This window comes from Psychrobacter sp. APC 3426, assembly GCF_030408035.1.
Lineage (GTDB): Bacteria > Pseudomonadota > Gammaproteobacteria > Pseudomonadales > Moraxellaceae > Psychrobacter.
On the sequence record NZ_JASDCF010000002.1, the window covers coordinates 230687 to 273691 of the forward strand.

The window sequence follows — 43005 nt, forward strand, 5'->3', positions numbered from 1 at the left end:
ATAATTCAGATTCTACGCAAACGTCCGACAGCATGCCGTCATACTTTTTAACGATAAAGCCGGCACTACGACTGGCGATATTAACCACTTTGCCCACCAAGTCAGAGTTGACCTTTTGCATAAAGTCTTCTAAATCAAGGTTGATGTCCTCGACTTTATCAGACAGTTTGCTAGCAAAATAATAACGCAAGTATTCAGGGTGTAAATGCTCCGCGTAAGTTTCGGCCTTGATAAAGGTGCCGCGTGACTTACTCATTTTTTCGCCATTGACCATTAAGAAACCATGGGCAAAGACACCTGTCGGCGTACGGAATTCACTACCGGCTAGCATGGCTGGCCAAAACAACGCATGAAAGTAAACGATGTCTTTACCGATGAAGTGATACACCTCGGTTTTATGCTCGTTTTCTTGCATCCAATAACGGTCAAAGTCCAATTCGTTTTCAGTTCCCGCTCGCTTATCACAAAGGTTTTTAAAGCTCGCCATATAACCGACTGGTGCATCTAGCCAGACATAAAAGTACTTGTCTGGCTCATCGCTTGGGGTATCTGGAATTTGGAAACCAAAATAAGGCGCATCGCGTGAGATATCCCAGCTGGTTAGGCCAGCATCAAACCATTCTTGTAGCTTATTGGCGACCGATGTTTGCAAACGATTGTCACTGCGCGTCCAATCCTTTAGGAATTGCTCAAACTCAGGTAGGTCAAAGAAGTAATGCTTAGAGGTTTTCAGGACAGGCGTGGCATCAGATAAGGTTGAGTACGGGTCTTTAAGATCTGTCGCATCATAGGTCGTGCCGCACACTTCACAGTTATCGCCATATTGATCAAGCGCACCGCATTCAGGGCAAGTGCCTTTGACAAAACGATCCGCTAAAAACAATTGCTTTTCAGGGTCGAATAATTGCTCAACATCTTTGGTGCTGATATGTCCAGCGCCATTAAGACGACGATAAATCAGCTCAGAGAAATGCTTATTTTCTTCTGAATGGGTGCTGTGATAGTTATCAAAGTTAATCAAAAATTTGGCAAAATCGGCTTCATGCGAGGCTTTAACTGAGGCAATTTGCTCTTCTGGCGTGATGCCATTGGCTTCTGCTTTGAGCATGATTGCCGTACCGTGTGCATCATCCGCGCAGACATAAGTGACCTGATGGCCTTGCGCTTTCATCGCACGTGCCCAAATGTCGGTCTGAATATATTCTACAAGATGCCCCAAATGGATATAGCCATTGGCGTAGGGCAGCGCACTGGTTACTAGAATCTCACGCACTATCATCACCTATATTTTTATATAAACGGGTTGGTTATCAAACGTCGCAAGCGATTTATGGCGAGCAGACGCGATACTATTAATGTCAAACTATCAATGTTAAAACTTTGAAAAAATTATTAAGCAAATAAAAATTCAAAAAGTGTGCCTATGATACCGTAAATCAGTCAAATTTGTGTCATTACCTGAGTAATTAATACACTAACTAACACAGCAGTTGTCATGGCAGTGAACAGAATCGCTTAGCTATATAGCTGTCATTAAAAAACCCACCAAGCAGTTCGCCAAGTGGGTTTTATAAAAGTAAATGACGATGGTATTTGAGCAGTTTCTTTAAAGCCAATATTTAAGATCTGCTTTTAGTGTCTTAATCTCTCTAAAACGAGCCAAACATCGTACCTAGGATAATCACTGCAACCACCGCAATTAACGGGATAATCATGGTCACCATAGCGACGTTTAGATAAGACTGCTTATGGGTCAAACCACAAATCGCCAGTAAGGTAATGACCGCACCACTATGCGGTAGCGTATCCAAACCACCTGCTGCCATGACAGCAACACGGTGCATGAGTTCTGGATCAATACCTGCGGCAACTGCCATTCTTAAATAATCTTCACCCAACGTCGATAGAGCGATACTCAAGCCACCAGATGATGAACCTGTGATACCAGCCAACGTGGTCATTGCCACCGCTTCTGATATCAAAGGATTGTCAGGGTTTAGGTTTAAGATGCTATCACGAATGATAAGAAAGCCTGCCAATGAGGCAATCACTGCACCGTAACCCACTTCCGACGCCGTGTTAAAAATCGGCAACATCGAGTCATAAGTACCGCGGTTGATGGTTTTTTGTAGGTTGTTCCAATGACCAATACGTAACAGAATCAAAACCGTACAAGCAACGACCAATGAGATGATAATTGACCATAGTCCAAGCGAGCCTGCGATATTTAAATCAGGGAACTGCGCTTGTAAGGCGCTAAAGTCCATTGACGGAAAAATGTAATAGGTCAGAACGGCGTTTAGAGCAATAACCAATACCAATGGAATCATAGCGACGGTAAATGAGGTGTGGTGCGTACTGAGGGTTTCGGTTTCTTTTTTAACCGCACCAACACCGCCCACATCTTCTTCGTCATGCTGACCATAGCCTTCACCTGCAGCATTGGCCTTTCTGGCCCGTGACTGCAGCCATAACCAACCACAGATGAACATGATGGTACCACCGATGATACCTAAGATAGGCGCGGCAAAGACGTTGGTATTATAGTAAGGGATTGGAATGGCATTCTGAATGGCTGGCGTGCCCGGCAATCGCTGCCGGAATCAAACGCTTAGGAATGTCTGCAGCTTTGAATAGGTCTTTGGCGATTGGATAGATAGCAAACGCCACGACAAATAACGACACGCCACCATATGTCAAAATGGCACAAACCAAGATAACCGCTAGAATGGCTTTGCTGGCACCGAGTTTTTCGACCACGGTATTGGCAATCGCTGTCGCCGCGCCAGAGTCAGCCATTAAACGACCGAACAATGCGCCCAATAAGAAGATAGGGAAGAACTTAAGTAAAAACCCACTTAACGCGCCCATGAAAACATCGGTGTATGCTGGGATACTGCTTAAAAAATCTCCTGATAAGAATACTGCTAAAGTCGCCATAATCGGTGCTAATATCAGCACTGAGTAACCGCGATAAGCAAAGAACATCAATAAAATTAATCAAAATATGTGATTTTTGATTTTTTATCAAACATTAATCTAGAAAAATATGATATTGACTTGCCTCATACCCCGCTACTGTGCTGTCTCGTTCGTTCTTACGGTTATTCTCTTCTCGCTATGAGAATTATATGTTAAGTTAGCACAAGTGTTTTAATGATGATATATCGATATAAAGTGTATTAATATAAATTTAAAACAGCCAATACTCTATTGATTGGCACAGTAAATAAATCATGATAGATAATGGACGTTAATAACAAAAAACAGACTTGCAAGGAGATAAGCATGAGTCGCTCAAAAGTATACAGTAGTGCCGAAGAGGCGCTAAAAGGTGTGGTAAGTGATGGACAAACACTTGCTATCGGCGGTTTTGGTCTGTGCGGTATTCCTGAAGCGTTAATCGAAGCATTGCGTGATAGCGGAGTTAAGGATTTGACCTGTATCAGTAACAACGCAGGTGTCGATGATTTTGGCTTAGGATTACTATTACAAACCCGTCAAATTAAGAAAATGATTTCATCTTATGTGGGTGAAAATAAGGAGTTTGAGCGTCAATACTTAGCCGGCGAGTTAGAGGTTGAGCTGACCCCGCAAGGGACGTTGGCAGAAAAATTGCGTTCGGGCGGCGCAGGTATTCCCGCGTTTTATACGGCGACTGGCGTTGGCACTATGGTCGCTGAAGGCAAAGAAATCCGTGATTTTGATGGTCGCACTTATGTGCTTGAGCATTCATTGCGTGCAGATGTGTCCTTGATTAAAGCGCAAAAAGCAGATAAAGCGGGGAACTTAATGTTCAATAAGACGGCCCGTAACTTCAATCCAGATTGCGCGATGGCAGGCAAAATCACCATCGTCGAAGTTGAAGAAATCGTAGAGACGGGTACCTTTGACCCTGATGAAGTACACCTGCCTGGTATTTTTGTGCAGCGTATTGTCTTAAATAGTAACCCTGAAAAACGTATCGAAAAAACCACCACTAAAGCCGTTGAGAGTGCTTAGTGAGTGTTTTTATCCAAACCTTTCAAAAATGACGTTAATAATAGAATATTGTAATACCACTTCTAAAAATTGAGCAGCAAGTAAGATAACCCTAAGTGCTACATTTTGTAGACTAAGCGAGTTTGATGCCGCTAATCATATTTCTTGGAGTGGTTATAAAAATAAGGAAATCACCATGGCATGGACAAGAGAGCAGATGGCACAGCGTGCCGCAAAAGAGCTAGAAGACGGCTATTATGTAAACTTGGGCATTGGACTACCGACGCTAGTGGCTAACTATATTCCTGATGATGTGGATGTTTGGCTACAGTCTGAAAACGGACTATTAGGTATTGGCGAGTTTCCAACGGCGGAGAATGTCGATGCAGATTTGATTAACGCGGGCAAGCAAACGGTGACCGCAGAACCGGGTGCCAGTTACTTTGGCAGCTCAGAGTCGTTTGCAATGATTCGTGGCGGTCATGTAAATCTGGCAATATTAGGCGCGATGGAAGTGTCAGAAAAAGGGGATTTGGCCAACTGGATGATTCCCAAAAAAATGGTCAAAGGCATGGGCGGTGCGATGGATTTGGTGGCCGGTGTGCAGCGGGTGATTGTGCTGATGGAGCAAGTCAATAAGCATGGCGAGCCAAAAATACTTGCCAATTGTGAGCTGCCACTGACAGGTAAAGGCGTGGTCGACCGTATTATCACCGAGCTTGCCGTATTAGACGTGACTGAAAATGGTTTGAAGTTGGTTGAGCTGGCAGAAGGTGTCAGCTTTGATGAGCTACAAGAGAAAACGCCAGTGCGTATTGCTCAATAAGCTTGTTGTATTAATATGTCTAGCACAGACATCCAAACAACCTGTTTATTAATGGACTATAAAATATGGCGACCCAATTACAACAAGATTTGACCGGTAAAGTGGCCTTAGTCACAGGCGCTGCAAGTGGTATCGGACGTGACATCGCTGAAACCTACGCGAAGGCTGGCGCTGCAGTTGGTATTGCTGATATCAATCTTGAACCAGCACAACACACAGTCGATGCTATCGAAGCAGCTGGCGGTCGGGCACTTGCTATTGAAATGGATGTCACATCAGAAGCTGCAGTAAATGATGGTGTACAGCGATTGGTCGAGCGCTTCGGTGGTATTGATATTCTTGTCTCCAACGCCGGCATTCAGATTATTGACCCGATTAATAAGATGGCATTTGATGATTGGAAAAAAATGCTCGCTATCCATTTAGATGGGGCGTTTTTAACCACCAAAGCGGCCATACAGCACATGTATAAAGACGACAAAGGTGGCACAGTCATTTATATGGGTTCAGTGCACTCGCACGATGCGTCACTTTATAAAGCGCCTTATGTGACGGCTAAACACGGATTGCTTGGACTATGCCGCGTGTTGGCGAAAGAAGGCGCTGCACACAATGTACGCTCTCATATAATTTGTCCAGGGTTTGTGAAAACGCCGTTGGTCGAAAACAAATCCCGCAACAAGCCGAAGAAAAAGGTATCAGTGAAGAGTCAGTGGTGAATGACATTATGTTGGTCAATACCGTTGATAAAGAGTTCACCACCGTTGATGACATTGCTCAATTGGCATTGTTTTTAGCAGCGTTCCCAAGTAATGTGTTTACGGGGCAGTCGATCGTTGCCAGTCACGGTTGGTTTATGAACTAGCTGTTTCGTTGGTTGAGTACGCATTGGCTTGCTAATAAAAGCCCATTGCATTAGCATCTTGTTTATATTAATTGGAGCCAATTATATTGGCTCTTTTTTATGAGCGATTGCTGACCATTTTGGGTGGCACGGAGTAAAAATAATGAATGATAAAGATTTTGCAGAGAGCTTTGCCGCGAAACTGAGCCGTGCTATCGAACAGCAGGAGTTTGAGCAATCCGTCAATCAATTACAGGACCTGCGACCTATTGATACTGCTGATGTGCTGGCTTTGATTGAGCCAAAACTCGCCTGGCAGCTACTCGAGCATCTGCCCAATCGCTCAACGATATTTGCTTATTTGGACGCTGATATTCAGGTCGCCATGGCACATGAGTTTCCGCGCGCCAGCCTAGCAAAAATAGTCGGCGAAATGCCATCTGATGAGCGTACTGACTTATATAAGCACTTAAATCAAGCACAGCGTGATGCTTTACTGCCAGCGCTAGCACAGGCAAAACGTGAAGATATTCGCAGGTTGTCTGCCTATGAGGAGCGCACTGCTGGCGCATTGATGACGTCAGACTATGCCACGTTGGCTGCCGACATGACAGTGGCTGAGGCCTTGGCAGCCCTTAGATTAGAAGCACCGGATGCTGAGACCATTTATCATGCTTATGTCATTGATGATGCGCGTAAGCTGCTAGGTGTGGTGTCTTTAAGGGTGCTTATTTTAGCAGCGCCAGAGCAGATGATAGATGACATCATGGTCAACTCAGTCATCTCTTGTGATGTCAATGATGATCAAGAGGACGTGGCCAAGACCGTCGCGCGCTATGACTTAATTGCGTTGCCAATCACTGATGCCAGTGGCGCTTTGGTAGGTATTGTCACTCACGATGATGCCATGGATGTTGCCAGTGATGAGGCCACCGATGACTTCCATAAGTCCGGTGGTGTCTCGACCATGGTGGGTAAGTTAAAAGACGTCAGTATACGAGTGCTATACCGTAAGCGGGTATTTTGGTTGGTATTTTTAGTCTTTGGTAATCTGCTTTCAGGATTGAGTATTTCCAATTTTGAAGATGTGATTGCCGCCAATTTAGTGCTGGTGTTTTTCTTACCGCTATTGGTTGATAGTGGTGGTAACGCCGGCTCTCAGTCAGCGACTTTGATGGTACGGGCGCTAGCCACTGGTGATGTGGTGATGCGTGACTGGTTTTCATTGCTTGGTCGTGAGGCTTTGGTAGCGCTCATGCTAGGTGCGACGATGGCAGTAGCTATCTCAATTATCGGTTATGTGCGCGGTGATGCGGTTGTATCGCTAGTGCTGGCGCTGAGTATGATGTCGGTGGTCATGATTGGTTGTGTGATTGGCATGAGTTTGCCTTTTGTCCTTAACAAACTAGGCTTTGACCCTGCCACTGCCAGTGCACCATTGATTACCTCAGTATGTGATGCGTCAGGAGTGCTGATTTATCTGTTTATTGCCTCACGATTCTTAGCCATTTGATTGCTTGTTTATCTAAGGCTTGTCCAAAATTCAATATAATAGCGATACAGAGATAGTTATTGTTGATAGCCCTTAACACCAGCAGTTAATAGCATCGCTCACTAGCATGAACTGTTAATAACAATCATTAGGATAAGCAGTAGAGTAGACGAGTTTTACAACACCTTATCCTATTGGCATTGTGGTTTTTTTATCCTTGCAATTGAGCTACACTGTCACGATAAAAGGTTTGGCTAGAAAGCTCGCAGGCTTATGGTTTACGCTATTGCGACAGTATTAACTGAGTTTTTAGCATGCCCACCCACTTGTATAGGCAGTAACGGTAGCTATGTTTAACTTTATGAAGAAAAATAAATCGACACCCAAAACGGAAACCCCGCAGCAGCAGGCAGAACGTGATAGTGCCGTGGATAAGGTGCTACTCGGCTATGAAGTAGGTACGATTAGCATAGCCACCATGGTGTTAGGACTGGAACGGAGCGGTGAAGAGCTCACCTTAGACTTACGTCTGCCAGAAGATAGTAACCCTGAAACCATTCAACAAGAACTGGGACAGTTGCTGCAGCCGCACGGTATCAAAACCATTCACATGAATGTCCGTTTAGCCGCTGCTACTAAGGGTGCGAGCAGTAGTTTACCTAAGCAAATGCCAAAGACGATAGATGCCATGGCAAACCAAGCTAAGCCTAGCGCAGCACAGTCCAATACCGATGGCGAACCACCGATTACCAAAGCGGCACCAACGCAAGCATCACTGGCAGCACATCCGCGTATTCGTCATATTATTGTGGTGGCATCAGGTAAGGGTGGTGTGGGGAAATCAACCACCACGGTTAATATTGCCTTGGCATTACAAAAACTGGGCAACCGCGTTGGTGTCCTCGATGCCGATATCTATGGTCCTAGTATGCCAACGATGCTGGGCGTCGCCGATGTAAAACCGCAACTCGAAAACGAGCAGTTCGTGCCGGTTGATGCGCATGGCATGGCGATGCTATCGATTGGTAGCTTGCTCGATGGTGATAATACCCCTGTCGCATGGCGTGGACCAAAAGCCACTGGTGCGCTGATGCAGCTCTATAACCAAACGAACTGGCCACAGCTAGATTATTTAGTGATTGATATGCCACCAGGTACAGGCGATATTCAACTCACGCTCGCACAGCGTATTCCTGTCACAGGAGCCGTGATTGTCACGACGCCGCAGCACATTGCATTACTCGATGCGCAAAAGGGTGTCGAGATGTTTAACAAAACCAATATTCCAGTACTTGGGGTGGTTGAAAACATGGCGCTGCATACCTGTAGCAACTGTAATCATACCGAAGCTATCTTTGGTACGGGTGGTGGCGAGTTTATCGCTGAGCAATATCAAGTGCCACTATTGGGTCAGTTGCCACTTGCCAGTGGTATCCGTGCACAAGTGGATAAAGGCGTACCAAGTGTACTCGCTGATGATGAGTTTGCGCCGTATTATCTGAGTATTGCTAAGAATATCGAAGCCAATATTAATAAATTTGCCAAACCTGTCGATGATAAGCGGATTTTTTAAAAAGGGAATATTGTGAGATTATCGATTTATCAACGTCATTTAGATAATATTCCCAAGCAGTATAAGTTCCCAATACTATTCCGCCCGCCGATATATGTGATTGAGCTCTCCAACAATCAAATGCTTGCTGTTTGTTACTATAAGGATGGCAGTAGCAAACGTCAGCAGATTAATGCGGATTTTAGCAATCGCCGAATGGTGATTGCTGATTTTTTGCCAGCAGTACATGCCATGACTGATTTATTGCGTAAGTTTCCCAAGCACTCATTTGGTGTGAGTGGTTTTGTAGTAGCGAATGTAACCGAAACGCTAGCAGATGGGTTGACCACGATAGAGATTAAAGCTATTAGAGAGGCAGTTTGGGCAGCATCAGGACAGGCAAAAAGAAGAATCATAAATACCGCAGTCAGCTACCAAGGACAGGTAGTCTCGCAATGAATTTTGGTTAGGATGCCGTAAAAATGAAGCAAAATGATAATAACCAACCTATCGCTAATCACTTTAGACCAGTTGAACTTGACCAGCTTATTCAAAACGGTCAACCTACCTTTGGCGTTTTTGCGCAAGTAAAAAACATCAACTATTTGGACTACCACAGTCATCTTATCTCGCAAAAAGCGCTACCAAATTGGCGTAAAGCTTTAAAAGCCAATCAATTCTGCTTTATTCAAATTATTCAGCCACCGTATCGAGTCTGTTTAGCAGTAGCGACGATTAAGCTGGCGACCAGTGCCTTTGTCTACCTTTATAACGATGAAACGGGTGAGCTGGAGGTATGTGAAGCCTTGCAGCCTTTGACTCGGCAGACGCAACTACAAGGTGATTGCTATCAAGGGCAAATGGTATTTACCCATGCCAAACTGAGCGTCAATTTAGATTTTACGCCCGCGCAAGTTAAAGTGGCGCTAGACAGTCAAAACCTTGCACTCCATGCAACCTTAGCAAGGCAGTCGCAGCCGCTCGCTATCTGTACACCAACGGGCAGACGAGGTTGGACGTACACACAAAAAGAGCCATTAACCGCTGTATCTGGACATATAGTCATTAAGGGTAATTCAAAACTTAACGTTGATACTACTTCCGATACCCAAGCTCAGCAGATAGACTTTACTGACACTACTATTGCCAATCTAGATTGGACGCTTGGCTATATGCGCCACGAGACCAACTGGTTTTGGACGTGTATCAATAGCTATTTGCCAGATGGTCGACATTTTACTTTGAACTTATCAATGGGCGTCAATGAAACGGGCGCCAGTGAAAATGCCTGTTGGCTTGGTGAACAGATAGTTTATCTACCGCCTGTGATGTTTGTACGTCAAGATTTGGACGCAGCAGCACAGAATACTTGGCATATCTATCATGAAAACCTCGGCTGGAGCAATGTCGACATTGATTTAACCTTTACGCCTATTACTGTCTATAAAAAGACCGATAATTTTGGTGTGCTTGCCAGTATCTTTGAGCAATGGCTTGGATGGTATAGTGGTGAGATACGTGTGGGCGGTGAAGTGATTAAAATTGATAAGGTAATGGGGCTAGCAGAAGATCATTTTGCCAAATGGTAGTTGGACAGGGCACGTGTTAATCATCGTATTTTTAAAAGTAGTAGATAGTTGATACTGGCTTAATTTTAAAGTCATTGTGGCTCTATAAATTCAGCCGCCAATTCCGTATAATCGTCGCTATCAAAATACTGTACCATAACCGCTATTAAATATTTGTAAGGAAGAAAAATGTCTATCAAATCTGACCGCTGGATTCGTAAAATGGCTGAAGAGCATGGCATGATTGAGCCGTATGAGGCAGGTCAAGTGCGCTTTAATGATGCAGGCGAGCGTTTGGTCAGTTATGGCACCTCAAGCTATGGTTATGATGTACGCTGCGCCCCTGAGTTCAAAGTCTTTACCAACGTGCATTCAGTGGTGGTTGACCCTAAAAACTTCGATGAAAAAAGCTTTATTGATATCGTCGGTGACGAGTGCATTATTCCACCGAACTCATTTGCATTAGCGCGTACCATGGAGTACTTCCGTATTCCACGTGATGTATTGACCATCTGCCTTGGTAAATCAACCTATGCGCGCTGCGGCATCATCGTCAACGTGACGCCGCTTGAGCCTGAGTGGGAAGGGCATGTCACTCTAGAGTTTAGTAACACCACCAACTTGCCTGCGCGTATTTATGCCGGCGAAGGCGTGGCGCAAATGCTATTTTTCCAAAGTGATGCTGATGACGTCTGCGAGACCAGCTATAAAGACCGTGGCGGTAAATACCAAGGCCAGCGCGGCGTCACACTACCAAGAACTTAATGACATAAGATTGTAAGCGTCTAGGATTTAAGCTTCAATAGATTAAGTGTTTTTAAAGTTGCCACCCTTTTAGACAATCGTCCCGTGCTAAAATAAGAAAAGCCAGCATATTTAATATGACTGGCTTTTTTATGGTTCTGTCTCTCGGCTATTTCAAAGTCAATTACTTTAAAACTTTTAAGCCGGCTTTATTATCACGTTTCGGCTTAGGCGTAGCGCTAGAGCTTTTCTTAGCAGTAGTAGTCTCTTCTTCTGGCTCATAGTTGTCATATTCTTTTGGATCAAAGAACATGCCTTGAGAGTTTTCTTTGGCATAAATGCCCATCACTGCCGTCAGTGGTACCCAAATCTCTTGTGATACCCCGCCAAAGCGCGCGCTAAAGTTAATATAGTCATTTTCCATGCTCATATTACCCGTTGCACGACTAGCGATATTCAATACAATACGACCATCTTGCACATGTTCGGTCGGGACTTGCACGTTTTCAGCGGTCGCATCAACCATGAGATAGGGCGTGAACTCATTGTCTTCTATCCATTGATATAGAGCGCGTACCATATAAGGGCGAGTTGGGGTGATAGATGTGGTTTCGCTCATCTGATGATTTCCTATGCTGAACATTTTTGGTGATGGTTAATGACAGAGTTGTTATTGGTTTTAAGGTGATGAGCTAATATCAATGAAGTTGGCTCAATTGCGGCTTATTAACTTTTATTCTGTTAGGGTTCATTTTAAGCCAGTTGCTTACTCTTGTCTAATTAGCGAACGCTTTTTTTGAAACTCTCACGCTCAAAGACACGCTTTTGATAGTCGAATAGTGGGCGACTGATGGCGCGTGGTAGCTCAATGCCCATCTCTTCCAATCGCCATAGTAGGGGCGCTAAGAGCACATCACACCAGCCAAACTCATCTGCCATAAAATAAGGTTTATGCGCAAACAGCGGCGATAGAGTAATCAATGAATCGCTTAACTGCTTTTTAGCCATAGCAGCTTGGGCTTTATTGAAGCTATCTGGATGCATAAGCAGCCGCTTACCGAGTACCAGCCAATCACGCTGAATACGCCATGCTAGCTGTCGAAACTGCGCACGCTCTTGCGGCGTCTCAGGCAGTAGCTTATTGGTATGATAACGCTCTTCTAAATACTCAAAGATAACGTTAATCTCGTATAGCGCAATCTCACGCTGCTGTAAAACAGGTAGCGTGTGGTACGGGTTTAGCTCAGTCAAATCTTCAGGACGCTCAGAATGCAGACGTGATAAATAATAGGCAAGCTTTTTTTCTTCAAGTAATAGACGCACCACATGACTATCGTAGCTGTCATCAGCGTATAAGATTAGCTGACTACTTGGAATGTCATTTGCATCAATCATGAAAGCCTAATGTTAATAATGAAGGTTGTCATCGTAAACAAAGTCAACCCGATTATCAAGACGACATACGTAAACATTATCGTGGAGAGCTTTATTTATCTACTTTCTCGATGTGGAGTGGATGAGTAAGTATTGAATATTAAAAAGCAAATATGAAAAAAGCACTACCGAAGTAATGCCTTTTTATGATGAAATCTTAGTGCTTAAGACTTAAATTATTTTACATCTTTCCAGAATTCTTTGTTCAACAAGTAAACTGGAATCAGTAATACTAATAAGAATAAAATCACAAAGAAACCAATGACTTGACGGTCATGACGAACAGGTTCAGCCATCCACGCCATAAAGTTAACCAAGTCACCAACCTCAGATTCAAACTCTTCAGCACTTAGCTCTTCTTGCATGTTATGCAATACATGAGGCATCGCAGCGTTTGCAAGTACTAAGTTGTTGGCACCCCAAGGGCGGCTTGGGTCTTCATAGAATGACAGTAGGTACGTATAAACCCAGTCATCACCACGCAGACGTGTTTCAAGCGATAAATCTGGCGGTGGCGCACCGAACCATGATGCTTGCACATCAAGGTCAATCTCAGCGTTGATATGATCACCGATTTGATCAGTGGTCACCATCAAATACTTTTCAACCAATTCAGGTGGTATCTCTAAGTCTTTAGCGATGCGCGAGTGACGAACGTACTGTGCGGAGTGACACCCAGCACAGTAGTTCATAAAGATTTTCGCACCATTTTGTAGCGAGCCTTTATTGGTAAAATCAATAGGGGCTGTGCTACAAGCTAAGTGTTCTTCTACGCCATCAGCATTGGTGAAAGTACCGCATCCACCGCCGCCTGCTGCCAGTGCAGTACCAGCAGTCAAGGTTAATGCCGCGCCTAAGCCTAGACCAGCTAGGGATTTAATTAGCGTGCTCATCAGTGACCTCCGGTAACGCGTTCTGGTGGCTGTTTACACTTCTCAATAGAAGTATAAAACGGCATCAATAGGAAGAACAAGAAATATAGAATGGTAAATATACGTGACATGATAGTCGCTGTAGGCGTCGCAGGTGTCGCACCCAAGTAGCCTAGTACCACAAAGCTTATCGCAAAGATGGTCAGTGCAATCTTAGACAAGATGCCTTTATAACGTATCGAGCGTACTGGAGATCTATCAAGCCATGGGATTAAGAACAGCGCAGCAATCGCACCACCCATCGCAATCACGCCACCGAGCTTATCAGGAACAGCACGTAAGATGGCATAGAAAGGTGTGTAATACCATACAGGTGCAATATGCTCAGGTGTCTTCAGTGAGTTCGCTGTCTCAAAGTTTGGTGGCTCAAGGAAGAAACCGCCGCCTTCTGGGAAGAAGAACACCACTGCAAAGAAGCAGATAAAGAATACTACGATACCAACCATGTCATGCACAGTGTAGTACGGATGGAATTCGATACCGTCTAATGGCACACCATTCTTATCTTTTAGTTTTTTGATGTCGATACCATCAGGGTTGTTTGAACCCACATGATGCAGCGCAACAATATGCATAAAGACCAAGCCCACAAGGACCAATGGAATAGCGACAACGTGTAGCGCAAAGAAACGGTTTAACGTGATACCAGAGATAATATAGTCACCACGTACCCATTCAGCAAGACCATCACCAATCACAGGCAGAGCAGCAGGAAGGTTCAAAATAACCTGTGCACCCCAGAATGACATGTTACCCCAAGGAAGGAGGTAACCGAAGAAACCTTCTGCCATCAATGCTAGGTAAATACCCATACCGATGAGCCAGATAAGCTCACGAGGTTTTTGATATGAACCATAAAGTAGTGCTCTGAACATATGCAGATAGACAACGACGAAGAACGCTGAGGCGCCAGTCGAGTGCATATAACGAATGAGCCAACCGCCTTTTACATCACGCATGATGTATTCAACAGACGCAAATGCCCCTTCGGCACTTGGGTTGTACATCATCGTTAGCCAAATACCGGTCACCAATTGGTTGACCAATACAATCATCGACAATACGCCAAAGAAGTACCAAAAGTTAAAGTTCTTTGGTGCATAGTACTTTGACATATGGTATTCATAGGTTTCGGTCGCTGGAAAACGCGCGTCCACCCAATGCATTAACTTTTTACCCATACTCATATTAAGCCTCCCCAACCGTCAGGATGGTACCATCCACACTATATTCTGGAACGGGTAAGTTAGTTGGTGCAGGAACGCCACTGTAAACGCGACCCGCTAAATCATACTTAGACCCGTGACATGGACAGAAAAATCCACCATACCAGTCGTTACCACCTAAGTCAGCTGCGCCAACATCAGGGCGGTAGTTTGGTGCACAGCCTAAATGCGTACACACGCCTTCGACGACCAACACTTCTGGTGTAATAGAGCGTTCTGGGTTTTTGCAATATTCTGGTTGTAGCGATGCATCTGAGTTAGGGTCAGACAGCAGTGACTCAACTGATTTAAGCGTACCCAACATGTCTTCGGTACGTCTTACCACAAAGATAGGTTTACCACGGTATTTGACGACAATCATTTGTCCATTTTCGATAGAACCAATATCTTGGGTCACTGCAGCCCCTGCAGCCTCAGCTTTAGCGCTTGGGTACCAAGAACGGACAAAAGGTGTTGCCACAGCAGCTACCCCAGCTGCACCAATCGCGGCAGTTGAGGCAATAAGAACTCTACGGCGTTGTACGTTAACGCCTTCGGCTTGGCTCATTAAAACTTCCTCCAGGTGAATGAAATGGGATTATCCCACACTGGGTTTGTGGCTTAGAAAATATACAATATCAAGCCACTTTAGCTGTGCCTAATTTTGCTAATTGTTGCTATTCTAAGCTATTTCGGTGATAAAATAAATTATTGCGTTAAAAATAAAGCAACCTTGAGAGAACATACTCTAAGGTTGAACATCGTAACTCAGACAAAAAAGCTGAATTATCAATGTCTAACATCGTTTTTGTTTTCGCAAGCATTGTAAACTTGATGACCTTATAATTAATAAGGATATTCAGCAATAGCGAATGATACTTGAAATTCAGGTAATGTTCACTAACTTTCAGTATCTAACCGCTGTGTAAGTACTCGTAAACCAATAATCACCACTTTATCGCATAAAGTAGTGATTAATTTGGTCACGGATAGCACATCAACTAGCTCTCAAGCGTGCTCCAACGTTCAAGCTTGCTCATCATCTCATCTTCGATGGTCAACAAGCGCTCACTAGCGGCAGTCGCTGCATCAATATCAGTGTTAAACCAGGAGCCATCAGCCAGCTTCTCTTGTAACTCATTTTGCTCAGCTTCTAGTGCCGCAATCTCTTTTGGCAAGTTATCTAGCTCACGCTGTTCATTAAAGTTAAGTTTTTTAGTGGCTTTAGTCGGTTTTGCTGAGTCTGCTTTATTCGCTGACTTGGCACTTTTTGTATTGTTAGCGGGTGCTTTTGCAGCCTGGGCAGCTTCTTCACGATTCTTCTGTATCAAATACTCTTGATAACCACCGACATATTCTTTGACGATACCGTTGCCATCTGCATCTTGGTCAAACACCCAAGTAGAGGTGACGACGTTGTCCATAAATGAGCGGTCATGGCTGATAAGTAGTATCGTACCGTTAAAGCTACTGACAGATTCTTCTAATAGCTCAAGGGTGGCCATATCCAGATCGTTGGTTGGCTCATCGAGTACCAGAATGTTGGCAGGCTTTAATAGCTGTTTGGCAAGTAAAACACGGTTACGTTCACCGCCTGATAGTGCTTTTACTGGTGTACGTGCGCGCTCCGGTGCAAATAAGAAGTCTTGTAGATAGCTCATGATATGCGTCTTGCGACCGCCCACTTCGACGAAGTCTGAGCCTTCTGAGACGTTTTGTGCCACGCTGGCTTCTAGATCTAGCTGATCACGCAGCTGATCAAAAAAGGCAATTTTCAGATTGGTACCTAGCTCTACGCTACCTGATTTGGTGACTTCATCATCAGACATATCGAGTAGGGCTTTAATTAAGGTGGTTTTGCCTGCACCGTTTGGACCAACGATACCAATCTTGTCACCACGCATAATCATGGTGCTAAAATCATTGACCAATACGTTGCCGTCATATTCGAGATGCAAGTTTTTAACCTTGCAGACCAACTTGCCACTTTTTTCGCCTTCACCCATGGTGATGTTGACGTTACCGACTTGCTCACGGCGAGCGCTACGCTCTTCGCGCAAGGCTTTTAGCTCACGAACGCGCCCTTCGTTACGGGTACGGCGCGCTTTGATGCCTTGACGAATCCACACTTCTTCTTGTGCCAGTTTTTTATCAAAGTTAGCATTGTTCTTTTCTTCAGCCAATAATTGCTGCTCTTTTAACTCTTGATAACGCGCGTAGCCTTTGGCACCTTGGGTAACGTCATAGCTGGTCAGGTGACCACGGTCAAGCTCGACGATACGTGTGGCAAGCTTATTGACAAATGCTCTATCGTGAGTAACGAATAGCAAAGTCAGACCCTGCCAATCTAATAAGAAGCGCTCTAACCACTCGATGCTTTCCACATCCAAATGGTTGGTCGGTTCATCAAGTAGTAGTACATCAGGTTTGGTAACGAGCGCACGAGCAAGAAGAACACGGCGCTTACGACCACCAGATAATGAAGATAAATCATCTTCTGGATCGAGTCCCATGGTGGTAATCAGACGGGTAGCGTCACGCTCTAAATCCCAGCCATGTACCGCATCGATATCATGCTGTAGTGTTGCCATATGCTCGCAAGCATCCATGTCGCCATTGGCACATAGGTCGACTTGCTTATTATAATTGATGAGCAAGTCTGCGGTACGGCGGCTACCACCCATGACGATGTCTAAGATACGTCCGCTGGTTTCAGGGACGTCCTGCTCTAGCATCGCAACACGCATACTGCTGTTGGTGATGATCTCGCCACTGTCAGGCTGTAATGAGCCGTTAATCAGTTTAAACAGTGTGGATTTTCCTTCGCCATTGCGGCCAATTAAGCACACGCGCTCGCCAGCATTGATAGCAAAATCAATGCCATCTAGAACGGGAGCGACGCCAAAGGCTAGGTGAATGTCTTTTAAATGTATCAGTGCCATAGAATATCTTAAGCTTATATAATAGTGAGGTAGGGGTTGTTGCAAAATTGCCTGCAGTATAACATGCCACCACCAGACTGTAGTGTGCGTAAATGCTTTTATAAACACTATTTATTGCTTTTCTTATCAGCCGCTATTTTTTAATCGTCTCTATTGATTGTTACCTTTATATATCAATGACTGGCTAATAACGCCTTTTATCCCTATCGCCCAATATTTATGATAATTCCGAGAAAAATATGAACCAATCTAATGATAAAAATGATGACACAGCCACAAAGGATGAGTTGCAAACACAAGTCATCGATTTGCAAATGAACATGGCGCATTTAGAAATGACTGTTGAGCGACTTGACACGGTTATTGCCCGGCAAGACAAAGATATTCAAACATTACAGCGTCAGCTGCAGCTTATCTATAAGCAAATGGAGAGCCAAGATACAGAAGGCGGTATAGCACCATTCGACGTCATGGCAGACAGACCACCACATTATTGATTTCTAAACCAATATCTAATAAAGGACTCGATATTTTGCGTTTGGTCTTTTATATGCATATTATTAGATAAAGATACTGTTTAGTCATAAACAAGAAATAATGTGTTTTTGCAGTTGTTTTCGTGTGCCAAAATCTTTACTATCTTGCACCTCGGATACTGCTTACCTATGAATAATAGGCAAAGCGGTGAAACAATGCGGATGTTTGGAGATATACAATGCGCGCAACTTTTCATTTAAAAACTCTCACAGTAGCTGTTGCTGCTCTATCTGTCGCTAGCGTTGCTAGTGCTGCTGGTCTTGATCGTTCAGGTCAAGATATCACCGCATTCTTACAAGATGGCACCTATGCCGAAACCGTTTATACTTATATCGATGCCGATGTGAGTGGTAAAGATTCGTCAGGCAACAAAATTGACGACATAGCAGAAGACTATGACTTTTTCCGTTATGGTGTAAAAGCAGATATCAATGACACCTTTAGTATCGGTATCTTATATGACGAGCCATTTGGTGCTGCCGCTGATTACACTGGTAAAAACGACTTCATTACCAATACTGATGCTGATGCTATCATCCAAGACTTTACAAACATTCCTAATGTTACCGAAGCTTATGTAGATAACGTATTAATACCGCAATTGCAAGGAGCGCTGGCGCCAGGTAATCCAGGTGGTTTGACAGCTGAACAACTACAAGAAGCGCAGGGTAAGCTAATTGGCTTAGAAGCTGCCAAGGGTCTTGCAGCAGTTGCAGGCGAAGCAACACAAGTTGAAGTACGTACAGAAAGCATTACTGGCATTCTTGGTGCTAAGTTTGGTGTAAACAAAGAATTTCAAGCGTATGGTGGTCCAGTTGCCCAACGTGTGAGAGCAGACGTGAAGTTGCGTGGCGATGCATACAGTTCAGCCAAAGGCTACACCACCCATATTAGCAACGACCAAGACTATGGTTGGATTGCTGGTATGGCATATAGCAAACCTGAAATTGCCCTAAAAGCAGCGTTGACATATCGTTCTGAAATCAAACACAACGCAAAAGCTTTTGAAAGCTTCCCACTAGCGACTGCTGCTGGTGCCTCTGTCGGTATACCGTTATCAACGACTAGGCATACCGATATCGAGATCAATACGCCAGAGTCAGTCAACTTTGATTTTCAGACGGGTATCAATCCAACGACACTAGCTACGGCAAAAGTACGCTGGGTACCTTGGAGTGACTTTGCTATCGTACCGTCGTTATACAACGATGTGAGTAAGGTTGCTACAAAAGATGATAAAGGCTTGGCATTAGTAAGTTATGATGAAGACCAATGGCAGGTTGAGTTAGGTCTTGCTAAGCGTCTAGCGCCACAGTTTGCGGTTAGCGGTACCGTTGGTTGGGATAGTGGTGCTGGCAACCCTGTCACTTCACTGGGCCCAATCGAAGGCTACTACAGTGTCGGTCTAGGTGGTAAATATGACATCACTGAGAATTGGGCAGTATCTGCTGGTGGTAAATATTTATGGTTCGGTGATGCTGATGGTCAAATTCCAACCAAGCAAGTCGTCAGCAAGTTTGAAGACAATGACGGTTTTGCACTTGGTATGAAACTGTCTTATCAAGCAAAATAAGCAATAAATCAGTTCAGTTTTAAACTGAGATAAATGCTAAAAAAGCGATCCATAATGGGTCGCTTTTTTTTGCCTAATTTTTTGATTGAAAGAAATCTAGTGAAATGGAATGGTCGAAAAGCAATCAAGTATATCCCCATTAATTTATTTTAAACAAACTTTAGTTTATTAAAGTAATAATAATGATAAGTACAAATATTCATAAGTAAAACAATTGTTTATATAAGTATAGGGAAATTAAGTCTATCAATAACCGCACGTAAAATTAAATTTATTAAATATTGTTTTACTATAAAAAAGTAACTATTATCGAAAGTAGGACACTGTTTGATTAATCTAAAACCGCAAGAATTACTGTTGCTTTTATTTTAAAAAAACAGCTAAACAACCAGGACGTTTGGAGAGATAATATGCGCGCTACCTTTCACTTAAAAACCCTCGCGGTAGCTGTGGCTACCATTTCTGTGGCCACCATGAGTCATGCTGCAGGTCTCGATCGTTCAGGTCAGGACGTAACAGCTTTCTTTCAGGATGGTACCTATGCAGAAGCCGTTTATACTTACATCGATGCCGATGTCAGTGGCTATGATAGTGCCAATGGCAATCCACTGAATAATGACTATATACGCGGTGACAAAACAGGGGATATCGCTGAATCTTATGACTTTTTTCGCTACGGCGTAAAAGCTGATATTAATGACACTTTTAGTATTGGTGTGTTATACGATGAGCCTTTTGGCGCCTCTGCTGAATACATAGAAAGTAACTTCGTAGCGCAAAATGATATAAATGCGAGCGTTGAGTCAATTACCGCTGGTCAGTTCACGGATTTTAATACAGCAAAAGCCACCTTAGATAATTTGGTCGCTGCTGGTGACGCATTGCCCCCCGAGCTCGCAGCCGATAGAGATCGCTTAGCATTGGGGCTGGGAATTGTCGCTGCTGAAGCCGCCACCGCTGGCGATACTACTAAAGTAGAAGTCAGAAGTAACAATTTAACCGCCATACTTGGCATGAAACTCGGTGAGAATAAAAACTTCCAGATTTATGGTGGTCCAGTTGCTCAACGTATTGAAGCGGAAACCAGATTGCGCGGTACGGCCTATGGCCCAGCTAGCGGCTATACCTCTCGTACCAGCCCTGATACAGACTATGGGTATTTGGCCGGTATTGCTTATAGTAAGCCCGAAATTGCTCTGAAAGCAGCATTGACTTACCGCTCTGAGATTGAGCACAGCTCACAAACGTTTGAGCAATATCCATTAGCGCCAGCATTAAGTGCGGGAGCTCTGCCGAGCAGTCGCAACAGTACTATTGAGACTACCACTCCTAAATCAGTCAATTTCGATTTTCAGACAGGGATTAATCCAACGACTTTGGCCACTGCCAAGGTACGTTGGGTGCCATGGAGTGACTTTTCCATTGTCCCATCATTGTATACAGATGCCACGAAGAGTAGATTTCCTGGTGGTTTAGCCTTGGTAGATTATGATGATGACCAGTGGCAAGTAGAGGTTGGTATGGCGAAACGTGTCGCACCAGCTCTAGCTGTGAGTGGTACGGTGGGATGGGACAGTGGCGCTGGTAATCCTACGACATCATTAGGGCCAATTGAGGGCTACTACAGTGTCGGTTTAGGGGCCAAGTACAATGTGACCCCTGAATGGGCGGTATCAGCTGGTGGCAAATATTTATGGTTCGGTGATGCTAAAGGTCGATTGCCAACGGGAAAAATTGTTGGGGATTTCGATGATAATAATGGCTATATCGTGGGCGTGAAGCTTTCTTACCAAAATACCAAATAACAAGAGAGTACTCGCTAGTCAGTGAACAGTTGTTTTAACTATTAGTGTTTTATTTTTAATAACAAAAAGCAGCCCATTGTGGCTGCTTTTTTTGGGGGGATTAGTAAAATAGAAAATAGTGTTAATAATCAATGCTATATATGCAATTTTTTGGACGAATACTTAAAGTGATTGCTGTTTTCGCTGAAGAGTATGTACAGCCACATACTAGATGATTGTAATCATTATTATAATTTGATTGACATAAATCTATCTTTATAAAAAGCTTAAAAGGGTGTTGCTATAGTGCTGAACTTTAATTATGATACTGAAATCAGTTACGTTGTCTTACATAGTGGTAATGTCTGATAACAATGAAAGTAAGGTCGTGTAAGCGATGATTACCTTCGATAGTAAATAATTAAGTCGTTTGGCAAAGGATTGCACAGCATCAGCTGAAGTTACTGATATGACTCATATCATAACAAAGCTATTTGCCAGTTATTTTATTCATGGAGGATATCCAGTGTCTCAAAAGTTCCCTATCTCTAAGCTCACCCTCGCTCTTATCACCTTATCAGCTGCATCATTGACGCAGGCTGCTGGTCTTGATCGTTCAGGTCAAGAAATCAAAGGCTTCTTTAACCCTGGTACTTATGCAGAAGTTGATTTTGCTTATATCGATACCAAAGTATCTGCCCATGATAATGCCGGTGCTATTCGCACATCTCCAACGACAGAAATTCGTAATGGTATTACTTCTGACGAAGCTTCATACGAAAAAGGCGTGTCAACTGGCAACGCTACGCCAGACTCATATACCTTTATGCGTTATGGTGTAAAAACGGATGTCAATGAAAATATCAGTATTGGTGTTTTCTATGATGAGCCTTTCGGTGCAGAAGTTGAATACTCTGGTGATAACACTTTTGTCTCCAAAGCAGGTAAAGATACGATAGCTGATTCATCGACTGGAACGTCTGTACCTAATGAGACCATTAACTCTTCAGTATTAGATCCAAACTACGATAAAAACACCAATGTCAGTGTGCATACTGAGACATGGACAGGTTTGGTTGGCTTTAAGTCTAATGGCTTCCAAGTCTATGGCGGTCCAGTCATGCAAAAAGTGAAAGCCGACGTACATCTACGAGGTCAAGCATATGGTCCATTAACTGGCTATGATGCCAATGTCAACAGTGACACTGATTATGGTTGGGTAGCAGGTCTTGCCTACAGTAAGCCTGAAATTGCCTTGAATGCTGCGCTAACCTATCGCTCTGAGATTGATCACAAAACTCCAGTTGGTGAAAGAGTACCACTATTAGGGTCACCTCTAAGAGATACAGCATTAGGCAAGCTTGGAATTGATCCAAACTCTGCGCTTGGTCAATCAATCGGTGAATATGCCACCACTGATGCGACGGTAACCACCCCTGAATCTGTTAACCTAAATATTCAAACAGGTTTAAGTGAAAAGTATCAGCTACTAGGTACAGTAGATGTGCGTTGGGTACCATGGAGCGATTTTACCATCGTACCACCTTTATATAATGCTTACTCTAAGGCTGCTGTTCCAGAAGGCCTTCCATTACTTTCTTATGAAAAAGACCAGTGGAAAGTTGATGTTGGCTTAGCGAAGCGTTTTAATGAAAAGCTGGCCGGTTCAGTGGTTGTCGGCTATGACTCTGGCGCAGGTGATCCTGTGAGTTCATTGGGTACTATCGAAGGTTACTATAGTTTAGGTGGTGGTGTGAAATATAACGTTACTCCTGAATGGGCAGTATCAGTCGGTGGCAAATACCTTAAGTTCGGTGATGCCACTGGACAATTACCTAATGGCAGTATCGTTAGTAAAGCCGAAGACAACGATGGCTATATCGCTGGTGTGAAGCTGTCTTACCAAAGCCAGTAATCTATTGATTTAACAGTCTATGTTCAAATGATTTTTTAAAGGACTTATCTGACTAGAGGGTTAGATAAGTCACATAAACTAATATCACCCTATTGGGTGCTACGTTAATATTTACATAAATATGTAACAACGCTCAGATGAACGTTTGCGTCATATTTAATAAACAGCTGTTAGCTGTTATAAATTGACTTTGTAAACTAAATTTGATTATCTATATAGCTTGCCTAAATACTAATTTTATTATTAGTAGATAAAGGAATATCTATCAATCATCCATGGAGGAAGACGAATGTCACCTAACCGTCATTCAATCTCAGCTGTATCGACAGCTAAAAAACTAAAAACCCCACTTAAAGCCAGTGCTGTTCTTTTGACATCAATGATTCTGGCCGCCTGTAATACAACTGATGAGCCTTCTTATAATCTTGATGATATCTTTAGTCCAATACCTGGTGCTACCGATAAGCAGCTAGAAGAAGCGAAAGCTGAAGCCGAAAAAGCGAAACAGGAAGCTCAAAAGGCGAAAGAAGAAGCTGAAAAAGCAAAAAAAGAGGCTGCTGAGCAAATAGCTGCTGCTGAAAAAGCAGCTGAAGAGAAGGCTGCATCAGCCATTAAGGCAAAAGAAGAAGCTGAAGCTGCTGCTGCCGCTGCTGAAAAAGCAAAGGCAGATGCCATAAAAGCAAAAGAAGAGGCTGAACAAGCATTAGAGGATGCATTAGCAGCTGGTGGTGGTTCAGAAGCACTTCAAAAAGAGGCGGACCGCAAGGCAAAATTAGCAGAAGAAGCTGAAGCTGCTGCCGACGCAGCTGAAGCTGCCGCTAATACTGCCCAGCAAGAAGCAGAGGCAGAAGCGACTGCAGCTGCAGCAGCACAACAAGCTGCGCAAGATGCAGCATCAGCCGCTGAAATTAAAAACGCGCCTCAAACTACTAAGTCAGGCGTCCAGCACATCAGCATTAATGCCACTGGAATAGGTCAAGGTATGCTGACCACCACCACACGTGACTTCAACATCACCGATGAGACTGAGGTTGACGCTCGTGCAGACACAGCTTCAGGTGGCTTGGTTTCTGATCCTGTAACGTTAAAAATAAGCGGTGATAGCGATGCAGAAGTAGCAGGCTCTAACGGCTTCAAATCGTTTGAAAATACCACCAAAGTTGTCACAGAAACATTGGGTGAGCAAGACTTAGTCTATACCTCAACCTACAAAGATTTTAACGATGATTTAAGAGTTGCTCATATTGATGGTGCAGCTGCTGGTCTGCTGCCAGTCAATGGTGTCGCCGTAGTAGGTAATGCGACTGAAGCTGCTAATGTGCCAACAGAAGGTAAAGTGGGCTACACAGGTGAAGCAACTTATCGTGCATTGGGCACAGACAGCAAGGTTGAGTTTGGGTCTTCAGTATTCACGGCTGACTTTGTGGCCAAAAATGTAAAAGGCGACTTAACCTTTAGTGATAAAAAAATTGGTCTAGAAGGAGCTATAGACGGTAATAAGTTCTCAGGAACTAAAGATGGCTATAACGCTGATGGTGGTTTCTACGGTGGTGATGCTCAATACTTAGGTGGTGTTTACGAAGGTAAAGGCGCTCAAGGTACTTATGGCGCCAAGAGTGACAATCAAACCGCAGCAGAAAAAGCTGCTAAAGATACAAAAGCGCAAGCAGAAGCTGCTGAAAAAACGCTAGCCGCTGCCCAAGCAGAAGCGGCGGAAGCTCAAGCTGTTGCAGAACAAGCTCAAGCTGATGCAGCTAAAGCGAAAGAAGCTGCCGAAAAAGCACAAGAAGCGGCTGATAACGCTGGCAGTGGCGGCGATGATCAAGCACTGCAAGATGCTCTAGACAGAGCAGAAGCAGCAGAAGCAGCGGCGAAGAAAGCTAAAGAAGACGCAGATGCAGCTATCCAAGCAGCAGCAGATAAAGCGCAAGAAGAAGTTAAAGCGGCACAAGATAAAGTAACAGCGGCTCAATCAGAAGCGACTGCAGCTAAAGCGAGCGCAGCAGCAGCTGTAGCCGCAGCAGAAGCAGCTGAAAAAGATGCCGCTGCTAAAATCGCCGCAGCAGAGTCAGCCGCAGCAGAAGATGTAGCAGAAGCTGAAAAATTGGCAGAAGAAGCCAAAGTAGAAGCTGAAGAAGCCAGAGCTGCTCAGGCTCAAGCTGAAAAAGAAGCACAAAATGCAGAAGACAGAGCAACTGCAGCAGCTGAAGCACAAACAGCAGCTGAAAAGAAAGCTCAAGAGCTGCAAGAGCAGTTAGATGCGTTAACGCCAAAATTTGAGTCTGCAGCTGAAGCTGAGCAATCAGGTGTACAGCATTTATCTGTCGATGCAAGTGCATTGCAGGTAGGCGTCAAAACAACCACAACCCGTGACTTTGAAATCCGTAGTACCTCAGATGTCGATGCTCGTGCTGATTTGGCGCTTACAGGTGTTCTTCCAGGGCCTATAACCATTCAGGTGTCAGGTGACAATGATGCTGAAACGGAAAATGGCTTCAAAGCTTATGAAGGCACTGGAAACGTAACTGGTGAAGGTGATTTGGCTTACATTGCAACCTATAAAGACTTTGGTGCTAACGGTGAGATGCGTATTGCCCATATAGATGGCACAGCAGCCAATGGCGCTGTACCTGTAGATGGTGTGGCTGTAGTGGGTAATAAGACAGCAACGCTACCATCCGAAGGTACGTTTGACTATGCTGGTGATGCCACCAATCGTAAAGTTGGTGTAGACAATGCGATTGAATACGGTAGCTCTGAGTTCACGGCTGACTTTGTTGCTAGTAAAGTTGATGGCACACTAAAATTCGCTCAAGCTGGTGAAATTGGGCTATCAGCAGATATCACTGGTAATGAGTTCTCTGGTGCTGCAGCTGATGATACTGGCTATAACACAGAAGGTGCTTTCTACGGTAAAGATGCTAACTTCATCGGTGGTATCTACGAAGGTAACGGTTCACAAGGTACCTTTGGTGCGGAGAAAGATGGTACAGCCGCTAATCCAGTTGAGCCAGCACCAGTTGAGCCAACTGATCCTGCTGACACAAACATAACCGGCTTTCAATCGACGGCATTAAGTAGTAAAGAGCGTGAACTACCATTTGGTCAAGGTCAATTAGATTCAGCAATTGGTTATTCAGCAATTCGAGGTGATAAAGACACTTGGTCTGGTGACCAATCTGATGTTGCTGCCGATGGAACGCTTCCTGCCGATAAAGTATTAGATACTGGTGATAACTTCACTGCATTTGATACATTGTCGTTGCGTGCTGACATGGTTAAGCCGCAGTCTGTACAACAAGCGCTTACGGTAAATCCAAAACAGGAAGGGGTAGGTACCGTAGGTGTTGAAGCAGGTAAGGGTACTTTCAACCCAGACTTTAAGTACAATGCTGTTTATGAAAGCTTCGGCACACAAATGCAGACAGGTCATGTTTATGGTTTTATAAACTCAGGTGTTGCCGGTGATGTATCTAGAGTAGCTAACGTTTATGTTCAAGGGAACCTAACCAGTCAAGCTTATATGGACTATCTCTCTGAGGTGAATGACGGTAAAGCTCAATATAGTGGCATTGGTACGGCCACCTATATCGAAAACATTCATTTAGACGATTTTGGAACCACTGTTTCAGGAGCTAACTGGGCTGCTACTCCTACAGAAGGCGCGATCACAGCACCGGTCAAAGGTGATGCCGCCTTTAATGTTGACTTTGTTAATAGTAAGTTAGAAGGTACGTTATCATTTGATGCTGGTGATTATAAATATATGCCAGCTAACAATGAAATCAAAATCGAAGCCGATATTACAGGTAACACCTTTGCAGGTAACAACGGCATCGACACTGCTGGTGGGTTCTATGGTGATAAGGCAGAGTTCTTGGGTGGTATTTACCAAGATGCAGGTGATGTAGCTGGTGGTAAAGGTGCAGGCGCTGGAACAGGAACTAAGTTTCAAGGTACCTTTGGAGCTGAAAAGCAATAATTTAGTCTGATAGTTTATAAGATAAAAAAGGCACCTTAGGGTGCCTTTTTTTTATGCTTTAAAATGAGTGTCAGACACTTAGCCAAGGCGCTAAGTGAGTTATTAGAATAAAAAGATTACAGTCAATATAATTGAGAACTATTGTTTGTCTGGTTGGTCAGGTTTATTTGCGTAAAGTATGAATATTTTGCCAAATTTGAATCTTGAGCAATATAATTTTGTTAAATATGAGAATTGATGGCAATTTTTAAGGAGTTATAAATCGAATTAATAAAATAGAAATGTAAATTATAAATCCTTATAATTTTTTATAGTAAAATTTTTAATTACAAATTATAGGTTAATAATCATAATAGGCAATAAGCTATTTCTCTTGGAAGAGTTTTTAACAATATATTATATTAGAAATGTTTAATACACTAGTTAAATTGCTGATATAAATACTGTTATTGATAAGGATGTTGCAAGATTAAGTAGTATACATGAGGATTCTACATTGAGATGTTAAGGATTGTTTGTTACGTAATTTTTTAATTACAAAAGGTTGGGTTTTTATATATGAGTAATTTTTAGAATGAAAATAGTAATAGGTAGTATTGAATAGATTTATATGTAGAAAGTATTTAGTAACCAAAAGTTACGAATGATGATATCAAATTTATAATCATTGACTTTTTGTTGCGAATTTGTTTATCTATGCAAGGCACTGGATAAATGTTGTGCTTAAAGGAATAAGTACCGGAATATTATCAATTCTTCATGGAGGAAGACCGAATGTCACCTAACCGTCATTCAATCTCAGCTGTATCGACAGCAGAAAAGCTAAAAACCCCGCTTAAAGCAAGTGTGGTTCTATTGACAACTGTAATTTTAGCATCATGCGCTACTGGTGGTGGAGACAACACCACACCTAAGTCATCTCCTACGATACCTGGGGGTGATGATAGTGCAATTGGAGGAGGTTCTGACGGTGAGGGTAGCGGTGTTGGTACTGGCAGTAATGCGCAAGCAGAAGCTGCAATAAAAGCGGCCGAAGCCAAAACGAAAGCTGCTGAGGAAGCGTTGAAGCAGGCAGAAGCTAAAACGAAAGCTGCAGAAGATGCGCTTAAAGCGGCACAAGAGAAGTATGGAGAGGAATCGAAAAAAGCAGCTGCAGCATCGCAAAAAGCGATTGATGCGGCAAAAGCCGAGGCAGTCAAAGCAAAAACTGCAGCAGAAGCAGCCAGAGTAGAGGCGGGAGCAAAAATTGAAGCAGCCGCAAAAGAAGCTGAAGGCAAAATTAAAGCGGCGAAAGAAGCAGCGGCTAAGGATGCCGTAGCAAAGGTGAAAGCCGCTGAAGAAAAGGTAAAGGCTGCTGAAGCTCGCGCCAATGCAGCAGAAGCTCGCGCCAATGAAATAGCGGAGTCACTGAAAGCTGAAGTAGCAGCAAAAGAAGCAGCCGAAGCCAAAGCTGCAAAAGCTGAGTCAGAAAAGAAAGCAGCCGAAGCTAAAACCAAAGCAGCTGAAGCTGAGACTAAGAAAGCTCAGGACAAAGTTAAAACAGCAGAAGAAAAGGCCGCCGCCGCCATAAAAGCCGTTGCAGCTGCAAAAGCTGAGGCAGATAAAAAGATTGCAGCTCTAAAAGAAGCAACAGCCAGTCAAGTTGCTGTCGCTGAAAAAGAAGCGACAGCGGCAAAAGAAGCGCTTAAAACTGCAGAGGCACAAGCAATTGTAGCGGCAAAAGCAGCAGCGAAAGCGGCAGCTGATGCAGCAGCAGCAGCAGCTAAAGAAGCCGCAGCTAAACTCGAAGCGGTCAAAAATGCCTCAGAAAAAGAAATTACTGCTGCAAAAAAAGCAGCCGCAGACGCTAAGGCGCGCGCTGATAAAGCTGTCGAAGATGCCGCTACTGCTCAAAAACGTGTAGAAGAAGCGGAGGCGATTGCTAAATCAGAGGCTGATAGAGCAGACTTAGAGGCTTCGCAAAAGGAACAGGCGATAAAGCAAGCTGAAGAAGCAAAAGCAGAGGCATTAAAGGCTAAGGATGAAGCAGTAAAAGCAAACAAAGAAGCAGCAGATTCTAAACAGTTAGCTGAAAAAGCTAAAGCGGACTTAGTAGCTGCCGAAGCAGCACTTGCTAAAGCTGAGAAAGACCTAGAAGAAGCGTTGGCAAGTGGAGGTAATCCAGACGCCCTACAAGCAGAAGTAGATCGCCGCCAAGCGGCACTTGATGCAGCAAATGCGGAAGCGGCCGCCGCTCAGCAGGCACAAGCCGATGCTCAAGCCGCAGCAGAAGCGCAAATCGCAGCCGCTCAGCAAGCCGCTCAGGATGCCAAAGATGCCTTAGCTGCCTCTCAAATCAAGAACGCACCTGAAGCCGCTAAGTCTGGGGTTCAGTCATTGAATATCAATGTAACCCCACTAAGTAAAGTTTATAACACCACCACCCGTGACTTTGAAGCAACGGATAATAGTATCGTAGCCCGCGCAGACATCGCTTCAGAATCAGAACCAGGCAAAGGTGATGGACTATTAGGTAAAGTTGGCGTCACAACATCAAGCAATGCTGACACAGCGCTTGCGAATGGCTTTATGAGTCATGCTGACAGTGCAGAAGTTTCTGTTCCAGCCTTGGGTCAGACATTGCCTCTAACGTACACCTCAACGTATAAAGACTTTGGCGATGACATGCGCATCGGTCACATTGATGGCAAAGCGGTCTTTAGTGGTGCAGAGTTACCAGTCAATGGCGTAGCCGTAATCGGTAATGCCACGCAAGAAGCGAACATGCCGACTGAAGGCAAAGTTGGTTATACAGGGGATGCCACCTATCGTACCCTAGGTTTCGATAATGCCATCGAATTTGGCACCTCAGTCTTTACTGCTGACTTTGTTGCTAAAAACGTGAAAGGTGATCTTAGCTTTGCTAACGCCGGTAAGATTGGTCTAACGGCTGATATCAATGGTAACCAATTCTCAGGCAGTGCAGATGCTAACAGCGGCTATCTCACTGAAGGTGGATTCTTCGGTGGTGATGCTCAGTATCTGGGCGGTGTTTACGAAGGCAATGGTGCTCAAGGTACCTATGGTGCCAAGAGTGACAAGCAGACCGCAGCAGAAAAAGCGGCTGTGAAAGCACAAGCAGATGCGGATGCAGCCAATGCAGCCATCGCAGGCGTTCAAGCACAAGCTGCTGTTGCCAAAGCTGCAGCTGACAAAGCGCAAGCTGACGCTGCTAAAGCGCAAGAAGCCCTAGCAAAAGCAGAAGAAAACTTAGCAAACGCCGGTAATGGTGAAGACCTGCTTGCTGCTGCCCTAGAGCGCGCGGCCGCAGCAGAAGCGGCCGAAGCTGCAGCATTAGATGCGGCAACCAAAGCGACAGCTGCTAAAGATGCGGCCTTAGCCGCGCAAGCTGCAGCAGAAGATGCAGCTATAAAAGCGCAACAAGCAGCCGACAAAGCCATTGGTGATGCCAAAGCAGAGGCTAATCAGAAAGTAGCAGAAGCCAATCAGCAAGCAGCTGATGCAAAAGCACAAGCGGCGGATGCTCAAACACGAGCTGATGCAGCAGAAGCCGCCGAAGCTAAAGCCAAAGCTGAAGCTATCACCGCCAAAGAACAAGCGGAAACAGCGATTGCTGCTGCTAACGCCAAAGCCGATCAAGCCAACCAACAAGCAAGTGCAGCACAAGCATTAGCGCAAGCTGAGAAACAAAAGGCTGAAACAGCTCAAGCGGAAGCAGATCAAGCCAAGAGTGAGCTGGTAACTGCACAACAAAAACTGGCTGAAGCAGAACAAGCACTAGCGGATGCTCTAGCTTCAGGTGGCGGCAATACCGAAGCCCTACAAGCAGAAGTAGATCGCCGCCAAGCGGCACTTGATGCAGCAAATGCGGAAGCGGCCGCCGCTCAGCAGGCACAAGCCGATGCTCAAGCCGTAGCAGAAGCGCAAATCGCAGCCGCTCAGCAAGCCGCTCAGGATGCCAAAGATGCCTTAGCTGCCTCTCAAATCAAGAACGCACCTGAAGCCGCTAAGTCTGGGGTTCAGTCATTGAATATCAATGTAACCCCACTAAGTAAAGTTTATAACACCACCACCCGTGACTTTGAAGCAACGGATAATAGTATCGTAGCCCGCGCAGACATCGCTTCAGAATCAGAACCAGGCAAAGGTGATGGACTATTAGGTAAAGTTGGCGTCACAACATCAAGCAATGCTGACACAGCGCTTGCGAATGGCTTTATGAGTCATGCTGACAGTGCAGAAGTTTCTGTTCCAGCCTTGGGTCAGACATTGCCTCTAACGTACACCTCAACGTATAAAGACTTTGGCGATGACATGCGCATCGGTCACATTGATGGCAAAGCGGTCTTTAGTGGTGCAGAGTTACCAGTCAATGGCGTAGCCGTAATCGGTAATGCCACGCAAGAAGCGAACATGCCGACTGAAGGCAAAGTTGGTTATACAGGGGATGCCACCTATCGTACCCTAGGTTTCGATAATGCCATCGAATTTGGCACCTCAGTCTTTACTGCTGACTTTGTTGCTAAAAACGTGAAAGGTGATCTTAGCTTTGCTAACGCCGGTAAGATTGGTCTAACGGCTGATATCAATGGTAACCAATTCTCAGGCAGTGCAGATGCTAACAGCGGCTATCTCACTGAAGGTGGATTCTTCGGTGGTGATGCTCAGTATCTGGGCGGTGTTTACGAAGGCAATGGTGCTCAAGGTACCTATGGTGCCAAGAGTGACAAGCAGACCGCAGCAGAAAAAGCGGCTGTGAAAGCACAAGCAGATGCGGATGCAGCCAATGCAGCCATCGCAGGCGTTCAAGCACAAGCTGCTGTTGCCAAAGCTGCAGCTGACAAAGCGCAAGCTGACGCTGCTAAAGCGCAAGAAGCCCTAGCAAAAGCAGAAGAAAACTTAGCAAACGCCGGTAATGGTGAAGACCTGCTTGCTGCTGCCCTAGAGCGCGCGGCCGCAGCAGAAGCGGCCGAAGCTGCAGCATTAGATGCGGCAACCAAAGCGACAGCTGCTAAAGATGCGGCCTTAGCCGCGCAAGCTGCAGCAGAAGATGCAGCTATAAAAGCGCAACAAGCAGCCGACAAAGCCATTGGTGATGCCAAAGCAGAGGCTAATCAGAAAGTAGCAGAAGCCAATCAGCAAGCAGCTGATGCAAAAGCACAAGCGGCGGATGCTCAAACACGAGCTGATGCGGCTGAAACGGCAAGATTAGAGGCTGAGGCTAGAGCAAAAGCAGCAGAAGATGCTCTTGAAGCCGCGCAGCAGCTACCACCAGCGCCTACTAATCCAAAGGCTCCCGTCAATGTAACAATAACTGGTTTCCAAAACAGTATTGCAGATCATGATAATAGTGGTATAAGTGCAAATACTTCTGCTAGCTATGATACGTACACTGCGCTTTTGAATGAGACAGGTTCAGGAGACTTTAAAAACTCTATAAATGTAGAATTGAGAAACGCATCTGACGAAGATTATGAAGGTAGTTTCAAAAAGAGCGAACTTAAGCAGATTGGCGGTATATTTAATAATAAATTAAATTATACGTCAACTTATAAGAACTTTGATGAGCAGATGCAGATTGGTCATGTATATGGAGACCTTAAAGGCCTAGCCAATGTAATCCGACTATCTAAGTTATCGAACGTATATGTACAGGGTAATAGTACAAATATCGACGATATGCAGTATATGAAAGAGCTATCACAGTACAATATCGATAACGGCATTAATGATGGTAAAGTTGACTATAACGGTGTAGCCAGCTATATCGGCAATAGTAAAAGTGAGATCATTGGAAAAGATCCAATCATTGGTACTTCAGAATTCAAAGTTGATTTTGTTGATAGTCAAGTGGATGGTACGTTATCATTCGATGGCTCTAGCGTTAGTCAGAAGAAGATTAAGGCTGAAATCACTGGTAACACCTTTGCAGGTAACTGGAATGGTGTTGATACGAAAGGGGGCTTCTTTGGTGAAGATGCCAATCTCCTAGGCGGTATCTATCAAGTCTCTGGTGGTAAAGGAACGTATGGTGCTACTAAGGTAGATCCAAGCGCAGAGCCGGTACCAGAACCTAAAGCTGTGACAGGCGTTATGAGTAATACCATTAGTAGCGTAGCGGGTACAGGTACTGACAATGCTATTGGTTATCGTCAGTTTGTGACAGATAACCAAACCTTCACTAGTACAAGTGGTGATGGTGAAGGTATGACACCGACCATAGTTGAAGATAGTGCTATAGATAATCTACCAAGCTATGATAAGTTTGAAGCCCGTCTTGATATCGTTAAACCTAACAAGTTCAAGCAAACAGCTACGATTACAACTGTTAGAAATAGTGACATCGCCTTTGACGCGGATAGCGGTTTCATGAAGTCTAAGGACAAGAATGCTGCTACCTTCAAAAACGTCGGGTCGGTCATTGGTGATATAGAGCTAATATACGACTATGACTCTGTGTATAAGAGCTTTGGCACACAGATGCAGATAGGCCATGTTTACGGTGATCTTCGTAAAGAAGGTTTTGCAGGTGGTGTGAAATCACGCTATGCCAATGTCTATGCCATAGGTCATGCCACCGAAAATATGCCAACTGATGGTAATGTTCAGTATGCTGGCGTTGCCACCTATATGGATAATCTACATTTAGGCTCGGGCGCTATCAAAAACCCAGTAGTCAACGGTACATCCACATTCAATGTAGATTTCGTTAATGACTCTTTGACAGGTGAGCTGACTTTTGCTGGTATCAATAAAAATATTGGCATAAACGCTACTATCGATGGCAATACCTTCGCTGGTAGAGAGAATAATATCGCGACATCAGGTGGTTTCTATGGTGATGATGCTAAATTCTTAGGAGGCATCTATCAAGAAGCCAGACTGGATGGTGATAGCGCTGTGCCAGGAACTGGTACTACTCCAGGTACAGGAACGACCTTCCAAGGTACCTTTGGCGCCGAAAAGCAATAAGGTAATATGACTGTATAACACAAACGAAAAAGCGTCCTAGGGCGCTTTTTTTCTCGCTTAAATTATCAAAATCCCTTAGGATGATTAAGTTTGGAAAATTAATGATCGTACTTAGGTAAGGATACCCATGAATAATCAATATATGTGCAAACATCTCACGGCTTCTATTTTACTATCAATGATGGCTTTTTCTTTACCAGCCATAGCAGCAGAGCCTGAGTTTGAAGATATAGAGCCAGAGCTTAACCAAGCAGATGAACTGCTTAAGCGCGAAAACCAAACAGCTGTATCAAATCCTACAGCTCCTTCTACAGCTGTCTCTGATACAGAGGCACAGCGTGCTATCAGAAGCCGCCAACAACTTGCCGCTGCAACTGCCTATAATCTAGAGGCGCTAAAAGCCAATCCAGCAGCGTTCAGCAAGTATCTCAATGATGCATTAGCTGCGCAGGATATGTTCACTGTTAAAGAATTACTGCCACACTACAAAGCACTTGAAACCAATGATCCAATGCTGATTCAATTCGCTGATGCATTGATATATCGCAGTGAAGCCAAAAACAAACAAGCGATTGAAATCTATCGTGACATGCTAGCGGCAGACCCTGACTTCCATCCAGTACGTCTAAACATGGCCATCGCCATGCAAGCAGATAAGCAGTATGCTGCCGCAAAAGAGCAGTTTTTAAAGCTGCAATCGGTTGAGCTACCAGCACCTGTCATGGCCAGAGTTCAAAATTCTTTATCTCAAATAAATAGGTCAGAAAAATGGCAGTTTAATGCCTCTGCCAGCTATGTCAGAGATAGTAATATCAATGATGCACCCTCGAAATCCATTCAATCAGACTTGGGGCGCTCGATTGAGCAAAAATCAGCCAATGGTATTCAGGTGTCTGGTAGTGCCAATAAGCGCTTTAATTTACCAGAGAACTTTTATGCAACCGTAGGTGGTAATGCCTCATTAAAAGGCTACTGGGATGAGACGGATTATAACGATTATCTATTAACGGCTTCTGCTGGCGTTGGTTATGATGATGCCAAAAATGATGTCTCACTTACGCCGTTTGTGACGAAACGATATTACGATGAAGAAGATTATAGTTTACGTAAAGGCATCACCGTCAGTGGCTCTCGCTGGGTAAAGCCAAAATTAAAATTGACGGCCACAGGTATTTTGTCCAACGAAACATTTGAAGATGATGACAATCAGAACCGTGAGACAGATGGTCAGTTTCTCGGGTTAAATGCGTTTTATATCAAAGATGCCAAAGAGTACTTCTACGGTGGTCTTGGTAATTATCAAAATGATGTGCCCAAATCTAGCATTATTAGCTATGATCGTAACTCAGTCAATGCGGGTTGGGGCCGTGAATGGAAGCAAGGCATCTCAACACTAGCGACAGTCGGATATGGGATAAAAGAGTATGAAGACCCTGCAGATGCCTATCCAGCTGGCAGTGGCGCATGGAAAGGTTACTATAACGCTGTAGGCGGGGAGCTTGGCTCAAAAAGAAAGGATAAAACCACCTCATTAGGATTGCAGGTATGGAAGCGTGACTTTACCGTGCTTGGACTGACCCCAAGATTGGTGTTTGATTACGATACCACTTCTAGTAACTTTGCCTATTATGATGATCGTGATGAAAAATCTGCGACCGTGTTATTAACCAAAAGCTTTTAATATCATAAGTTGCAGTATCAGGCAGCTAAATTAGCACAACTCTCTAACTATCATAACAAGCCAAACGCAAAATACATGTAATAAAAAACCTCGCCAACTACCAATAGATAGTGGGCGAGGTTTCTTTGTAGCTATAAATTGTAAGCTTATTTATTTAAGTTAAGCTCCATTTCTTTGTATTTAGCAGATACTGAAGGTCTTGGACCACCAGTCATGATACTAACCGCAAAGATTGCAATGGTACTTAAGATAAAGCCTGGAACGATAGCATATAACCAGCTGTTTAATGGTACGCCATTCATCTGGAATGGACCATAAACCCATAGGATAACAGTCAATGCACCGACAACCATACCAGCAACAGCACCGTTGCGGTTCATACGGGGCCATGTGAGACTAAAGATAACCAAGGGTCCAAATGCTGCACCAAATCCTGCCCAAGCGTTAGATACTAGGTTAAGCACCGAGCTCTCAGGGTTAGACGCCAACAAGATAGCAACGACAGCAACCACGATAACTGAGATTCGACCGACCAATACTTGACGAGCTTCGGGTGCGTCTCTATCAAAGAACAGCTTATAGACATCTTTCGTCAATGAGCTTGATACCACTAGCAACTGAGATGAGATGGTACTCATAATCGCGGCTAAAATAGCGGCCAATAAGAAACCTGACACCAGTGGATGGAACAAGAACTGGGTGAATACCAAAAAGATGGTCTCTGGGTCATCTAGAGTCATGGCAGTTTTTTGTACATAAGCACGACCAGCAAAACCTGTCATCAAGGCGCCGATAAGACTGATGATCATCCAGCTCATACCAATGTTACGTGCAGCAGGCACATCTTTGACTGAACGAATCGCCATAAAGCGCACGATAATGTGAGGCTGACCGAAGTAACCTAAACCCCACGCCAATAATGATACGATGCCGAGGAAACTCATGCCACTTGTCACATTAAGCAAGCTTGGGTCGATGTTTCTGACCGCTTCAGTTGTGGCTGAGATGCCACCAAGATCGGTGAAGGCAACGATAGGAACGATGACCATCGCAAATAACATGATGACGCCCTGTACAAAGTCAGTCATCGATACCGCTAGGAAACCACCAAATAATGTGTAAGCAACAACGACGCCAGCGGTTACCCATAGGCCTGTGCTATATGATAGATTCAGTGAGCTTTCGAACAGTTTACCACCACCGACTAAACTTGCCGCGGTATAAACCGTAAAGAATAAAATGATAACCACAGCAGAGATAACACGCAGCATGTGCGATTTATCTTCAAAGCGGTTGGCAAAATAATCGGGTAAAGTGATGGCGTTGTCAGCAACTTCGGTATAGACACGAAGACGCGGTGCCACAATGAGATAGTTCAAAAACGCACCCAATGTCAAACCAAGGGCAATCCATATACTAACCACACCATCAGCAAACATATAGCCAGGTAGACCAAGTAATAACCAACCTGACATGTCTGATGCACCTGCCGATAGGGCAGTTACTGCTGGACCTAAGTTACGTCCTCCTAACATATAGCCTTCAGTGTCATTGGCTTGCTTAAAGTAAGCGTAAATGCCAATCCCAATCATCACTAAGAAATAGGCGCCGAGCGATATCAGCACGCCACTAGAAACTCCGTTCATATAAATTGTCCTTAACCAACTTTGTTGGCAATAATTATTTTCACTATAGAGATTAAGTCTTACAAGACGCTGTCAAAACAATATCTAAAGACGAAAAAAGCCATTAAGTAGGACATAATGGCTTTTATTCGAAATCTGCTGTTAGTTTTATATGATTGATGCTGTTCTAGGGCTGATACTATAATCGATAATAATAAACCGATATTCATAAATAGTGATGAAAGCCATTATGGCTTAAGTGCGCCACCTGTTGATTCTGCACGCTCGCATCTACCAGTTACATACAATATTAGCCGCCTATATAACCAATCATTTAAAACCATTAAACCTACTGCTACCCATCATATCTTACTCGAAGTGTTCAATATATGACTATCAGTGTGGTTATGGTAAATTTTTGTTATAAAAAACAACGTCAACGGTATTATAACGTATGAGTCTCTCAAATGCGAATAGCGTTATTTAATAAGCTAGTAACGTGCTGCAAGCAGAAGTCGTCTACAGTTTCAATGTGGCAATGAGCCTCACTCGATAGGCGCAAGCAAATCTAATAATGCCGTCACGCTGCTAGATTGTGTGAGTTTCGGATTAATCACCACACCCAAATAACGTTGCAACTCAATATTATCTGCCATGTCGATACGTTCTAAGTCTTGGCTGACCATGGTTTGCGGCAATACTGACCAACCCAGTCCGACAGACACCAACATACGGATAGATTCAAGTGGGTTGGTACTCATTGTCGCGTAGGGCTTAAGGTTGTGCTTCGCAAATTCCGCTAAGGTAATCTGACTGGTGAAGGTATTGGCAGAAGGCAAAATGGCAGGGTAGCGTGCCAGCTGCTCTAGCGTCACATTAGATTTGGTTGCCAATGGCGATAGGGTGCCTGTCATAAAGTAAAGCGGGTCTGACCATAGCGTGTGGTAAGTTAGACGTTTATCATAGACTGGCGGTAAAGTAACGAAGGCTAACGACAGATCACCATCTAGCACAGCCTTGTGGGCTTTCTCTGAATCAACGAAATGTACTTCTAGCTGTACAGCAGGGTAGGCTTGAATAAAGTGCTTAAGTACGGGCGCTAAGTGATGCAAGCCAATATGATGGCTAGTACCGATTACCAATTTGCCAGAGACGATATGCTGAGAGTGTTGCAAATTGATTTTAAAGTTCTCATAATCTTCGAGCCAGCGTTTAGCGTGTGGCAGCATCTCGCTTGCCGCTTGCGTTGGTACGATACCGCGCCCTACAGTATCGAACAAAGTAATGTTAAACTCATCTTCCAAATTTTTGATGCGTTTACTGACGGCAGGCTGCGTGATAAACAGCTTTTCAGCTGCCCCTGAGATACTACCAGTGTGCATAACGGTGACGAATGTCGTCAAATTTGTGGTATTCAAACGGATGTCCTTAGCTACTTTGCGAGCTATAAATAAAAGTTGGCTGATCCAATCACAATGTATTAGAAATAAAAGTTTGCGTCTACGTAAAAATCATCAATTATTATTATAGGATTAGCCTGCTATAATCACAAGACATCGAGACGTATTGTCACATATTTATTTTATTAATTTGGTAATCGATGCTCTAACGCTTGTTTTATAAGCCTCTGATAACCATAAATATTAGATGGCAACGATAGAGTCTCAGTACACCGATATAGAGCTATATAAATACATAGACATAACAAATAAACAAAATTCTGCCTTATCGGTAGGTAAGCCAGTGCAATATCTAGTGAAAACTAAGCAACATCACAATTAATCTTAGTGTTTAAATCGTTTTTTAGAAAAGTAACTTGCAACCGTAATTAGCAATTAATAAAGGATAGCAACATGGCCGGTCAAACGTTATATGACAAACTTTGGAACGCTCACGAAGTCACCAAGCGTGATGATGGTTCGAGCCTGATTTATATCGATCGTCATTTGCTGCATGAGGTGACCAGTCCGCAAGCATTTGAAGGATTGGAGCTTGCCAATAGAGCGCCATGGCGTTTGTCTGCCAACATCGCAAGCCCTGACCATAACGTGCCAACGGTGACCAAAGAGCGCTCAGAAGGCGTGTCTGGTATCAAAGATAAGGTATCACGCTTGCAAGTACTGACCTTGGATGAGAACTGTGCCAAGTTTGATATTGCTGAATTTACCATCAACGATGCCCGTCAAGGCATCTTGCACGTCGTCGGCCCTGAGCAAGGCTTGGTCTTACCCGGTATGACGGTGGTTTGCGGTGACTCACATACCGCCACCCATGGCGCGCTTGGCTGTTTGGCACACGGTATCGGTACGTCTGAGGTTGAGCACGTATTGGCAACGCAGTGCTTGATTCAAAAGAAATCTAAAAATATGCAAATCCGAGTCACTGGTAAGCTTGGTGCTGGTGTGACGTCAAAAGATGTGGTGCTCGCTATCATTGCTAAAATTGGCACTGCAGGCGGTACAGGCCATGCGATTGAGTTTGCAGGGCAGGTATTTGAAGACATGAGCATGGAAGGTCGTATGACCGTCTGTAATATGGCAATCGAAGCAGGTGCTCGTGTGGGTATGGTCGCTGTTGACGATACCACAATCGAGTATGTAAAAGGCCGCCCTTATGCGCCATCTGAGGAGCAGTGGGAGCAAGCAGAAGCTTACTGGCGCACCTTGTATTCAGATGATGATGCGGTATTTGATACCGTGGTTGAGATTGATGGTAGCGAAATCGCACCACAGGTTTCTTGGGGCACCTCTCCTGAAATGGTCGTTGATATCACTCAATCGGTACCAACGCCTGATCAAGCCGTCGATGAAGCACAAGAAGAGGGCTGGTTGCGCGCTTATACCTATATGGGTTTAGAAGCTGGGCAAAAAATTACCGATATTCAACTGGATCGTATATTTATTGGTTCCTGTACCAACTCACGTATCGAAGATTTGCGTGATGCAGCAGCAGTGATTAAAGGGCGCAAAGTTGCGGATAATATTAAAGAAGCCATTGTCGTGGCCGGCTCTGGGCAAGTGAAGCTGCAGGCGGAAGCGGAAGGCTTAGATGCTTTGTTTACGGAGGCGGGTTTTGAGTGGCGCGAGCCTGGCTGCTCGATGTGCCTTGCGATGAATGCCGATAAGCTTGAGCCACAAGAGCACTGTGCCTCGACGTCTAATCGTAACTTTGAAGGTCGTCAGGGTAATGGTGGTCGTACGCATCTAGTCAGTCCAGCAATGGCAGCAGCGGCAGCATTAGCGGGTCACTTTGTGGATGTACGCACTTACTAAAGTACTCTAAAGAAATGGCTAATTTTGAAGTAACTAGAGATTCTGTTTGTATGGGTGATGATGCCGATGCACCTCATCATGCGGAATTCAGTTTAGAAACAACACTACCTTTGAAAGAGTTAATAATTACAATTTTAGATAATTATCGATTGGCTAGTGTTGCAAGCCCCACTGTTTATTGGATATGCAAAATTAACAATGTTCATGTGGCTACTATTATAGTTACTGATAGCTCATATAGACAGATTGATTTTGAAGAGAATTTCATCATTGAGTTATCTTCAATGAATCAAGTACATTTTAAGTATACTTTTTAAGTTTAAAGTGGAATTGGTGATAATTAATTTAATAATGCTGATAACTTTACACTTTGAAAATACAGGCTAATAGAAAAGGAAAAACCATGCAAGCTTATAACACCCAAACTGGTATCGTTTGTCCACTCGATCGCGCAAACGTTGATACCGATCAAATTATTGCAAAGCAGTTTTTAAAGTCTATTAAACGCACCGGCTTTGGCGTCAATTTGTTTGACGACTGGCGTTACCTTGACGAAGGTTATCCAGGTCAAGACAATAGCACCCGCGTGATTAACCCAGACTTTGTTTTAAATCAGCCACGTTATCAAGGTGCCACTATATTGCTGGCACGCAGAAACTTTGGCTGTGGCTCGAGCCGTGAGCATGCACCTTGGGCATTGTCAGAATATGGGTTTCGGACGATTATTGCGCCAAGTTTTGCCGATATTTTTTATAATAACTGCTTTAAAAACGGTATGTTACCCATTGTCTTGGACGAAGAAATCGTTGACACCTTGATGAAGGCCACAATGGCAAATGAAGGTTACGAGTTGACCGCCGATCTTGAGCGCCAAGTGGTTATTACCCCAACGGGTGAAGAATATGCCTTTGAGGTCGATGAATTCCGTAAGCATTGTTTGCTAAATGGTTTAGATGATATCGGGCTGACATTGCAGCAAAGCGATGTTATCAAAGACTATGAGCATAAAATGATGAATAAGACGCCTTGGATATTTAACGACGTTAGAGCGTAAACCCCTCATAGATAGGATATTACTCATAAAACTGCTGAACAATAGTAATGCAGCGTTGAGTTATGGCGGTGAACTGGCTAAAATGAAGGGTAGTTTTTCACAGTATTTTTATTATTTCACTTATGTATAGTAGCCGCCATTATGAATAAAATACGTTATGCTTTATGGACCAGTACAATTCTTGCTGCCAGTTTGTTGATGTCAGGCTGCCAGCTTTTTACCGGCTATCAAAAAATTGATGAGGCAGAGAATGCCGAGGCGTGGGCAGGTAATATTCAGCCCGTGGCAGGCGAAGTCAATATTGCCTGTGTGGGCACTTATCATTGCGAAATAGTACAAATAGATAAAACGCTCATCATCGCCCCTGATAGCCATGAACCGGTCAATCCTGCCATGCTGTCTACGCTAGCAAATAATACAGAGATGACACCGCTCACCAGTAAAAAGTCTATCAAGATAGTACCGCTATCTGACTCGGCTATGCCAGGGCTCACCAATTATTATGCGCGAGTACTGCCTGCAAAGCGTGAGGTTCATGTTAATTTTTACCCAGAAAACAACGTAGGCTATGTTGAGCGTTTTGCCATGATACATGACTTTGCTGATTCGGGTACTTATCAGCTACGCGCCTATCAAGAAAAAGCCAGTGGCAATACAGGCAGCTTGTTAGAAAATGCATCGCCTGAGCCTTTGTGCATTGAACTGTATCAGGGCAGTGTCGTACAGCGTCAATTCTGCAAGCAGTTGGATAGTGAACATCAAGGCGAGTTTGTAGAAACCAGTATGGCCAAAAATACAACAAAAGAAAATGCAGACGCTACTACTAAAAAAGCCAAAGTATAATCAAGACATAAAAGTGATTTGATATTAAAAGTTAAATCAGTATTTGGATCTGTATTAGTTGTTAACTACAGGTAGTAATCTACTGTTAATAACGGCCTAATATCAGTGAGTATTTAACATTTTCAGCGCAGAAATCCCCTACTTCTAAAGTAGTGGGATGAATGCGTTATTGATAACTACCCTTACTCCCTATGGTATTATAATTAATAATTACAACGCCAATTAACAACAAGCTCCTTATGACCAA

At 44.0% G+C, this 43005-nt stretch carries 29 protein-coding genes and 1 pseudogene (1 of these 30 running past the window's edge); 20 read left to right on the forward strand and 10 right to left on the reverse strand.

The annotated features are described in order from the left end of the window. Together metG and QL919_RS03170 are read right to left on the reverse strand one after the other, a co-directional pair. Positions 1 to 1279: the 5' portion of a methionine--tRNA ligase gene (gene metG, locus QL919_RS03165; RefSeq protein ID WP_290188143.1), read on the reverse strand. It extends 833 nt beyond the left edge of the window; only the first 1279 of its 2112 coding nucleotides appear in the window; the start codon lies at positions 1277 to 1279; its stop codon lies off the left edge, out of view. Positions 1280 to 1649: 370 nt separating this feature from the next. Further along, positions 1650 to 2988: pseudogene (locus QL919_RS03170) on the reverse strand (GntP family permease). Between the two features lie 300 nt (positions 2989 to 3288). Here QL919_RS03170 and QL919_RS03175 point away from each other — a divergent pair. The 9 genes from QL919_RS03175 (at position 3289) to dcd (ending at position 11028) form a co-directional block, all read left to right on the forward strand. Then, positions 3289 to 4002: a CoA transferase subunit A gene (locus QL919_RS03175; RefSeq protein WP_101210622.1), complete on the forward strand. Its 714-nt coding sequence runs from the start codon at positions 3289 to 3291 to the stop codon at positions 4000 to 4002. A 175-nt stretch (positions 4003 to 4177) separates the two neighbouring features. Beyond that, on the forward strand, positions 4178 to 4807 hold the full coding sequence (locus tag QL919_RS03180) for a CoA transferase subunit B (RefSeq protein WP_290188144.1): 630 nt from the start codon (positions 4178 to 4180) through the stop codon (positions 4805 to 4807). Positions 4808 to 4872: 65 nt separating this feature from the next. Beyond that, positions 4873 to 5526 (forward strand): 3-hydroxybutyrate dehydrogenase, encoded by a 654-nt coding sequence (locus tag QL919_RS03185; protein WP_290188145.1) that lies wholly within the window; start codon positions 4873 to 4875, stop codon positions 5524 to 5526. Then, positions 5523 to 5672, forward strand: a complete 150-nt coding sequence (locus tag QL919_RS03190; protein ID WP_290188146.1) for a hypothetical protein — start codon at positions 5523 to 5525, stop codon at positions 5670 to 5672. Before QL919_RS03185 ends, QL919_RS03190 begins: the two co-directional genes overlap by 4 nt. A 142-nt stretch (positions 5673 to 5814) precedes the next feature. Next, on the forward strand, positions 5815 to 7164 hold the full coding sequence (mgtE, locus tag QL919_RS03195) for a magnesium transporter (RefSeq protein WP_290188147.1): 1350 nt from the start codon (positions 5815 to 5817) through the stop codon (positions 7162 to 7164). Between the two features lie 328 nt (positions 7165 to 7492). Beyond that, entirely contained in the window at positions 7493 to 8716 is a 1224-nt protein-coding gene (apbC, locus tag QL919_RS03200) for an iron-sulfur cluster carrier protein ApbC (RefSeq protein ID WP_290188148.1), read from the forward strand. 12 nt (positions 8717 to 8728) lie between these two features. Then, a complete protein-coding gene (locus QL919_RS03205) occupies positions 8729 to 9154 on the forward strand; it encodes a hypothetical protein (protein WP_290188149.1) in 426 nt (141 codons plus the stop codon). Positions 9155 to 9177: 23 nt separating this feature from the next. Further along, complete coding sequence (locus QL919_RS03210; RefSeq protein ID WP_290188150.1) at positions 9178 to 10284, forward strand: DUF2804 domain-containing protein; 1107 nt, start codon at positions 9178 to 9180, stop codon at positions 10282 to 10284. A 168-nt stretch (positions 10285 to 10452) separates the two neighbouring features. Beyond that, positions 10453 to 11028 (forward strand): dCTP deaminase, encoded by a 576-nt coding sequence (gene dcd, locus QL919_RS03215; RefSeq protein WP_058369435.1) that lies wholly within the window; start codon positions 10453 to 10455, stop codon positions 11026 to 11028. A 163-nt stretch (positions 11029 to 11191) separates the two neighbouring features. Here the strand turns inward: dcd and QL919_RS03220 are convergent, their stop codons facing one another. From QL919_RS03220 to QL919_RS03245, 6 genes are all read right to left on the reverse strand, one after another. Further along, the gene (locus QL919_RS03220) at positions 11192 to 11626 is read right to left on the reverse strand and encodes a ClpXP protease specificity-enhancing factor (RefSeq protein ID WP_290188151.1); all 435 of its coding nucleotides are present in this window, start codon (positions 11624 to 11626) and stop codon (positions 11192 to 11194) included. A gap of 161 nt (positions 11627 to 11787) precedes the next feature. Next, the gene (locus tag QL919_RS03225) at positions 11788 to 12402 is read right to left on the reverse strand and encodes a glutathione S-transferase N-terminal domain-containing protein (RefSeq protein ID WP_290188152.1); all 615 of its coding nucleotides are present in this window, start codon (positions 12400 to 12402) and stop codon (positions 11788 to 11790) included. A 215-nt stretch (positions 12403 to 12617) separates the two neighbouring features. Beyond that, on the reverse strand, positions 12618 to 13334 hold the full coding sequence (locus QL919_RS03230) for a cytochrome c1 (RefSeq protein ID WP_290188153.1): 717 nt from the start codon (positions 13332 to 13334) through the stop codon (positions 12618 to 12620). Then, positions 13334 to 14539 (reverse strand): cytochrome bc complex cytochrome b subunit, encoded by a 1206-nt coding sequence (locus tag QL919_RS03235; protein ID WP_290188174.1) that lies wholly within the window; start codon positions 14537 to 14539, stop codon positions 13334 to 13336. The genes QL919_RS03230 and QL919_RS03235 overlap by 1 nt, the downstream gene beginning before the upstream one ends. A gap of 22 nt (positions 14540 to 14561) precedes the next feature. Further along, positions 14562 to 15146: a ubiquinol-cytochrome c reductase iron-sulfur subunit gene (gene petA / locus QL919_RS03240; RefSeq protein ID WP_290188154.1), complete on the reverse strand. Its 585-nt coding sequence runs from the start codon at positions 15144 to 15146 to the stop codon at positions 14562 to 14564. 433 nt (positions 15147 to 15579) lie between these two features. Next, a complete protein-coding gene (locus tag QL919_RS03245; RefSeq protein ID WP_290188155.1) occupies positions 15580 to 17520 on the reverse strand; it encodes an ATP-binding cassette domain-containing protein in 1941 nt (646 codons plus the stop codon). A 239-nt stretch (positions 17521 to 17759) separates the two neighbouring features. On the opposite strand from QL919_RS03245, the gene QL919_RS03250 reads away from it, so the two are divergent. From QL919_RS03250 to QL919_RS03280, 7 genes are all read left to right on the forward strand, one after another. Further along, positions 17760 to 18017 carry a SlyX family protein gene (locus QL919_RS03250; RefSeq protein WP_290188156.1) on the forward strand — a complete coding sequence of 86 codons (258 nt, stop codon included), beginning with the start codon at positions 17760 to 17762 and terminating at the stop codon, positions 18015 to 18017. Between the two features lie 218 nt (positions 18018 to 18235). Further along, entirely contained in the window at positions 18236 to 19630 is a 1395-nt protein-coding gene (locus QL919_RS03255; RefSeq protein WP_290188157.1) for an outer membrane protein transport protein, read from the forward strand. A 410-nt stretch (positions 19631 to 20040) separates the two neighbouring features. Further along, positions 20041 to 21435, forward strand: coding sequence for an outer membrane protein transport protein (locus tag QL919_RS03260; protein WP_290188158.1), 1395 nt, complete (start codon positions 20041 to 20043; stop codon positions 21433 to 21435). A gap of 448 nt (positions 21436 to 21883) precedes the next feature. Continuing rightward, positions 21884 to 23329 carry a hypothetical protein gene (locus QL919_RS03265; RefSeq protein ID WP_290188159.1) on the forward strand — a complete coding sequence of 482 codons (1446 nt, stop codon included), beginning with the start codon at positions 21884 to 21886 and terminating at the stop codon, positions 23327 to 23329. 289 nt (positions 23330 to 23618) lie between these two features. Then, the gene (locus tag QL919_RS03270; protein ID WP_290188160.1) at positions 23619 to 27311 is read left to right on the forward strand and encodes a transferrin-binding protein-like solute binding protein; all 3693 of its coding nucleotides are present in this window, start codon (positions 23619 to 23621) and stop codon (positions 27309 to 27311) included. A gap of 774 nt (positions 27312 to 28085) precedes the next feature. Then, positions 28086 to 34283, forward strand: coding sequence for a transferrin-binding protein-like solute binding protein (locus QL919_RS03275; RefSeq protein ID WP_290188161.1), 6198 nt, complete (start codon positions 28086 to 28088; stop codon positions 34281 to 34283). 127 nt (positions 34284 to 34410) lie between these two features. Further along, positions 34411 to 35964: a surface lipoprotein assembly modifier gene (locus QL919_RS03280; RefSeq protein ID WP_290188162.1), complete on the forward strand. Its 1554-nt coding sequence runs from the start codon at positions 34411 to 34413 to the stop codon at positions 35962 to 35964. A 146-nt stretch (positions 35965 to 36110) separates the two neighbouring features. Here the strand turns inward: QL919_RS03280 and putP are convergent, their stop codons facing one another. Beyond that, the gene (putP, locus tag QL919_RS03285) at positions 36111 to 37610 is read right to left on the reverse strand and encodes a sodium/proline symporter PutP (protein WP_290188163.1); all 1500 of its coding nucleotides are present in this window, start codon (positions 37608 to 37610) and stop codon (positions 36111 to 36113) included. Positions 37611 to 38134: 524 nt separating this feature from the next. Continuing rightward, positions 38135 to 39007, reverse strand: a complete 873-nt coding sequence (locus QL919_RS03290; RefSeq protein WP_101205469.1) for a LysR family transcriptional regulator — start codon at positions 39005 to 39007, stop codon at positions 38135 to 38137. Between the two features lie 435 nt (positions 39008 to 39442). Between QL919_RS03290 and leuC the strand changes: the two genes are divergently transcribed. The 4 genes from leuC (at position 39443) to QL919_RS03310 (ending at position 42758) form a co-directional block, all read left to right on the forward strand. After that, the gene (gene leuC / locus QL919_RS03295) at positions 39443 to 40861 is read left to right on the forward strand and encodes a 3-isopropylmalate dehydratase large subunit (RefSeq protein WP_290188164.1); all 1419 of its coding nucleotides are present in this window, start codon (positions 39443 to 39445) and stop codon (positions 40859 to 40861) included. 14 nt (positions 40862 to 40875) lie between these two features. Next, on the forward strand, positions 40876 to 41178 hold the full coding sequence (locus tag QL919_RS03300) for a hypothetical protein (RefSeq protein WP_290188165.1): 303 nt from the start codon (positions 40876 to 40878) through the stop codon (positions 41176 to 41178). Between the two features lie 86 nt (positions 41179 to 41264). Continuing rightward, a complete protein-coding gene (gene leuD, locus QL919_RS03305) occupies positions 41265 to 41915 on the forward strand; it encodes a 3-isopropylmalate dehydratase small subunit (RefSeq protein WP_290188166.1) in 651 nt (216 codons plus the stop codon). A gap of 141 nt (positions 41916 to 42056) precedes the next feature. After that, positions 42057 to 42758, forward strand: a complete 702-nt coding sequence (locus tag QL919_RS03310; RefSeq protein ID WP_290188167.1) for a hypothetical protein — start codon at positions 42057 to 42059, stop codon at positions 42756 to 42758. Positions 42759 to 43005: the final 247 nt, after the last annotated feature.

Excerpts from the sequence above, each read along its gene's own strand:
- QL919_RS03235 (WP_290188174.1), bottom strand. The coding sequence starts at position 14,539 with ATGCATTGGGTGGACGCGCGTTTTCCAGCGACCGAAACCTATGAATAC.
- QL919_RS03210 (WP_290188150.1), top strand. The coding sequence starts at position 9,178 with ATGAAGCAAAATGATAATAACCAACCTATCGCTAATCACTTTAGACCA.
- leuD (WP_290188166.1), top strand. The coding sequence starts at position 41,265 with ATGCAAGCTTATAACACCCAAACTGGTATCGTTTGTCCACTCGATCGC.
- QL919_RS03300 (WP_290188165.1), top strand. The coding sequence starts at position 40,876 with ATGGCTAATTTTGAAGTAACTAGAGATTCTGTTTGTATGGGTGATGAT.
- dcd (WP_058369435.1), top strand. The coding sequence starts at position 10,453 with ATGTCTATCAAATCTGACCGCTGGATTCGTAAAATGGCTGAAGAGCAT.
- mgtE (WP_290188147.1), top strand. The coding sequence starts at position 5,815 with ATGAATGATAAAGATTTTGCAGAGAGCTTTGCCGCGAAACTGAGCCGT.
- QL919_RS03220 (WP_290188151.1), bottom strand. The coding sequence starts at position 11,626 with ATGAGCGAAACCACATCTATCACCCCAACTCGCCCTTATATGGTACGC.
- QL919_RS03245 (WP_290188155.1), bottom strand. The coding sequence starts at position 17,520 with ATGGCACTGATACATTTAAAAGACATTCACCTAGCCTTTGGCGTCGCT.
- QL919_RS03260 (WP_290188158.1), top strand. The coding sequence starts at position 20,041 with ATGCGCGCTACCTTTCACTTAAAAACCCTCGCGGTAGCTGTGGCTACC.
- QL919_RS03230 (WP_290188153.1), bottom strand. The coding sequence starts at position 13,334 with ATGAGCACGCTAATTAAATCCCTAGCTGGTCTAGGCTTAGGCGCGGCA.
- QL919_RS03180 (WP_290188144.1), top strand. The coding sequence starts at position 4,178 with ATGGCATGGACAAGAGAGCAGATGGCACAGCGTGCCGCAAAAGAGCTA.
- QL919_RS03265 (WP_290188159.1), top strand. The coding sequence starts at position 21,884 with ATGACTCATATCATAACAAAGCTATTTGCCAGTTATTTTATTCATGGA.
- QL919_RS03280 (WP_290188162.1), top strand. The coding sequence starts at position 34,411 with ATGAATAATCAATATATGTGCAAACATCTCACGGCTTCTATTTTACTA.
- apbC (WP_290188148.1), top strand. The coding sequence starts at position 7,493 with ATGTTTAACTTTATGAAGAAAAATAAATCGACACCCAAAACGGAAACC.
- QL919_RS03250 (WP_290188156.1), top strand. The coding sequence starts at position 17,760 with ATGAACCAATCTAATGATAAAAATGATGACACAGCCACAAAGGATGAG.
- QL919_RS03275 (WP_290188161.1), top strand. The coding sequence starts at position 28,086 with ATGTCACCTAACCGTCATTCAATCTCAGCTGTATCGACAGCAGAAAAG.
- leuC (WP_290188164.1), top strand. The coding sequence starts at position 39,443 with ATGGCCGGTCAAACGTTATATGACAAACTTTGGAACGCTCACGAAGTC.
- QL919_RS03270 (WP_290188160.1), top strand. The coding sequence starts at position 23,619 with ATGTCACCTAACCGTCATTCAATCTCAGCTGTATCGACAGCTAAAAAA.
- petA (WP_290188154.1), bottom strand. The coding sequence starts at position 15,146 with ATGAGCCAAGCCGAAGGCGTTAACGTACAACGCCGTAGAGTTCTTATT.
- putP (WP_290188163.1), bottom strand. The coding sequence starts at position 37,610 with ATGAACGGAGTTTCTAGTGGCGTGCTGATATCGCTCGGCGCCTATTTC.
- QL919_RS03225 (WP_290188152.1), bottom strand. The coding sequence starts at position 12,402 with ATGATTGATGCAAATGACATTCCAAGTAGTCAGCTAATCTTATACGCT.
- QL919_RS03185 (WP_290188145.1), top strand. The coding sequence starts at position 4,873 with ATGGCGACCCAATTACAACAAGATTTGACCGGTAAAGTGGCCTTAGTC.
- QL919_RS03175 (WP_101210622.1), top strand. The coding sequence starts at position 3,289 with ATGAGTCGCTCAAAAGTATACAGTAGTGCCGAAGAGGCGCTAAAAGGT.
- QL919_RS03255 (WP_290188157.1), top strand. The coding sequence starts at position 18,236 with ATGCGCGCAACTTTTCATTTAAAAACTCTCACAGTAGCTGTTGCTGCT.
- QL919_RS03310 (WP_290188167.1), top strand. The coding sequence starts at position 42,057 with ATGAATAAAATACGTTATGCTTTATGGACCAGTACAATTCTTGCTGCC.